We start from the raw sequence: 54,730 nt of genomic DNA on the forward strand, positions 1-54,730 counted from the left end.
CGATGCCGCGGTAGAAGTCGAGCCGCGGATCGCGGACACGCGGCTGAGCCGCTTGCGGCGGCGGAGCTGCGCGGTTGGCGGCACTGGGGTCTTTCTGGGGCCCGGGGAAGGGCGCAACACTGGACATGGGTCGTTAGGGTCCTTGGAAGGTCTTATTCGGCGGGAACGCTTTTGGGGTCGGGTGAGTTCCGGCCTTGGGCGATCAAGGCGCGGCGGGCCAGGGCGTAATTGTCCTCGGTGCCGCCGCGTTTGACGCGGCGGTCATCTAGGATTGCTTCGGCTTCGTCAAGCCGTCCTGCGCGCAGGCCGGCGTCGATGGTTATCCGTTCGAAAACATCGCGTTGCGCGTGGCTGCCGCCGGCCAGCTGAAGCGTGGTGCGGGCTGTGGATAAATTCTCGAATGCGGCCTTGTAATTACCGTCCCCGAAGGCCTCCAGCCCGTCGGCGGCAGCGCATCCGGGCGCTGCCATCCGCTCTTTCGCCTCGCTGCCGCCGGTGCTGGCATCGGCGTGAATCCGCTGAACCAGCCTATGCGCGTCCTCCTTGCGGTGGCCGGTCAGAGCCAGGAGGTAGTGCAAATCGGCGAAAATCAGGCTTCCATCCTCGGTCCGGCTGGCACAGAGATTCGCCAGTTCCTCCCAGCGGGAGCCCACATTGACACCTTCCAGCTCCAGCCGCATCAAGAGCGAGGTGGCATTGGAGATGTCGCGGTAGTCGTCGGTCTTGTCCTTGCGGACCTCGGTGTCATAGAGCGCGATGGCCTCGTCCATCTGGCCGAGGTCCAGATGCATCAGCGCTTTGTGCCACCAGACGTGGTAGCGGAAATTGTTGCAATGCGCCCAGGCCTCCTCGCGGCCATGCAGCCATTCCAGCCCGGCAGAGGCGTTGCCGGTCATGTCGTGGACATGGGCAACGGCGTGCAGGCCCCAGGCATCGTCCGGCGCCATCCAAAGCGCCTGGCGGCCGGCGTTGGCCGCGCGCTCGAATTCGCCGGTTTCCTCCAGCGCAAAGGAGTGGCAGCCCAAGAGGTAGCCGCGGCCGGCGTGATCCGGGTCATAGCTTGGCAGCACACGTTCGATCGAGGCGCGCATGCCTGCGGGGTCGCCCATGATGAAACGAATGCCGTGGCTGAGTTTCATCGCCAGCGTGTCCTGCGGGAAGACGTCCAGCACTTTCTCCATCCGCTGGATGGCCAGGCTGGGATGGCCGGCAAGCCAGTTTTCCAGCGCGTCGACATATTTCCGTTCGCGGGGCAGGGTGGCCTCATAGACCGCCTTGGCGTCCTGCAGCGCCTCGCGCGCAGTCGGCAGCAGTTCGCTGCGCCCCAGCATCAGCAGCGACAATCCCTTGATGGCATGTGCCAAGGCGAATTCGGGCGACGCCTTGAGCACTGCGCCCAGATGATCTGCGGTGGAAGCGGCATGGGCCAGGACCCCCAGTTGCACGGCGTTCCAATCCTGCAGTGCGTTGGTGTCAGTCAGGCTGCTCTCCTGGCCGAAAATATCAAGCATCATGGGGGTCCAATCTTTGTCAAATGAAGCGCGGGTTCCTGTCCCGATGGAGAGTAGATCATCGCAACGGTCCGGGCGAACCCCGCTCGCGGTTTGGTGATGGGCTGTGTGCACTCAGCTTTGAAATTCGCCGGATGTGTAGGATTTTCCGGGAAAATTCTGCAAGAGACCGGGGCCGAAGACAGCAAAAACACCGCCGGTTTGGCGGTGTTTTGCCGGAATCTGTAACACTTGGCGGAATGCTGCCGCGGGTTTGGGCGGTCAGGCTGCCCCGAAGGGGGCATCTGAGCTCAGAATCTCCTCTGTGCCCTCGCCGCATTGGGGGGGCGCGTGGCGGTAAGTGACCGGTGTTCGCGAGAAGTTCAGGGGGTTGCCCAGCAGTTTTACCGGTCCTGCCGCAGTGTCCATACCGATAGCCATGTCCCGTGCTGCAACCTGATCCGTGGCAAACAGGGTGTCCAGTGTCTGCACCGGGCCGGCGGGGACCTTGCGGGCCTCCATGGCGTCCAGAACCTCATGCGTGGTAAACCGCTGCACCGAAGGGATCAGCACGCTGTTGAGCGCATCGCGGTTCTGCAGACGGGCCGGGTTGGAGGCAAAGCGGGGGTCTTCTGCCAGGCCCTCAAGCTTCAGGAATTCCATGAACCGGCGGAACTGGCTGTCGTTGCCCACCGCCAAAATCACGTGGCCGTCCGCGGTTTCATAGACACCATAGGGCATAATGCTGGGGTGCTCATTGCCGCGGCGCTTGGGGTTCTGGCCTGTATTCAGATAGGCGACGCCTTCGTTGATCAGCCAGGCGATCTGGGCGTCGACCAGTGCCAGGTCGATTTGCTGGCCTTCGCCGGTTTTCTGGCGGTGGTGCAGGGCCGAGAGGATGCCGATGCAGGCATACATGCCGCACATCACATCGGCGATGCCGACACCGGCCTTCATCGGCTGGCCTTCGGGCTCTCCGGTCAGAGACATGATGCCGCCGAAGCCCTGGGCCATGATGTCATAGCCGGGCTTATGGCTGTTGGGGCCGGTCTGGCCGTAGCCGGAGATCGAACAGTAGACCAGGCCGGGCAGGTCGTTCTTGAGGCTGGCAAAATCCAGCCCGTATTTCGCCAGCCCGCCGGGTTTGAAGTTCTCGATCAGGATGTCGGCCTCTGCCGCAAGACGGCGGATGGCCTGCTGGCCGTCTTCCGTTGCAATATCAATGGCAACCGAGCGCTTGTTGCGGTTGGCGGCCATGAAATAGGCGGAGAGGTCGGATTGCTGCCCGTCCGCATCCACAACATAGGGCGGTCCCCACTGGCGGGTGTCGTCACCGCCGGTCTTGGGGTTTTCCACCTTGATCACCGTGGCGCCGAGGTCGCCCAGAAGCTGGGTGCAGGTCGGGCCTGCCAGAATGCGGGAGAGGTCGAGGACCTTGACGCCATTGAGGGCGCCGTGGGGGAGCAGGTCAGATGCGGCCATCGTAGCCTCCGCGCTCAATCACGGCCGAGATGACGGTGAACTTGTCTGATTTCATTGCGTCCTTCAGGGCGGTGCGCAACTCGCTGCGGCCGGTGACGGTGACACCGTTGCCACCGAACGCGCGGCCAATCGCGGCAAAATCGTGCTCGGCGAAATCGACACCGCCGTTGGCAAGCTGCCGCTGGCGCTGTTTCAGCTCAATCAGGGCAAGGCTGGCGTCAGCGAAGACCACGAAGATCGGCGCCACTCGCAGTTCCGCGGCAGTGGCGAGCTCGCCTGCCACCATCAGGAAGCCGGCATCACCCGAGAAGCTGACCACGGGCCGCTCCGGCTGCGCCAGCTTGCGGCCGATAGCCATCGGCACGGCGCAACCCATGGTGCAAAGGCCGGAAGACTGGATAAGACCGCGTGGCTCGGAACACTCCCACATCTGGCTGAGCAATATCCGGTGGGCGCCGCTGTCGGCGGTGGCAAGGGTTTCCGGGGGCAGCATGGCGCGGCATTCGGCGATGACGCCGGCGGGTCCCCAGTCCTCATCCCTCGGGAAAGCCTCTGCCAGTGCGGACTTGACCGCTGCCGGGCGGCAATTGGCCCAGGTTTCCCGCGGGGCGGTAGCTTCGGAGAGGGCTTCCAGCGTCGGTGTGATGGCGGTCAGGAAGTTCAGCCCGGCCTGATGCATGTAATGGGTGTTGGCCTCCGGTGCGATGTCGATGACGTTCTGGGTCTCAACGTCCCAGACATTGCGCCAGCCGGGGCGCATTTCGATCGGGTCATAGCCGATGGAGAGCACCAGATCGGCCTCGCGCACCAGTGGCAGAATGTGCTTGTCCGCCAAAGGCGACAGGCCAGCACCACCCAGGCATAGCGGGTGGTCTTCGGGCAGGATGCCCTTTGCCTTGTAGCTGGTGACAAAGGGGATCTGGTGTTTCTCAAGAAAACTGCGAAGGGCGGGGCCGGCATTCTCTTGCAACGCGTCGAGGCCGATCACCGCAGCCGGGCGTTCAGCGGCTGCAAGCCAGGAGCGTGCCTGCGCCAGTGCCTCGCCGCTTGGCGCGCAAGCACAGGCAGGTGCTCGGCGGATGCCGCTGTCTTTTGCTGGCGCATCTGCAACCGAGATCGGCACGTCGATATGCACCGGCCCGTTACGGGGTTCTGTCGCGATGGCAACCGCCTTATCTGCGATCAGGTCCGCGGCTTCGGCATCCAGCCGGAAGGTGGCTTTGGTGATCGGGGTGAAAACCGCGCGGTGGTCGAGCACCTGGTGGGTGTAGCTCTGCTCCTCTGCCGCATCGACGCAGCCGGTGAGCACCAGCATCGGCACCCGGTCCTGATGGGCGTTGGCGACCACGTTGATGCCGTTCAGCGCACCAGGGCCGAGGGTGGCGACCAGGATGACCGGCGCGCCGTCCGCATGATGCACGCCTTCACCCATGAAACCGGCGCAGTTTTCATGCTTGGCCAGGTGAAAAGTGATGCCTGCCTTGGTCAGTGCATCCACCAGTGTCAGCACCTCGCCGCCGGGCATCCCGAAGGCATGGCGGCAGCCTGCCTCAAATAGCCGCCGGGCCAGAACATCGGCTGCGCGTGAGGGTTCTGTCATCTTGTCCGTCCAATCCGTTGATTTGCCGCCAGAATGCCGAGCCTGTGCCCGCGCGCAAGCCCTCTCACGCCAGTGTGAGAAATGCTGCGGCGGTTTTTGGCGCAAACGGGGGATTGGGGGCCGCGGTTACTTTTGGGCCTGTTCAGCGATCAGCGCGAAGCGGCGGTCGAGTTGGCCGGCCAGAGCTGCCAGGCCTGCGCCGCCCTCATCCGAGTAAGGGGCAAAGACATGCGTGGGCAGCTTGTAAGACAGCGTGGCGGTGCCGTCAGCTTCCTCTGTCACATACATCCGCACCGGAGCCTCGATCATCGCGGCGGTGGAGAGCGCCAGGATCTTCACTGCGAAGTCGTTGTTGAAGAGGCCGATCACCCGGTTGCCGGGAATGGTGATGCCGCGGGCGGCAGCGGCCTGGGTCGGGCCTGCCTGGGTGACGACACCCAGACCCTCAGCCTTGGCGGCGGCTTTGACGTCTGCAACCAGCTGTTCGAAGGGTTTGGAGGTTTCATGCACGGCCCAGCCGTCGCGCGGGGCAATGCTGCCTGCCGAGACTGTTGCGGCAGAAAGGGCAAAGGCGGCGGTCAGGCGTCTGAAATACATGGGGCTCTCCCGGATGTCAGTGCCAACCCTAAAAGAGTTGCTGCAGTTGCGGGGCTCACATTTGCGTGCGCCGCGCCGCTGCGGGTCAGCCCGCGATCTTGCCGCCGCCTTGTTTGGTGACCACAACCACCGAGGGGCGGGGCGGCATCGCCGGGTCGAAGTCTGGCCAGCGGGTGGCCGGGTCCTCGAAGGTGGATTCTCGCTCAAACCCTTTCAGGCTGGTGGTGCCGTCGGTGCCGGGGTGCTGCACTGCCAGGAACAGGGTTTCATTGTCGGGGGTGAAGTAGGGGCCGCAAAGCTCTGCCCCTACGGGACATCGGAAGAACAGCTTGGAATGGCCGCGCAAATCTCCTTCGGTCTCCACGCCGTAGAGCCCGTCGGATTTGCCTGTCTTGTCCCACTTGCGGCCCTGATCGGTCGCGACCCAGAGGCGGCCCTCCGCGTCCATGGCGCAATTGTCCGGGGAGCCGAACCAGCCGTTTTCTGTGGTTTCCGGGTTCCATTGCGCTCCGACGGCAGCGATTGCGGGATTGCCGCATTGCACCAGGATCGACCAGCTGCCGCGGGTGGCGGCGTGGTCGCCGCCGTTTTCCTTGAGTTCGATGATATGGCCGAAGTCCGAGTCCGGCCGCGGGTTTGCGGCGTCCGTTTGGCCCGGCTTGCGCTTGGAGTTGTTGGTGAGCATCACATAAGCGGTGCCGTCGCCGCGGGGGGAGACGTCTTCGGGGCGGTCCATCGGGGTTGCGCCCAGGGCATCCCCGGCCAGGCGGGCGTCAATCAGGACATCTGCATGGCTGGCAAAGCCGTTTTCATCCGTCAGCGGGCCTTGGCCATGGACCAGCGGCAGCCAATGCAAGGTGCCGTCCGGGTCAAACCGGGCAGCATAGAGCGTGCCGTCGCTAAGCAGTCTGGAGTTGGCGGCCCGGTCCTGCGAAACCGATCCGCGGGAGATGTATTTGTAAAGATACTCGAACCGGGCATCGTCGCCCATGTAGATCACCAGGCGGCCATCTGCAGAAAGGGTGGTTTCCGCGCCCTCATGAGCAAAGCGGCCAAGTGCGGTGTGCTTCATCGGTGTCGATTGCGGGTCCAACGGATCAACCTCAACAACCCATCCGAAGCGGTTCACTTCATTAGGTTCTTTACCGATGTCGAAACGGTCGTAGAACTTGCCCCAGGCGTACCAGTTGCCAGGAGCGCCATAGCGCTCAAGTTTTTCAGCCTCTGGATGCCCGGAGGCGTCGGGCTCGCCATCAAAGCCGGTTTCATCGGTCCAGAAGTAGCCGTGAAAATTCTCCTCTGCCATCAGCCAGGTGCCCCAGGGAGTCATGCCGCCGGCGCAATTGTTCAGGGTGCCGATGACTTCGCGGCCGGATGGATCGGCGCTGGTCTGCATACGCGGATGGCCCGCAGCGGGGCCGTCAACGCCCATTACCGTGTTCAGAGGCGAGATCCGGCGGTTCATCCCGCCGTCGCGCACAAATGTCCATTTGCCGCCGGATCCGCGGGTGATTTCCACCACTGAGCCGCCGTGGGCAGCCATTTCTATTTCCACCAGTTCTTGGGTCATGCCGGCGAAATCAGCTTTGTCCTGCCGGCCGAGGTGCGGGAACATCACCTCCTCGTTGGTGTATTCGTGATTGACGCAAAGGAGGCCGCGGGTGCCTTCTGCATTCAGCGGCAGGAAGCCGATGTAGTCGTTGTTGTAGCCGAATTGCTGTAACTGGGCTTCGGCGCTTTGGTTCATCACGTCGAACTCAGGTGCGTCCGCAGTGATGGGATCGCCCCAGCGCAGCAAGATATCGGCGTCATAGCCCTCAGCGATATGGTGAGTGTGGTCATTTCCCCATGCCAGCTCATCAAAGGCGTAACGGCTTTTGGAGCTTGTGGCCGCCGAGGCAGCTTGAAGCGTTCCGGAGAGAGCGGAAGCGCAGTACAAGGCTGCGGTGGCGGAGATGCTAAGCATCCCATTCAGCACTGTGCGGCGGCCATGGCGCGCAGCGGCCACATCGCCAAAGGTGCGGCGGAGGTTCGGATTGGCCGGACAGTCGTCCGCGGCTTCAAAGGCTTCCGCCTTGTTGCCGGTCTGGGGGTCATTGATGATCTGCCTGCGGTTCACTGCTGAGCTCCGGTTGGCGTGCCGCATGCGGCGGCTAGCACTGTTTCGCCGGTATGCAGAGTATTGCGCAGCCCGGCGGCGTCAATCGCCGTCGTTGCAGAAAATATCGTAAACCACTTCCAGTACGCGGCGGGCTTTGTCATCTGCCAGGCGATAGTAGATCGCCTTGCCGTCGCGGCGCGGAATAACCAGCCCTTCCAGGCGCAAACGGGAGAGCTGCTGCGAGACGGCGGCCTGGCGGGCAGACAGAAGTTGCTCCAGCTCTGTTACGGACTTTTCGCCTGAGACCAGATGGCACAGGATCATCAGCCGCCCCTGATGGCTGATCGCTTTAAGGAAACTGGAAGCCTTGGTCGCATTTGCGAGCATTTGCTCCTTTTGGTCCGGGTCCATGTCAGCTGAAAACTCGGGTAGTGGCATCTTGCGTCTCCAGGCGGCACCGGGGCCCCTTTTCCCTTTTTTGAAATACGCGCAGACCACGAATTAATGCGGCCCGTGCGTATTCTCAACAGAATATCTAAGTTCGCTTAGCAGACCTTACCGGTACGGCCAAAAGAAAAGTTGCCAATTTGGTATCTGTGAAGAGAGTGCCCCTCCGCCCGGCGGGAGCTCCGTCAGCTCCAGCCCTTGCGGAAGAAGTGCGGCGAGGCGCCGAACTTTCGCTTGAACTGGCGCGAGAAATGCGTTGCCGAGTTGAAACCGGAGGCCAGGGCGATTTCGGTGACGCTCATCGAGGTTTCGTTCATCAGCGCAAAAGCATGGCTGAGGCGCATGTCGAAGTAGACGTGCATCGGGCTCTGGTTCAGGTAGCGCGAAAACAGCCGTTCCAGCTGGCGGCGGGAGATGTCGAGCCGATCGCAGAGGTCGCCGATCGACAGCGGCTCCTCAATCGATTCCTGCATCAGCTGCAGTGCATTCAGCAGGCGCTGGTTGCGGCTGCCGATTGCCACCGCGTAGTTAGATTTCTGCGGTGCTGCCTGGCCGCCGGAGCGCACGTGCAGGCACATGTCGGCGACGATGATCGCCAGTTGCTTGCCGTGGCGTTCCTCAATCAGGTGCAGCATCATGTCGGTCGCGGCATTGCCGCCGCCGCAGGTCATCAGCGGCCCGGAGATCTCGAAGATGTTGGGCGATGGTTCCAGGCTTGGATAGCTTTCCAGGAATCCCGGCTGGTTTTCCCAATGCAGGGTGAACTTGTGGTTCTTGATAAGACCGGCCTGGGCCAGCGCAAAGGCGCCGGTGCAGATGCCGCCGATGGAACGGCCAAAGCGGCTTTCGCGGCGCAGCCAGTTCAGGGTGACCTCGCTGGCGGCCGCATGCGGTTCAACCCCGGCGCAGACAAACCCCATCGAATCTGAGGGCAGCGGCTGCAGCTGGGTGTCCGGCGTCACCACCATGCCGTTGGAGCAGCGCACCGGCTGGCCGTCCTCTGTCATGATGTACCAGCGGTACAGCCGGGTGCCGGTCACCTGGTTGGCAATGCGCAAGGGTTCGATGGCGGCGGCCACCGGCAGCATCGTCGCCTTCGGCAGCAGCAGGAAATAGAAATCCAGCGGCTCGCCCTCGAACGGAATGGCGAGATTGGCAGCGGCGCCTTTCTGAACGAAGCTGTCATCGGACATGGCGGGACCCCAGCGCAGCACCCGGTGAAAACGCCGGGCGGAATTCGGACTTGATTTTGCTTCCTAAGGTGCTGGTGCCGCCGGCAGCCGGAGAATAGCGACAGCGCTCCAGCGGATTGCGACACTACATGCAGGTTTGCGTCACCGGGAAAATGCCTGCCGCCTCTTGCAGGTCAAAAGGGGCGATACTAAGACTCGGGTAACACACTGTCGGGTATGGTGCCGGACATAAACAACGCAGGCAGGTTGCAATGATTGATCCCAGAGAAACATACATGAACACCCTGGTCCCGATGGTGGTTGAGCAGACCAGCCGGGGCGAACGGGCCTATGACATCTTTTCCCGCCTTCTGAAGGAGCGGATCATCTTCCTGAACGGTCCGGTTCATGACGGGATGAGCTCGCTGATCGTGGCGCAACTCTTGCACCTTGAGGCGGAAAACCCGTCCAAGGAAATCTCCATGTACATCAACAGCCCCGGCGGCGTGGTGACCTCCGGCCTGTCGATCTATGACACCATGCAGTACATCAAGCCCAAGGTCTCGACCCTGGTGATCGGCCAGGCGGCCTCGATGGGCTCGCTGCTGCTGACCGCTGGTGAGCCGGGCATGCGCTTCAGCCTGCCGAATTCCCGCGTGATGGTGCACCAGCCCTCTGGCGGCTTCCAGGGCCAGGCGACCGACATCATGATCCACGCCGAGGAAACCCTGAAGCTGAAGAAGCGCCTGAACGAGATCTACGTCAAGCACACCGGCCAGGATTACGACACCATTGTCGAAGCGCTGGAGCGCGACAACTTCATGTCGCCGGAAGAGGCCAAGGAATTCGGCCTGATCGACGAGATCGTCGAGAACCGCGCCAAGGGCGATGACGAGCAGGCCTGACGCCTGAGCTTGTGAACAGCCGTGTGCCCCGGCGGTTAAGATGGGGCGCACTTTCACATTGTGGCGGCCTAAGCACTGGCTTAAGCTGGCCAAAAGAGGAAATGCCCCGCAGTGCGGGAGCAGCGGACCGGGCGGACTGAAAGGTAGACCATGGCGACGAATTCAGGCGGCGACAGCAAGAACACCCTCTACTGCAGCTTCTGCGGCAAGAGCCAGCACGAAGTGCGTAAGCTGATCGCAGGCCCCACCGTGTTCATTTGCGATGAATGCGTTGAACTGTGCATGGATATCATCCGTGAAGAGACCAAGGCTTCCGGCCTGAAGGCGACCGACGGCGTGCCGACGCCCAAGGACATCTGCCAGGTGCTTGATGATTACGTGATCGGCCAGGCCACCGCCAAGCGGGTGCTGTCGGTTGCGGTGCATAACCATTACAAGCGTCTGAACCATGCTCAGAAGGCGGGCTCGGACATCGAACTGGCAAAATCCAACATCCTGCTGATCGGCCCCACCGGCTGCGGCAAGACATTGCTGGCGCAGACGCTGGCACGGATTCTGGATGTGCCCTTCACCATGGCGGATGCAACCACGCTGACCGAAGCCGGTTACGTGGGCGAGGATGTCGAGAACATCATCCTGAAGCTCTTGCAGGCGTCTGAGTACAACGTCGAGCGCGCGCAGCGCGGCATCGTCTATATCGACGAGGTCGACAAGATCACCCGCAAGTCGGAAAACCCCTCGATCACCCGCGACGTGTCGGGTGAGGGCGTGCAGCAGGCACTGCTGAAGCTGATGGAGGGCACCGTGGCCTCTGTGCCGCCGCAGGGCGGGCGCAAACATCCGCAGCAGGAATTCCTGCAGGTGGACACCACCAACATCCTGTTCATCTGCGGCGGCGCCTTTGCCGGTCTCGACAAGATCATCGCACAGCGCGGCAAGGGCTCGGCCATGGGCTTTGGCGCCGATGTGCGTGACAATGACGAGCGCGGCGTTGGCGAGATCTTCAAGGATCTGGAGCCGGAAGATCTGCTGAAATTCGGCCTGATCCCGGAATTTGTCGGCCGTCTGCCGGTTCTGGCGACGCTCGAGGATCTGGACGAGGACGCGCTGGTCACCATTCTGACCCTGCCGAAGAACGCCCTGGTCAAACAGTACCAGCGCCTGTTCGAGCTGGAAGACACCGAGCTGGACTTCACCGACGAAGCGCTGAGCGCGATTGCCAAGAAAGCAATCGAGCGCAAGACCGGCGCCCGCGGCTTGCGCTCGATCATGGAAGATATCCTGCTGGATACGATGTTCGACCTGCCGGGAATGGACAGCGTGACCAAAGTGGTTGTGAACGAGGAGGCGGTGACCTCTGATGCGCAGCCGCTGATGATCCACGCGGATGCCGAGAAAGAGCCGGCTTCGGCGGGCTGACAGGCGAAAGTTTCTGATAGAGCGGCGCGGTGATTTCCGCGCCGCTTTCATGTTGAGGAGAAAAACATGATCAAGCGGATTTCTTCGGGCGGCGAGTTCGAGGCCAAGATCGGCTATTGCCGCGCCGTGGTTGCAGGCGGTTTCGTGCATGTGGCGGGAACCGTTGGGCAGGGCGACGATGTGGTGGCGCAGTGCCGCTCGGCGCTGGACACCATCGGCAGTGCCTTGGAGAAGGCAGGCGCCAGCTTTGCCGATGTAGTGCGGGTGAACTACTACCTGCCGGATGCGGCGGAGTTTGAGCCTTGCTGGCCCATTCTGTCGGAAACTTTCGGCGCCAACCCGCCCGCGGCCACCATGATCGAGTGCAATCTGATTGATCCCAAGTTTCGGATTGAGATCGAAGTAACCGCACTGGCGCCCGCGGAGGGCTGACCGGTCCGGCGGCGCAGCGCCGCGGAAGCAAATCTGCCAAATCCCGCCAAGTCACAGGCAGCGCAGGGCGCAAGCCACTGGACCTTGGCGGGAAATTGGGCCATATCGAAGTCGGAAAAATCCGGAGGCACCCATGGGAATCCTGAACACTCTTCTGCGCGCTGTGACCTGGTGGAACGGCTCCACCCTGAACACCCGGATCTTCACCGCCCGTAAGGGGCTTAAAGTAGGTGAGGATGATCAGGGCAACGTGTTCTACCGCAATGCGGACGACAGCAAGCGCTGGGTGATGTTCAACGGCGAAGTGGAAGCCTCCCGCATCAGCCCCGACTGGCACGGCTGGCTGCACCGCACCTTTGACGAGGTGCCGAGCGAGAAGCCGCTGAAGCACAAGGCCTGGGAAAAGCCGCATCAGGAAAACCTGACCGGCACCATGATGGCCTATGCCCCGGCCGGGTCGATCCGCGCGGGCGGCGAGCCGAAAGAGCGCCGCGATTACGAGGCCTGGGTGCCCGAGTAAACACATCTGCCAAAAGGCTGATTTCATGTCCCATAATCCTACTGAAGTTTTTGCCGGCGGCATCGTGCTGGCGGCGGCCATCGGTTTTGCCGTTTATGCGGGTCAGGCGGCGGGCCTGTCGCGTGGCGGCTCCACCTATGATCTGACAGCTTCTTTCCGTTCGCTGGAAGGCGTCAGCGTTGGTACCGATGTGCGGCTGGCCGGTGTCAAGATCGGCACCGTGACCGGTGTTGACCTCAATCCGGAGACCTACCGCGCCGATACCGTGTTCTCGGTCAGGGAGGGCATTGAAGTTCCGGACGATAGCGCAGTGGTAATTTCCTCCGAAGGCCTGCTTGGCGGCAACTTTGTTGAGATCATGCCCGGCGGCTCTCCTTTTGCCTTTGAGCCGGGCGATGAGATCGAGGACACCCAGGGTGCGGTCAGCCTGATTTCGCTCCTGGTGAAATTCGTGGCGGGCGGCGGGGAAGAGTCTTGAGACGCTTTACGGCAGTATTGACGGCTGCCCTGCTGGCGCTCCCCGCCTTGGCGCAGGAGCAGGCCACCCAAGGGACGGCGGCAGTGCTGCGGGCGCTGGACAAGGTCAACGGGCATTCCCTGGATGCGGAGGTCGCCATTGGCGCCAGCGCCGAGATGTTCGGCCTGCTGGTGACCGTCCGGGACTGCCGCTATCCGGCGGACAACCCGACAGGGGACGCTTTTGCCTATTTGTCGGTGCAGGACCCCAAGAATGGATCCGAGCATTTCCAGGGCTGGATGATCGCTTCTAGCCCGGCGCTGAATGCGCTGGATCACAACCGTTATGACGTCTGGGTCATCCGCTGCAAAAGCAGCTGAGGCCCGGGTACCGGCGGCAGTAAAAAATCAGCATCCTTGTCCAAGGCCTCGTGCAGCAGCGCGCGGTATCGTGCGCGTGTGACCTCGACCCCGCCAAGCGACGCCAGATGCGGGGTCAGGAACTGGGTATCGCATAGGGTGAAACCAGCCTTCACCAGCCGGTCTGTCAGATAGGCCAGTGCTACCTTTGAGGCATCGCGGCGGCGGGAGAACATGCTCTCGCCGAAGAACGCACCGCCTAGTGAAACGCCATAGGTTCCGCCCGCCAGCATCCCCTGATGCCAGACCTCGAGCGAATGGGCGTTGCCCATCAGGTGCAGTTCCTGGTAGCGGTCGCGAATTTCGCTGTTGATCCAGGTTTCAGCCCGGTCGGCACAGCCGTCCACCACACCGGCAAAATCCCGGTTCACGGTAATCTCAAACCCGCCGTTGCGGATGCGCTTGGCCAAAGAGCGGGAGATACGGAACCCGTCCAGCGGCAGGATCCCGCGCCGCTTGGGATCGACCCAGAACACTTCGGGGTCGTCGCGGTGTTCGGCCATCGGGAAAACACCGGCGGAATAGGCGTGCAGCAAAAGATCGGCAGTCAGGCTCATGATGCCGCCAGTATAAAGGGGAAAGGCAGGGAAAAGTAAAACGGGGCGCAACCCGATGGTGCGCCCCGCAAGGGTTTAACCCGGTGTGTTTTCTTCCAGCCAGCGCTCCAGCCAGTGAATGCCGTAGTCGCCGGAGTGGATGTCCTGCTCCTGCAGCAGAGCATGGAACAGCGGCACGGTGGTGTCGATGCCGTCAATGATCAGCTCGCCCAGGGCGCGGTTCAGGCGCGCCAGCGCCTCGGTCCGGTCGCGGCCGTGCACGATCAGCTTGCCGATCAACGAGTCGTAGTAGGGCGGGATTGAGTAGCCGTCATAAAGCGCCGAATCCATCCGCACGCCCAGTCCGCCGGGGGCGTGGTACTGGGTGATCTTGCCCGGGCAGGGCGAGAAGTTCGGCAGTTTCTCGGCGTTGATCCGCACCTCGATGGCGTGGCCGTTGATCTCCAGATCGTCCTGGGTGAACGACATCGGCAGGCCTTCGGCCACCCGGATCTGTTCACGCACCAGGTCGACGCCGAAGATGGCCTCGGTCACCGGATGCTCCACCTGCAGGCGGGTGTTCATCTCGATGAAGTAGAACTCGCCGTCCTCATAGAGGAACTCGACGGTGCCCGCGCCGGAATAGCCCATTTTACCCACGGCGTCGGCGCAGATTTTGCCGATGCGGGCGCGCTCTTCCGGGGTGATGCAGGGGCCGGGGGCTTCCTCGAACACCTTCTGGTGGCGCCGCTGCAGGGAGCAGTCGCGTTCGGCTAGATGGATGCCGGTGCCCTTGCCGTCGCCAAAGACCTGAACCTCGATATGACGCGGCTTCTGGAGGTATTTCTCCATGTAGACTTCGTCATTGCCAAAAGCGGCCTTGGCCTCGGAGCGGGCGGTTGAGAAGGCCGAGACCAGTTCTTTCTCGTCCTTGGCCACCTTCATGCCGCGGCCGCCGCCGCCGGCGGTGGCCTTGATGATCACCGGGTAGCCCATGTCCTTGGCGGCCTTCTTGGCCGCAGCAATGTCGGGAACGCCGCCGTCGGAGCCGGGCACCACCGGAATGCCGAGGTTCTTGGCTGTTTCCTTGGCGGTGATCTTGTCGCCCATGATGCGGATGTGTGCAGCCGACGGGCCGATGAAGGTCAGGCCGTGGTCTTCGATGATCTGCACAAAATTGGCGTTTTCCGACAGGAAACCGTAGCCCGGGTGGATCGCCTGGGCGCCGGTGATCTCGCAAGCGGAGATGATGGCTGGAATCGACAGGTAGCTTTGGGTGCCGGACGGCGGCCCGATGCAGACCGATTCATCGGCCATGCGGACGTGCATCGCGTCGGCATCTGCGGTGGAGTGCACCGCGACGGACTTGATGCCCATCTCGCGGCAGGCACGGATCACGCGCAGGGCGATCTCGCCGCGGTTGGCAATCAGGATCTTGTCAAACATGGCAGATCCTTACTCGATGATGGCCAGGGGGGTTCCGAATTCAACGGCGGCACCGTCTTCGACCAGGATGCGCTTCACGGTGCCGGATTTGGGCGCCGGGATGTGGTTCATGGTCTTCATCGCCTCAACGATCAGCAGGGTGTCGCCTTCGCTGACCTGCGCGCCAACCGAGATGAACGACGGCGCGCCGGGTTCCGGCTGCAGGTAGACGGTGCCAACCATCGGCGAGGTCACGGCGCCGGGGTGGCTGGCCGGATCGTCGCTTGCGGCTGCCGGGGCAGCGGCGGCAGGAGCGGCAGCAACCGGAGCGGGGGCGGCAGCGGCAGGCACTTGAACCTGTACCGGCGCAGCAGCCATAGCGGTCTGGCGCGAAACGCGCACGTTCAGGCTGTCGTCGTCGCCATAGTCGCGTTTAACCTGCAGCTCGGTCAGGTCGTTTTCGCGCAGCAGCTCCGCCAGCGCCTTGATGAATGCCACGTCAGCTTCGTGAGATTTGTTTGTCATTTTGTCCTCAGCCAATTCCGACAGGCCCGCCGGATGGGCGGGCAGGAAATTAGGGCGCTTATAGGGCAAGGATTACCGCAAGGAAAGCACTCCTGAACTGCGGTGTAACATGAGGTCTATGGCGCGGATTCGCAATTGCCTGCGGGAATTTCCTGGTCAGAGGGGCATCCCGGTCAGTTTGGCCACCAGCTCCGGCAGTTTGCGGGCGCCGAATTTTTGCAAGAGATGCGCGCGGTGGCTCTCCACAGTCCGGTAGGACAGATCCAGCTGCTTGCCGATTTCCTTGGCTGACAGCCCCTTGCAGGTGAGGATCGCAACCTCGCGCTCGCGCGGAGTAAGGGAGACCACGGGGCGGTCGTCGGAAATGTCGGCAAAGGACCAGATGCCGGTCTGAAACGGAGCCTCAGGCGTCACGGAGCGGCCGCGCACCCGGCACCAGAACAATCCGCCCGTCCGGCGGCGCATGATACGCTCGTCGCTGTAGCTGCCGCTTTGCGCTTCGGGCTGCTGCAGAAGGGCACCGATGCGGTTGAAGTCTTCCTGGCTGGGATAAAGCTCAGCAACCAGCATGCCGGTATAATCGCCGGGCGCGCCGCCAAAGGTCGCGGCGAATTGCAGGTTGCACCGGGTGATGACGCGGCGTTCCAGAACCGCAAGGCCCACAGGGGCATGGTCAAAGGCAAGATCGCTCATATGGTATTCTTACGCAGGTATTTTTGCGGAATTGAAGGGTTTTGCCCTTGCGTGCCAGTTTCCGGCCGCAACGGCAAGCCGGGGAGGCGATTGGGATGAACATAGCGGTGTGGCTGGCGAGGATGGCCGCGGCAGAAGGGGCGCGGCCGGCGCTGTATCTGGGGAAGGAGCTGGTGGCGGATTATGCCGGGTTCGATGCGCGCGCTGCTTCGGTTGCGGGCTGGCTGCGGGCGCAGGGCGTCGTGCCAGGCGACCGGGTCGGCATCTTTATGAAGAACTGCCCGGACTACCTGATCGCGCTTTACGGCATCTGGTATGCAGGCGCGGCCGCGGTGCCGATCAATGCCAAGCTGCATGGCAAGGAAGCAGAGTTCATTTTGCAGAATTCCGGTGCAGGGCTGGTGTTTACCTCACCGGGACTGACTGAGGCGGTCGAAGGGACCGAGGCTGCGGTGCGCTGCGTGGATATTACCGGCGCGGAGTATGCCGATGCCTTGCAGGCGGAACCGGTCGCGGAGCCTGCCGCGCGCCTGCCGGAAGATCTTGCCTGGCTGTTTTATACCTCCGGGACTACCGGGCGGCCCAAGGGGGTGATGATTACCCATCGGATGCTGATGAACATGGCCGTAACCTACTTCGCGGATGTCGATCAGGTAAGCGCGGAGGATCACGCACTATACGCAGCGCCGATGAGCCATGGCGCGGGGATCTATGCCATCCAGCATGTGCTGGCGGGTGCGCGGCATGTCTGCCCGGTGTCCGGCGGCTTCGACGAGGCGGAGATTTTCGATCTTGCCGCGCATTTCGGGCGGGTTCACATGTTTGCCGCACCAACGATGGTCACGCGCATGACCTCCGAAGCCAAGCGGCTGGGCCGCAAGGGCGAGGGTTTGCGCACGGTCGTCTATGCCGGCGGGCCGATGTATGTTGCCGACATCGTTGAGGCGGTCTCGCATTTCGGCCCGGTCTTTGTGCAGGTCTACGGTCAGGGCGAATGCCCGATGGCAATCACCGCGCTGAAGCGTCACGACGTGCAGGACCGCGCGCATCCCCGCTGGAAGGAGCGGCTGGCCAGCGTCGGCAAGGCGCAGAGTGTGGTGGACGTGCGGATCGGCACACCAGAGGGGGAATTCCTGCCAGCCGGTAGCCACGGCGAGATCATGGTGCGCGGCGACGCGGTGATGCCCGGATACTGGCGGAACCCGGAGGCGACAGAGAAGACCCTGATCAATGGCTGGCTGATGACCGGCGACATGGGGGTGCTGGACGACGATGGCTACCTGACCCTGCAGGACCGTTCCAAGGACATGATCATCACCGGCGGCTCCAACGTTTACCCGCGCGAGGTGGAGGAGGTTCTGCTGATGCACCCGCAGGTGCGTGAGGTCTCTGTGGTGGGCCGGCCGCACACGGACTGGGGTGAGGAAGTGGTGGCCTTTGTCGTGGGTGATGCGCCGGATGACGAGCTGGACGAACTGTGCAACAGCCGTATCGCGCGATTCAAACGCCCCAAGGCGTATTTGCATATCGAGGCGCTGCCCAAGAACAACTACGGCAAAGTTCTGAAAACCGAACTTCGCCAGATGCTGTGACAGGCGTTCAGGCGGATCGGGCGGAGCCTTCTTCAACTTCGGTCTGACGCCGGCCCATCAGGGTGTCTATCAGCAGGCTCATCAGTTCGGCCCGGTTGCCGGTGCCGGACTTGCGGTAGATCGCATTGAGCTGTGCCTTGACGGTGCCCTCGGCGCTGCCGCGCATGGCGGCGATTTCGGAGGTGCTGAGACCCTTGACCAGGAAGGTCGCGACGTCCAGTTCGGCGGGCGTCAGGCTCCAATTGGCAAACTCGGCGTCGATCACCTCCTGCACGGCGGCCTGAGCCGAATTCAGGCTTTCCTCCAGATGCGCTTTGCGCCGCATCAGCCACATCAGGATACGGGTCTCGATCACGATTGCAGCAAGCAGGGCCACCGCGGCCAGGCCTTCGACATAGGCGTGCGGGCCTTCGCCTTGTTCGGTTTCCGCGGCTTCCATGCCGGAGAGATCTGCAATCATGTCGCCTAGAAACACCGCCGCGCAGAGGGCCTGCACGGCGATGACGGCAATCAGGATCCAGGGTTGGGCCGGGTCTTGCCGGTTTTGGCTCATGGCGAAGGCTCCGCGTCGGTCTCAGGCAGTTCCTTGTAGCCAGTGACCATCGCGCGCGCCAGATTGACTTTGGTCCGGCGGCTTTCGAACAACACCGCAGCCACATGCAGGACAACCGAGAATTCTGCCCAGGAGACAAGCGCCTCATGCAGGTCTTCCGGCCAGCCTATGTCCTGGAAACCTGGTGAAGCCGCCATCCAGCCGGTGAGCGCCACCGCCAGCAGCGTCAACAGAAGGTTGTAGATCATCAAAGCCCCCAGCGGGGTGTGGCCCTTGTGGTGGCGCACCCGCCCTGTTGCAATATCGGTCAATTGACCGGCGGCGGCGCCCGGATGAGGCGGGAAGCTGGAGAACCGGGCGTAACGGCTGCCGGTCAGCCCCCAGATCACCCGCAATCCCACCAGTGCCGCGATGAAGTAGCCAATGTAATGATGAAGGGTTCCGTCCGGATCGGTCAGCAGCGTGTTGGCAAAAAAACTGCAAGCCAGCAGCCAGTGAAACGTTCGCACCAGAGGGTCCCAGACATATGCTTTTTGCATGTCAGCCTCCTGTTGGTCCCGGATGCGGAGGCTGCTGCATCCGGGAAACATGTCTGTGCGGGCGCTCAGTCGTCCTCGCTGTCTTCCTCGGTCTTCACGACTTCGAACTGGTCATTCAGAAGGAACTCGTATTCCTTGCCATCTTTGGTGGCTTCGGCTTCGAACATGCCGTCTTCGGCTTCAATTTCGGTGACCTCAAAGCCTTGGCCGGCCAGCAGCTCGCGGATCTTTGTTTCAGTTTCACTGCTGATGGGGCCTTCAGAGGCAAAAGCCGTCGCCGCAGGAAGGCTGAGAGCGAGGGCGAGGAGTTTCAGGGAGTTGCGCATGACGTGGTCCTTTCCGTGTCGTGTCAAAGACCGCACCGGACTGGTGCAGGCTGTGGCATCGACTTCGGGGGCAGGGCGGACATTCTGAATAGGCGCAAGGTTGCAACAGGGCTGAAAACAGCTCCGTATAACTGAGGTTTACGGCCCGGAGTTTGTGTTTTCCATTGGCGGTTGTCAAAAAAATGGCCAGCCCTGAACAGAGCTGGCCTCAGTCACACAGTTCCGGCACGCGGGTGGCCGGCACGGCGGAGATGAAGTTCGGGATGCGGTTCAGATCGCCAGGTATTCGGCGCGCAGTTCCTCGTTCTCCAGAACCTCGGCGGCGGTGCCGTCAAAGACGATGCCGCCGGTATCGAGGATCACTGCACGGTCCGCCAATTCCAGGGCGCGGACCGCGTTCTGCTCGACAATGATGGTTGTCATGCCCTGTTCCTTGATGTGGATAAGGGTCTTTTCAATCTCGTCCACGATCACCGGGGCGAGGCCTTCGTAGGGTTCATCCAGCAACAGCACCTTGATGTCACGGGCCAGCGCCCGGGCAATTGCCAGCATCTGCTGCTCACCGCCCGAAAGCGTTACGCCTTCTTGCTTGCGGCGTTCGCCGAGGCGCGGGAACAGATCATAGAGACGCTCCAGCGACCAGCCGATGGGCGGGGCGATCTGGGCGAGCTGCAGGTTTTCTTCAACCGTTAGTCCGGGGATGATGCGGCGGTCCTCGGGCACCAGGCCAAGCCCGGCGGCGGCGGCCTCATGCGAGGCCATGTTGTGCAGCGGCTTGTGGTCAAGCCAGATTTCGCCGCGGGTCACCATGGGGGAGCCAGTGCGGGCAATTGACCGCAGGGTCGACGTCTTGCCGGCGCCGTTGCGGCCCAGGAGGGCCAGGATCTCGCCCTCGTGGACGTTGAAGCTGATGCCTTGCACGATGTAGCTCTCGCCATAATAGGCGTGCACATCCCAAACTGACAGGAAGGCCGGGGCGGTGGTGGCGGCGTTGGCGTTTTTGGAGAAATCGGGTTTGACGTTCATCTTGGTTCCTCCTTACGCCGACTCGCCAAGGTACGCTTCGCGCACCTTCGGGTTGCCGCGGATGTTTTGCGGATCGTCCTCCACCAGCGGGGTGCCCTGGGCCAGCACGGTGATCCGGTTGGCGAGGCTGAACACAACATGCATGTCGTGCTCGATGATGGCGATGGTAATGTCGCGCTCGTCACTGATCTGCTTCAGAAGATCGATAGTGTTGTTGGTGTCGGCCCGCGCCATGCCGGCGGTGGGCTCGTCCAGCAGCAGCAGGCGCGGTTCCTGGCTCAGGCACATGCCGATCTCCAGACGCCGCTTGTCGCCGCGGGACATGGCGGCAGCGTTCATGTGCCGCTTGTCTGCCATGTTCATCTCTTCCAGCATGTGCTCGGCCTTTTGCAGAATGTCCTTCTGCTTCAGCACTGCGGACAGGGCGTTCAGCTCAAACGCGCCGTCGCGCTTGGCAAAGCAGGGGATCATCATGTTCTCCAGCACCGTCAGGTCGCCGAAGATTTCCGGCGTCTGGAACACGCGGGAGATGCCCATCTGATTGATCTCGTAAGGCGCGCGGCCCAGCACCGACTGGCCGTCGAACATGACCGATCCGGTGTCGGGGATCAGTTTGCCCACCAGGCAATTGAGCAGGGTGGACTTGCCAGCGCCGTTCGGCCCGATGATTGCGTGGACCGAGTTTTCCTGAACGCTGAGGTTCACGTCGGACAGCGCCTGCAGGCCGCCGAACCGTTTCCCCACGTCTTTGACTTCAAGGATACCCATTGTTCTGTCTCCTTATTCTGCGGGGTTGGTTTCGCCGGCAGCCTTGCCGCCGTCTTTGGCCTTGCGGCGGCTGAGCCAGCCCTTGATCCGCTGGCCGCCTTCAACCAGGCCGCCGGGCAGGAAGATCACCACCAGCATGAACAGGATGCCCAGGGTCAGGTGCCAGCCCTTGCCGATGAAGGGGTGGATGATGAACACTACCGCGTCCTCCATCCCGTCGGGCAGGAAGCTGAACCAGGTGTGCAGCACGTTGTCGTTGATCTTGGAGAAGATGTTCTCGAAGTATTTAATGAAGCCTGCACCCAGGACCGGGCCGATCAGCGTGCCGGCACCGCCGAGAATGGTCATCAGCACCACCTCGCCAGAGGCGGTCCACTGCATCCGCTCGGCACCCGCCAGGGGGTCCATCGAAGCCATCAGCCCGCCTGCCAGTCCTGCATACATGCCGGAAATCACGAAGGCCGCGAGTGTGTAGGGACGGGTGTTCAGGCCGGTGTAGTTCATCCGCTGCTGGTTCGACTTCACCGCCCGCAGCATCATGCCGAAAGGCGAGCGGAAGATGCGGATCGCCAGATAGAAGGCGGCCAGCATGATCAGCGCGCAGAGGTAATAGCCGGCGTTGAACTGGAAGGCCCAGGGGCCGAGCGCCAGCTCGAAGGTGGAGCGCATTTCAAGCCCGAACAGGTTGGTGACCGGGATCGAGCCGTCGGCGGTGGCCGAGACACCCAGTATGCGGGGGTCTTCCAGCGTCAGCTGCAGGCCGGTCTCGCCGTTGGTGATCGGTGTCAGAACCGAATAGGCTAGGTTGAAGGACATCTGCGCAAAGGCCAGCGTCAGGATCGAGAAGTAGATGCCCGAGCGTCGCAAGCTGACAAAGCCGATCAGCAGCGCAAACAGGCCCGCGACGATCACCGACAGCACGATCGCCGGGATCACGTTCATGCCGATCAGCTTGAACATCCAGACGGCGGAGTAGGAGCCGACACCCAGAAAGGCCGCGTGGCCGAAGGACAGGTAGCCGGTGAGGCCAAAGAGGATGTTGAAGCCGATGGCAAAGATCCCGAAGATCACGAAACGCTGCATCAGGTCCGGATAGCCCGCGTTGAACTGCGCCAGGGCGCTGTCCGTCGGGAAGGGGTTCAGGATAAAGGGCGCAAGCAGTGCGAGGCAGGCGACGATGATCAGCTTTGATGTATCTTTTTTGTCGAGTCCGAACATGTCTTATTCCTCCATCACGCCTTTGCGGCCCATCAGGCCCCGAGGCCGGGTCAGCAGAATGATGATTGCGACCACGTAGATGATGATCTGGTCGATGCCGGGCAGCAGCGATTTGACCTCGTTCATCGAGGCAAAGCTTTCGAGCACACCCAGCAGGAAGCCTGCCAGTACCGCGCCGGGCAGGGAGCCCATGCCGCCGACAACCACCACCACAAAACTGAGAACCAGGAAGTCCATGCCCATATGGTAATTGGGGGAGTTGATCGGGGTGTACATGACGCCGGCCAGGCCCGCGACAGCGGCCGCAATGCCGAACATGATGGTAAAGCGGCGGTCGATGTTGATGCCCAGCAGGCCTACGGTTTCGCGGTCCGCCATGCCGGCCCGAACCACCATGCCGAAGGTGGTGAACTGCAGGAAGCAGAAGATGCCCCCAATAATCAGCACCGCAAAGAAAAAGTAGACCACGCGCCAGACCGGATAGACGATGTCCATGCCGATGGCTGCGCCCAGGTTCACAACGCCGTTCAAAGTATCCGGAGCCGGGGTCTGGATCGGGTTGGCGCCATAGAAGTATTTCACCACTTCCTGCAGCACGATGGCGAGGCCGAAAGTTACCAGGATCTGGTCGGCGTGGGGGCGCTTGTAGAAGTGCTTGATCAGCCCGCGCTCCATCACATAGCCGACACCGATCATGATCGGGATCGCAAACAGGATCGCCAACGGCACCGCCCAGTCGATGATGCTGCCGCCGATGTCGGGGCCGAACCAGGCCTCCACATAGGGGGTTTTGACCTTGAGCGGGTTACCCAGAAAGTCGGTCTGGGTCTCGTCCACGAATTCAAAGCTGAGGTTCAGGATACGCTGCAGGGTGACGGCGCAGAAGGCGCCGATCATGAACAGCGCCCCGTGGGCGAAGTTCACCACGCCCAGCGTGCCGAAGATGAGTGTCAAACCCAGCGCGATCAGCGCATAGGCCGAGCCTTTGTCGAGCCCGTTCAGGATTTGCAGGAGAATGGCGTCCATGGGTCCCACCGTTAGTCAGGTTGGGGAAGGCCCGCCCGGCGGGGGAGCGGACGGGCCGGTTGGGGCAGCCGGAGCCCGGTGCGGACTCCGGCCCGGAATTCTAAAACTTCCGGTGCCCTGCGGCTGGCTTATGCGCCCGGGTTGCAGGAGCCCAGATTGCCGCCTGCGAACATCGGGTGGTCCGGTGCGTATTCCACCTGCGCCCGCGGGGTGACCTCGACCACTTCCAGAAGGTCGAATTCCGAGGTCGGGTTTTCCTTGCCGCGCACCACCAGAACGTCCTTGAAGCATTGGTGATCTTCGGCGCGGTAGAGGGTCGGGCCGTTGCCCATGCCGTCGAACTCAAACCCTTCAAGCGCCTCGGCGACGGCACAGGGATTGAAGCTTCCGGCGCGCTCGACCGCATCTGCATAGAGCAGTGTCTGCACGTAGCAGGTGTGCGCGGCCTGGCTCGGCGGGAAGCCGTATTTGGTGCCGAAGGATTTCACAAAGGCCTTGGAGCCTTCATCCTGCAGCGTCCAGTGCCAGTTGGTGGAGCCATGGATGCCTTTCACGTTTTCGCCGGCGCCCTTGGCCATCAGGCGGGAGTAGAGCGGCACGACGATCTCGAAGTTCTTGCCGTTCACCACTTTCTCGCGCAGGCCGAACTGCACCGCGTTGGTCAGCGAGTTCACCATGTTGCCGCCATAGTGGTTCAGCACCAGCACGTCAGCGCCCGAGTTCAGCACCGGCGCGATGTAGGAGGAGAAATCGGTGGCCGCGAGCGGGGTGCGGACCTTGTTCACGGTCTGCCAGCCCAGCGCCTCGGTGGCGGCGGCGATCGACTCTTCCTGGGTCCAGCCCCAAGTGTAGTCGGCAGTCAGGTGATAGGCGACACGGTCGGTGCCATAGAGGTTCTTAAGCACCGGTGCCAGCGCGGCGCCCGACATGTAGCCGTTGAAGAAATGGCGGAAGCCGTTGGCCTTCTTGTCCTTGCCGGTGGTGTCGTTGGAATGGGTCAGGCCGGCCATGAAGATAACGCCTGCCTCCTGGCAGAGGCCTTGAACGGCAATCGCAACACCGGAAGAGGAACCGCCGGTGATCATCACCGCGCCGTCCTTCTCGATCATCGACTTGGCGGAGGCACGGGCAGCATCCGATTTGGTTTGGGTGTCGCCGGTCACGTACTCGACTTTCTTGCCCAGAATGCCGTTCCCTTGCAGCGCCTTGGAGCTGAAAGTGTTCATCATGCCGCCGTCGCCGCCGCCATTCAGGTGCTCGACCGCCAGTTCATAGGCGCGCAGTTCGTCGGCACCTTCGTCCGCATAGGGGCCGGTCTGGGGCACGTTGAAGCCCAGAGTAACGCTGCCGCCGGTCGGCTCATTGGTGAAGGCCGCGGCGGAAGAGGCGGTAAAGATGGTCGGCAGCGCCACACCGGCGCCTGCAATTGCGCCGGTCTTAAGGACTCTGCGGCGCGAAGCATCAAAATTAGACATGTATTCCTCCCTATATGATTGGTGCCTTGCAGCTCCTCACTTCTGCGCGGTACCAGCACTTTGCGTGCAAAATCAGTATGAGAGGCACATGTAAACTCAGGCAATAAAACCTTTTTATTGCTTGAAAATTCTGTAAATAACTGAACAATAATCGTGAGCCTTCTGTAAATAACCTTATTTTGCATTGCAGAAAGCTGTTGAAATGGAAGTGTTTTGGGAGGCCCGCCCGCATGGCACGCGACACCCTGACCGGAAGCCGGATCCGCGAACGCAGACTGATCCTTGGCATGCGCCAGGCCGAACTGGCGCGGGAGGCAGGGATTTCCGCCTCTTACCTCAACCTGATTGAGCACAACCGGCGCAGAATCGGCGGCAAGCTGCTGGTAGGCATAGCCGGGGTGCTCGGGGTCGAGCCGTCGATGCTCAGCGAAGGGGCAGAAGCGGCGCTGATCTCAACCCTGCGGGAGGCGGCGGCGGACAGTGGTGTGCCGGTGGCAGAACTGGACCGGGTCGATGAATTTGCGGGCCGCTTTCCGGGCTGGGCAGAGGTTCTGGCAGCAGGGCACCGCCGCATCGCCACGCTGGAGCGCACGGTGGAAACTCTGTCTGACCGGCTGACCCATGACCCCAACCTTGCAGCCTCGGTGCATGAGGTGCTGTCGACCGCGGCCGCGATCCGCTCCACCGCTTCAATCCTCGCGGAAACCGGAGAGCTGGAGCCGGAATGGCGGGACCGGTTCCATAAGAACCTCAACCAGGATTCGCTGCGCTTGTCCGAAAGCAGCCGGGCGCTGGTCAGTTTTCTGGATGAGGACGGCAGCGGCGCGGACCGGCGCGGTATGCCGCAGGAGGAATCTGAGGCGTTTTTTCAGGGCAACGGTTTTCATTTCCCCGCCCTTGAAGACGGCTCCGCCACGCCTGAGGATTTGGTGCGGGATGAGCCGGACCTGACCGGCGAGGCTGCCCGCAGCCTCGCCCAGGCAGCGCTAGCGCAATACCAGTCCGACGCGCGTGCGATGCCCCTGCAAGCTCTGGAACAAGAGATTTCCGCAAACGGGATAAACCCGGTTGCTTTGGCGGGCCGGTTCAATTGCGGGCTGCCTGCCGTGTTGCGCCGCTTGGCGGCGCTGCCGGAGGAGGTGCTGGGCCAGGAGGCCGGGCTGGTGATTTGCGATGCCTCGGGCACGCTGTTGTTCCGCAAGCCGGTGACTGGCTTTGCGATGCCGCGCTTCGGCGCTTCATGCCCGCTCTGGCCGCTTTTTACTGCTTTGGTGAGCCCTAATGTGCCGGTCCGGCGCAATGTGGTGCAGCACGGGCGCAATGCTGCGGCGTTTGATTGCATGGCCACGGCCTGGATGCTGAAACAGCCGGACTTTGGTGAGGACCCCCTGTACCGAGCGGTAATGCTGATCCTGCCCGGGGCCAAGGATGCACAGGATCCGCAGCCGGTGGGAGCCAGCTGCCGGATCTGCCCGCGCCAGGCCTGTCTGGCACGGCGCGAACCGTCGATCCTGAAGGAAGAGTTTTGACACTCATGCGGGCAGGGGGCTAACCTGCGGAAAAATAACCGCGTGTCCGGGCCGAGCAGGCCGCAGGACCGCGCCGGGAGGAAATTCTGCTGATGGGCAGGCATGTTGTTCTGATTGAAGACGAACCGAACATCACCGAGGCTATCCGGTTTCTGCTGATGCGCGACGGCTGGAGCGTTGACGCGCACACCGATGGCGCCACTGCTGTGGAAGTGATCCGCGATGCGGGGCCAGACCTGGTGATTCTGGATCTGATGCTGCCGGGCAAGAGCGGGCTGGAAATCGTGCGCGAACTGCGTGCGGAGGACGGTTTGCAGGCGCTGCCGGTACTGATGCTGACAGCACGCGGCCAGATGCGTGACCGCGAGATGGCAGAGAAGGCGGGTGTCACGCGCTTCATGACCAAACCCTTCTCCAACGCCGAGGTTCTGACGGCAGTGCGCGACCTGCACGCACAGGCCGGGCAGGGATAAGGGCGCGATGGCGCTGGGGAGCGGTGAAGAGCAGGCGGGTACCCGCACGGAGCGCCAGACCTACCGCCGCCGCCGTCTGATGGACATTTCCCGGCTGCTGCCGATTCTGGGCGCGCTGCTGCTGGCGCTGCCTCTGCTATGGCCTGAGGCCTCCGCCCATCCGGCGGCACGCGGCGGCGTCAGCATGTCAACGGCCATCATCTATGTCTTTGCCGTCTGGGTTGCCATGATCGCTGCCTGTTTCGTGTTCAGCCTGGCAGTTCAGCGGTGGGCTGACCACTGGACCGGTGGCGCCCCGGACGGCGGCAGCGCCCCGGCAAGCCAGCCTCCCGGCAGGGCGGAGGACAGCTGATGGCCTCCCTCAACGTCCTTGCCTTCGTCTGTCTGGCCTATGTGGCCTTTCTGTTCTTCATCGCGTTCTGGGCCGACCGCATGGCAACGCGGGGCAAAAGCGCTGCCTGGATGCGCTCGCCGCTGATCTACACGCTTTCGCTGTCGATCTACTGCACCGCCTGGACATTTTACGGTGCGGTAGGATACGCGGCGCGTTCGGGACTGGAATTCGTGACCATCTACTTGGGTCCGTCCCTGGTGATGATCTGCTGGTGGTGGGGCTTGCGGAAGCTGGTGCGGATCGGGCGCAGCCAGCGGATCACCTCGATCGCTGATCTGTTGTCCTCGCGCTATGGCAAGTCGAACCTGCTGGCGGCTGGTGTGACCATTCTGGCAGTTATCGGCGTGACGCCGTATATTTCCTTGCAATTGCAGTCTGTTACGCTGTCTTTTGCAATCTTTGCCGAGGCCGATCCGCTGCGCGGTTACAATGAAACTTCGATCGTGTTCTGGGTTGCTGCGGGGCTGGCAGTCTTTGCGATCCTGTTCGGCACCCGCAACCTTAACGCCAATGAGCGCCACCACGGCGTGGTGACCGCCGTCGCACTGGAGGCGATTGTCAAACTGGCGGCCTTGCTGGCGGTCGGAATATTCGTGGTTTGGGGAATCGCTGGCGGCGTTGGCGAAACGCTGGCCCGCATCGATGCGTCGCGGATCGGGCAGTGGAATGTCGACGGCAGCCGCTGGGCCACGATCACCTTCCTGGCTGCTGCGGCTTTCATCTGCCTGCCGCGGATGTTCCAGGTGATGGTGGTTGAGAACGAGGACGAGCGCCATCTTCGGATCGCCTCCTGGGCGTTTCCGCTGTACCTGCTGCTGATCTCGATGTTCGTGGTCCCAATTGCCGTGGTCGGGCTGGATCTGCTGCCGGCCGGCTCTAACCCCGACATGTTCGTCTTGACGGTTCCGCTGCAGCAAGGTCAGCAGGGGCTGGCGATGCTGTCTTTCCTAGGCGGGTTTTCTTCGGCCACCTCAATGGTGATTGTGGCGGCGATGGCGCTGTCGACGATGGTGTCGAACCACATCGTGATGCCGGTCTGGCTGCGGCTGCAAAACCGGCAGGCGTCTGTCTCTGGGGACGTGCGCGACGTGGTGCTGCTGTCGCGGCGGGTGTCGATCGCAGTGATCATGGCCCTGGGATATTTCTATTACCACCTCTCCGGCGGGGCCGCTGCGCTGGCGGCCATCGGCCTGATCTCCTTTGCAGGGGTGGCGCAGCTGCTGCCCGCGCTGGTTGGCGGGCTGTTCTGGCGCGGAGCCACCCGCAGCGGTGCGCTGGCGGGGCTGACGGTGGGGTTTGCAATCTGGCTGTATACCATGATGCTTCCGGCCTTGGGCGGCGGGCTGCTGCCGGAACACATCCTGCGCCATGGGCTGTTCGGTCTCAGCTGGCTGCGGCCCGAGGCGTTGTTCGGGATCGAAGGCCTCGATCCGACGGTGCACGCAGTGATGTGGTCGATGAGCCTGAATGCGCTGGTGTTCTGCCTGGTTTCTCTGATGAGCTTTCCCAGCCCGCTGGAACGTCTGCAGGGGGCGCAGTTTGTCAATGTGTTCGACCATTCCGCGGGTCCCCGCGGCTGGACCGGATCGGTGGCGCAATGCGAGGATCTGATGATCATGTCGCAACGGATTCTGGGGGCGACGGAAGCGCAGGCATTCTTCCAGCGCGAGCGGATGCGGCAAGGCGGCCGAGGCCCGCTGCCCGAGCCGACACCAGCATTTCTTGAGCGGCTTGAGCGGGAACTCAGCGCCTCCATCGGGGCGGCGGCGGCTCATGCGATGATCGGGCAGATTGCTGGCGGCTCGTCGGTTTCGGTTGCCGATCTGCTGGCGGTGGCGGACGAAACCGCGCAGATGCTGGAATACTCCAGCCGCCTTGAGACGCAATCGGCGGAGTTGTCTGCAACGGCGCGCAAGTTGCGGGAAACAAACGAGAAGCTCACTCAGATCTCGGAGCAGAAAGACGCGTTCCTGAGTCAGGTCAGCCACGAGCTTCGGACCCCGATGACGTCAATCCGGGCGTTTTCCGAAATTCTGCGCGATGCCGGGCAGCTCAGCCCGCAGGAGCAGCGCCGCTACGCAGGAATTATCCACGACGAAACACTGCGGCTGACCCGGCTGCTGAACGATCTGCTGGACCTCAGCGTGCTTGAAAGCGGTCAGGTCAGCCTGAACATCACTGCGGGCACACTGACCGAGGTACTGGACCACGCCGTCGCAACCGCGCTCGCCGGCTCAGAGATGCCGCTAACGGTCCGGCGCAGCCCGGAGGCGGAAGGGTTCCGTCTGTCGTCTGATCTGGACCGGCTGGCGCAGGTGTTCATCAACCTGATCGCCAACGCCCAGAAATATTGCGATGCGGAGCAGCCAGAACTGACGGTCTCCGCCTCGGTCTCCGGCGGGCGGCTTCATATTGTTTTTACGGACAACGGCAGCGGTGTGCCAGCGGACGCCCAGCAGATGATTTTTGAGAAATTTGCGCGGGTCAGCCCGGAACGGGCCGGCGGCGCCGGCCTGGGGCTGGCAATCTGCCGCGAGGTCATGCAGCGGCTGGGCGGCGATGTTTCCTATTTGCCGGGACATGGCGGCGGAGCCTTCCGGGTTTCCTTACCTGCTGCAGGTGAAAAGGCTGCATAAGACGTGCCGGAATACAGAAGTTGTTAACCCCCTTTCGGTTAAAACCGGGGAAACGGGACGCGCAAGGGGCAGGTTAAACAGCCTATGTCTGAAACAGAAGCAGCAGAGGCAGGCAGCGGCAGGCAAAGTGTGCTTGCACGCAAGCTGGCAGCGACGAAGGAAGGGGCCGGGGGGCTGACCAGTTCCCTGACGCTGAAAGCGTTGCGCCGTTCAGTCGCGCGCGCAGCTGCGGACCTGTGCAATCTGCCGATGGCGGTTTTGGCGGCACGCCAGTCCAACCGGGCCTCCGAAGACCTGGCTGACCAGCTGTCGGATAAGGATCTTCTGGTGGTGCTTGATTGCCCGCAGGGGCGGCTTGGGGCTGCCAGCATGGATGCAGCCACTGTCACGGCGCTGATTCAACAGCAGACCATCGGGGCGGTCATTGGCAATGCGCCGTCTGAGCGCCACTATACCCCAACAGATGCCGCTATGACCGCGGACTTCCTGGAACGCAGCTTCGCCAAGGTCGTGGCCATGCTGGACGGCCAGGCGGACCAATCCTTGTTCTCCGGCTACAGGTTCGGCGCTCAGGTTGAAAACGTGCGCAGCCTTGTGCTGGGCATGGAGGCCGACGACTACCGGGTGATTGAACTGAATTTGGATCTATCCTGCGGCGCCATGCAGGGGGTGATGAAGCTGATCCTGCCTGAACCCACGGCAGAGGAATTGCATGACGGCCAGAACAGCGCCAATGGCCCGTCTCTTGGGGCCAGCCTTGATTCGATCCGGGCGGAGCTGACAGCGGTTCTGTGCAAGATGCGGGTGCCGGTGCAGAAATTCGCCAGCCTGCAGATCGGCGATACCATTCCGCTGGATTCGGCGTTCCTCTATGAAACCGACCTTCTGACGATTGGCGGCAAGCCGGTGGCGCAGGGGCGTCTTGGCCAGATGAACGGATCGCGTGCGGTGCGCCTGAACCCGCCCAGGAACAGCCGACCCGCAGAAAGCGGCGCGGATGCCGCCGCGTTCTCCGAAGGCGGCGGAATGCAGGCGTTGCCGGACGCGCCGCCTGCGCTGGATCTGGATATGGGAATCGCTGCGCAAGGGTTGCAGGATCCCATGGATGACATGGGTCTCCCGGCGCTGGATGCTGGGCCGGTCCTGGACGCCGGGGCGCTGGACGCAAGCGCCGGCGACGGCTTGCCCGCGCTTGGCGGCGAGGGAATGGATGACGCGCTTGGCGGCGGTCTCGGCGGGGAGATGGATCCAATGGGCCTGCCTGCGCTTGATGGAGACGCCGGGCTGAGCATGGATGGGCTGGAGGGCGGCTTGCCGGATCTTCCTGATCTGTCTGACCTGCCGGACCTGCCTGCGGGTGATCTGGGTGACTTCACGGCTGGCGGTGCTGACGAAATATCCCAGCTTGCCGGCCTGGAAAGCGCGCTGCCGGAAGGCTGAGGCCAGCCTCCAGAGACGCAGCCGCCGCTGAACGGCGCATTCCAGTTTCGTGCAGGGCCTGTCAGTTCGGCTTAATTGCGAAAACGCCCCGGAGGTTGCGGTGCCAGCAGAGATGGTTGTGCCCGGATGCTGTAAGCGTCAGCCTGGCCTGCAGCGGCATAAGGCGCGGCCGGGTATGGCCGCGAAGAATTGGCCGGCAAGCGGCCAATATCAGATGTTTCTCAGGCGAAGCTGAACCGCAGCGCGGTCCACCCTTCTGCTCCAGGACTTCCTCAGTTAGCTGCCCGCCAAAGAAATCAGGGCCGGGCGCAGGCCGTCCAGCTGATACCCCGCGGCCTGTGTTTTCTGCAGGATCTCGTCGGGTGCCATGTCGCAAGCCTGACCCAGCGCCCAGACCACAGAACAGCGCGTGCCTGAGGCGCAGTAGGCCAGTACGGGGCCTTCGCAGCCCTCATACAGTTCACGCTGCAGGGCAACATTATCCGGGGTCATGGTCTGGTGGGTCAGCGGCAGCACCTCGAACCGAAGCCCTGCGGCCTCGGCGGCGGCGCGGATGGCTTCTGCCTGATGGCTGGGCGGGACTTCCTCATCCGGACGGTTGCAGATCACCGTCTTGTAACCGGCATCAGCAATGGCGGGCAGGTCCTCGGCAGAGATCTGCGGCGAGACCGAATAGCGGGGGGTGATTACGCGTGCATCCATGGCCCGAGTCTTTACGCGTTTGCAGCCGCACGGTCCAGATGCCGGCTGAACCAGGGCGCGGCCATCATGCCGCAGGCCATTGCGGCAAAGAACAGAAAACCCTGCCAGCCGTTGTAGCTGAGCGAAGCCATGGCGGGGCCAGGGCACAGTCCGGCGAGGCCCCAGCCGGCGCCGAACAGCACAGACCCCAGGATCAGCCGCCGGTCCAATTCCTTGTGCGGCGGGGCAGGGAAACTGCCGCCAGCTGCAGGCCTTCGCCCTGCTGTCAGCCGCCAGGCCACGGCCATTGGAATAAGCGCGCCGCCCATCACGAAGGCCAGCGTGGGGTCCCAGTTACCAAAGATGTCCAGCCACCCCTGCACTTTGGCAGTGTCGGTCATCCCTGACAGCATCAGGCCGGTGCCGAACAGCCCGCCAGCGGAAAGGGCCAAAAGAATACGCAGCATCAGATTACTCCCAGCAACTGGCGCAGAACCGCTACAGTCAGAATGCCGGCCAGCATGAAAACGGCAGTTGCCGCGATGCCGCGCAGGGACAAGCGGGAGATTCCGCAGACCCCGTGGCCGGAGGTGCAGCCGTTGGCAATGCGGGTGCCGATGCCCACCAGCAGCCCCGCGCCAATCAGCACCGCAGCATTGCTGGTGACGTGGGTAACTGGCGCATGTCCCGTGACGAGAGCGATCAGAAGCGGCACCAGAACAACGCCGCCAATGAAGGCGATGCGCTCAGCTGCATTGGACCGGCCGCTGCCATCCAGCAGCCCGCCCAGAATGCCGCTGGCGCCCATGATGCGTCCGTTGCCCAGCAGGAACACTGCGCCGCCGAGGCCAATCAGCAGCCCGCCGCCAAGTCCCCAGATCCAATCCGCTTCCATCACGCTGCTCCGTCTTGCCTGTCTAAATTTTGTTAACCGGGATCTTGAGGAACACGTCGCCCTGTTCGTCCGGTTCGGGCATTTGACCAGCGCGCATGTTGACCTGAAGCGACGGCAGGATCAGGCGCGGCATGCCCAGCGTCGCGTCCCGGGCATCGCGCATCTCGACAAATTCCTCGATGCTGCGGCCTGCGCCCACATGCACGTTCAGTGCTTTCTGTTCGCCAACAGTGGTCTCCCAGGCGAAATCGTCACGCCCCGGGGCCTTGTAGTCGTGGCCGACAAAGACCCGGGTGTCATCGGGCAGCGTCAGGATCTTCTGGATCGAGTTGTAAAGATCCGAAGAGGAACCGCCGGGGAAATCACAGCGGGCAGTGCCAAAGTCCGGCATGAACAGTGTATCACCGACAAAGGCCGCATCACCGATCACATAGGTGAGGCAGGCCGGCGTATGGCCGGGCGTGTGCAGCACCTCTCCGCGCATCTGCCCGATCATGAAACTGTCGCCTTCGCGGAACAACTGGTCGAACTGGCTGCCGTCCCGCTGGAACTCGGTGCCTTCGTTGAACACTTTACCAAAGGTGTCCTGAACCACTGTAATCTGGTCGCCGATACCGATCTTGCCGCCAACCTGCTCTTGCATATAAGGCGCTGCGGAGAGGTGGTCGGCGTGGACATGGCTTTCCAGAATCCACTCGACACGCAGGTTTTCGGATTTGATCCAGGCGATGATGGCATCTGCTGAAGCGGTGCAGGTGCGGCCCGCGGCCTGATCAAAATCCAGCACCGAATCGATGATGGCGCAGGCGGAACCTTCCGGTTCGCGCACCACATATGAAACGGTGTTGGTGGCTTCGTCGAAAAACGCTTTGACGGCGGGGGTCATCAGTTGCTCTCCCTTGGGTTTGCAATTCATATAACGATTTGAGAATGTGTTTCAAGCCTGCCGGCGGGCGCTGTTGAAAGGCTGCTGAATCATTACTTCCAGCTGATTTAAGTCAAGGCGCCGGGATGCTGCGCTGCGGTAGGCTGGCTGCGCTGCCGGGAGGCCGCAAAAACCACCAGAGGACCGGTAAATCTGCGTAAATAAGCGGCAGCACGCTCAAATGGCTTGGGTATTCATATGCCTGTTGTGAAATACCGGGATAACCTCATCATGACACAGGGAGGACTGCTATGACACGTGAAGATCTGCTCAGCACCGTCGAGAGCCTGGAAACCCGGATCCGCAAGGAAAGCGGCGCTGCTAGGCTGGCCATGCGGCCGGAATTCATCCGTCTGCTGGACTACATGCGCAAGACCGGTGCAGAGGTTCCGGGCCGCTTGCGCCGTCTGGAGGCAACCCTGTGCGAGGAGGCGGTCGAGGACATGTTTGATAACGTGCCGGTCTAACCGGAGAAGGGGCAGGGGCGTTCCGGGCGTCAGCCCAGGAAGATGCCCACCATCACCAGCATCAGGCCAAGTACTGACAGAAGCAGGGCACCCAGATTGTAGGGCAGCACTGCTTGCACCACGGCGCGCAGCGCTTCGTCGTCCAGTTTCTGGCGCCGGGCGCGTGCGACCTTGATGATGCACCAAACCAGACCCAGCAGGCCGGCAACGGATACGGCGGCTCCGGTCCAAACGATCAGATCGAACATAGGTGTGCTCCTGAGGGGTTTTGTGCAGGGATGCGCCTAGCCGATGCGTTGTGCGCGTGCAAGCGTTTCGGCCCCGTTTGACGGGTTCTGTTGCCGGTTTTCGCCGCTCTGTGCGCCTCTGCCGCTTTCCCGGCTTGCAGCGCGCCGGGCGGGGCGCTATCCCCTTGCTCCGACAGCAACTGACAGCCTTTGCCGACGGAGCCGCAGATGGACATCACAGAAGACGAAAAGAGCGAAAACTACCGCGTGACCGCTGGCGAGCTGCGCCAGTTCATCGAGCGGTTCGAGCGGCTCGATGAAGAAAAGAAAACCATTGCCGAGCAGCAGAAAGAGGTGATGGCCGAGGCCAAGGGGCGCGGCTATGACACCAAGGTGATGCGCAAGATCATCGCCCTGCGCAAGCGCGACGAGAACGACATCGCTGAGGAAGAAGCGGTGCTGGAAATGTACAAGGAAGCGCTTGGCATGTAAGCTACGCTGCCGTTCCGAAATGCAAAGCCGCGCAGGTCCTGGGCCTGCGCGGCTTTTGTTTTTCAGGGTTCGCCATGAGAAATTTTAAGCTTGAAATAAATGCCGCGGCAGCGCTATGGTCAGCCCAGGCAGTGATCAGCAAAGGAGTCCCGCCATGCCGGCCATCAGCGTGCATCCCGAAGGGTGGAAGCCCGCAAAAGGCTATGCCAATGGCATGGCGGCAGAAGGCCGGCAGTTGTTTGTCGGCGGCCAGATCGGCTGGACCGCGGAGCAGGTGTTTGAAGCTCGGGACTTCATCGGGCAAATGAGCCAGGCGCTGCGCAACATTCTGGAAGTCGTCCAAACGGCAGGCGGCAAAGCTGAAGATATCACCAGGCTCACCTGGTATGTGACGGACAAGGAAGAGTACCTGGCCCACCAGGCGGAGGTCGGGAAAGCCTACCGTGCGGTGATGGGCTATCACTTCCCGGCCATGACCATGGTGGTGGTTTCAGCCTTGGTTGAGGATGAGGCCAAGGTTGAAATCGAGGCCACTGCAGTGCTGCCATCCTAAGACTTTGCAGGGAGCCGGGACAGTGCTTTCAAGGTGCTGAATTGCTGCCATAGGGCCAGACCAAAGATGCCATTTTGGGGTGAAAGCCGAAGTTTCGGCGCGTCTTGAATGGGGCGCAGGCGCAATCCAGCCGAAAACAGTTCCGGCATAATCTCGCTTTTTCAATCTGTTGCGTGCCGTTCCTCCGGGAGCGGCATTTTTTTTGCCCGCGGCAAAATTTTACCAGTTGATAAAAAATCAGACTGTGGCACTCTGATATCAAGAACAACAGAAAATCAGGGAGACACCCAATGGCGACCAGCCATCAGGCATCCGGTATTCAGGCAGCGCGGCTTGACGCTGCCGGCATTGCCGAGAATTTCTCGGACCTGCATCCAGCCTATGACGCGCATGAAGCAGCCGTGGCGGCGGACCGCTGCTATTTCTGCTATGATGCGCCCTGCATGACAGCCTGTCCGACCAGCATCGACATTCCCCAGTTCATCCGGGAGATCCAGGCAGGCCACCCCGAAAGCGCGGCCAGGACCATTCTGGAGCAGAACATTCTCGGCGGCATGTGCGCCCGGGTCTGTCCGACAGAAACGCTCTGCGAAGAGGCTTGCGTGCGCGAAACCGCCGAGGGCAAGCCGGTCGAGATCGGCCGCCTGCAGCGTTATGCCACCGACACGCTGATGGAAAAGGGGGCGCATCCCTTCACCCGTGCGGCCTCCACCGGCAAAAAAGTTGCCGTGGTTGGCGCCGGTCCCGCGGGCCTGGCCGCCGCGCACCGTCTGGCGATGCTGGGCCACGATGTGGTGGTCTACGATGCCAAGTCCAAGGCGGGCGGCCTCAATGAATTCGGTATCGCCGCCTATAAATCGACCAATGATTTTGCCGCGCGCGAGGTTGACTGGCTGCTGCAAATCGGCGGCATCACAATGGATTATGGCAAGAAGCTGGGCGCGGAACTGTCGCTGGACGGGCTGACTTCCGGCTATGACGCGGTGTTCCTGTCCATCGGCCTGGCCGGCGTCAACGCCTTGCGTGCGCCGGGCGAGGACAAGGACGGCGTGCGCGACGCGGTGGAGTTCATCGCCGAATTGCGCCAGGCCGAAGATCTGACGGCGCTGCCGGTGGGCCGCAATGTGGTGGTGATCGGCGGTGGCATGACGGCAGTGGACGCCGCGGTGCAGTCCAAGCTGCTGGGTGCCGAAAACGTGACCATCGCCTACCGCCGCAGCCGTGAGGAAATGGGCGCGAGCCGCTTTGAGCAGGATCTGGCAGCCTCCAAAGGCGTCAAGCTGATGTTCAACGTCATGCCCAAAGCGGTGCTTGGCAACGGGTCGGCGGCAGAGATCGAACTGGAGTATACTCAGGTCGCAGACGGCAAGGTGTCTGGCACCGGCGAGACCGTGCGTTTGGCCGCGGACCAGGTGTTCAAGGCGATCGGGCAGACGCTGGCAGGCCAGCCCGATGCGCTGGAGCTAGAGGGCCGCAAAATCAAGGTCAGTGACACGGGCCGCACCTCGATGGCCGGTGTCTGGGCCGGAGGCGACTGCGCCTCTGGCGGCGAGGACCTCACCGTGACCGCCGTGGCCGAGGGCCGCGATGCTGCAATGGACATTCACTCCAGCCTGATGGGCTGAGCCAGTTCGGGTGCAGTTCTTCTGCATCCAAGCTAGCCTTAAGAGGAGAGATCAAATGGCTGATCTGACAACAGAATTTCTGGGGATTAAATCCCCCAACCCGTTCTGGCTGGCTTCCGCGCCGCCGACCGACAAGGAATACAACGTCCGCCGCGCCTTTGAGGCCGGATGGGGCGGCGTGGTCTGGAAGACCCTTGGTTCCGAAGGCCCGCCGGTGGTCAATGTGAACGGCCCGCGATACGGCGCAATCTGGGGCGCCGACCGCCGCCTTCTGGGTCTTAACAACATCGAGTTGATCACCGACCGGCCGCTGCAGACCAACTTGGAGGAAATCACCCGCGTCAAGAAGGACTACCCGGACCGCGCCGTGATCGTGTCGATCATGGTGCCCTGCGAGGAGCAGGCCTGGAAAGACATCCTGCCGCAGGTTGAGGCAACCGGCGCCGACGGGATCGAGCTGAACTTCGGCTGCCCGCATGGCATGGCCGAGCGCGGCATGGGCTCCGCCGTGGGGCAGGTGCCGGAATACATCCAGATGGTCACCGAGTGGTGCAAGAAATACTACTCCAAGCCGGTGATCGTGAAGCTGACGCCGAATATCACAGACATCCGCAACCCGGCCCGCGCGGCCAATGCGGGCAATGCAGATGCGGTCAGCCTGATCAACACCATCAACTCGATCACCTCGGTGGATCTCGACAGCATGGCGCCGGAGCCGACCATCGGCGGCAAGGGCACCCATGGCGGCTATTGCGGCCCGGCGGTGAAGCCGATTGCGCTGAACATGGTGGCGGAAATTGCCCGCGACCCGCAGACCCGCGGCCTGCCGATATCGGCCATCGGCGGCGTCACCACTTGGCGCGACGCGGCGGAATTCATGGCAATGGGGGCCGGCAACGTGCAGGTCTGCACTGCGGCGATGACCTATGGCTTCAACGTGGTGAAGGAAATGATCTCGGGCCTGTCCACTTGGATGGACGAGAAGGGCTACACCTCCACCCAGGACTTCATCGGCATGGCGGTTCCGAATGTGACCGACTGGCAGTATCTGGACCTGAACTATGTGACCAAGGCCAAGATCAGCCAGGACGATTGCATCAAATGCGGCCGCTGCTATGCGGCGTGCGAGGACACTTCGCACCAGGCGATTGCGATGAGCGAGGACCGGGTGTTCACGGTGAAGGACGACGAATGCGTCGCCTGCAACCTCTGTGTGAACGTCTGCCCGGTCGAAAATTGCATCACAATGGTCGAGGTTCCCGCTGGCCAGATCGACGAGCGCACTGGTGAGGTGGTTTCAGGCGACTATGCGAACTGGACCACGCATCCGAACAATCCGTCGGCAACAGCTGCGGAATAACTGAAACGCGCCCAAGCGGGCGCGCTGTCTCCCCGTTGACTTTGCGCCCCGGCTTTTTGGCCGGGGTTTTTTGTTGGAATTGGTTCCGGCGCAGGCAGGTAGGCTGTCCAGCGGAATTGCTGCGGTCGGTTGCTTCAGCTTTTCGGCGTAAGCATGCGACGGTACAGGGTTTCCAGGTACTGCGGCGCGGCGTCAAAAGGGTCTTCGTCCCCCATCAAGGTCCGGACCTGGGCGTCAAAATCCGCATAATGCTGGGTAAGCGACCAGATCGAAAACAAGAGATGCTTAGGGTGCGCGCGGTTGATCCGGCCTGCATCCATCCACCCCTGCAGCAGTTGCGCCTTTTCCTCGACTAGGACATTCAAATCCGCCGCGATCACGTCATGCAGCCTAGGCGCGCCCTGAACGATTTCATTGGCATACAGCCGGCTTTCCCGCGGGAAATCGCGGCTCATCTGCAGCTTTCGCTGCACATAGGCGAGGATTTCTTCGAGAGGTTCCCCCTCCGGGTCCAGCGCACGCAGCGGGTCCAGCCAGGTGTCCAGCAGCCCTGCCATCAGCTCGTTGAAAATAGCTTCCTTGGAGGGGAAGTAATAGAGCAGGTTCGGCTTACTGAGCCCAGCTGCCTTGGCGATCTGGTCCACGGTGGAGCCGCGGAAGCCGTGGCTGGAGAAAACATCCAGCGCGGCCTCCAGAATGGCGGCGCGATTCTTTCTCTGAATGCGGGTGGGCGCGCGGTCTGCGGGCATGTCCGTCCTTGTCTGTTTTTGCCGCAGCCGCCAGGGGACGCGCGGAATTTCACCTATTTCCGGCAAAAGCACCGATTTTTTCAAGTGCCACGCGGCAATTTCTTGACTGGTGGTGAACCCGTGATAGCGTGAGTTTGACCAGTTGGTCAAATCAAGGCTCGGCACGCAACAGACTGAGCGTTGATGAGACCAGCACGCATAAGCCACCTAACACGGCGCCAAGCCGGAAAGCCTGCAAAGACGGGCGCACAGGGAAGGAAGCTCTTGATGACGTCGCTTGGACAGAATCTGAAAATTGATGGTGACAGGCTGTGGGACAGCCTGATGGAGATGGCCAAGATTGGGCCTGGCGTGGCGGGCGGCAACAACCGTCAGACGCTGACCGATGAAGACGGCGAAGGCCGTGCGCTGTTTCAGAAATGGTTCGAAGACGCCGGCTGCACCATGGGGCTGGACCAGATGGGCAACATGTTTGCGGTGCGCGCGGGCACCGACCCCGACGCGCTGCCGGTTTATGTTGGTTCGCATCTGGATACCCAGCCGACCGGCGGTAAGTACGATGGCGTGCTGGGGGTGTTGGCGGGGCTGGAATTGATCCGCTCGCTCAACGATATGAACATCAAAACTAAGCATCCGATTGTAGCCACCAACTTCACCAATGAGGAAGGCACACGCTACGCGCCTGCGATGCTGTCTTCGGGTGTTTTTGCAGGCATTCACACCCAGGACTGGGCATATGAGCGTGAAGACGCGGAGGGGAAGAAGTTCGGCGATGAGCTGAAGCGTATCGGCTGGCGCGGCGAGGAGGAGACCGGCGCCCGCAAGATGCATGCCTTCTTTGAACTGCACATCGAGCAGGGTCCGATCCTGGAGGCCGAGGGCAAGGACATTGGCGTGGTGACCCACGGCCAGGGCCTCAGCTGGACGCAGGTGACGATCACCGGCAAGGATGCCCATACCGGCTCCACCCCGATGCCGATGCGCCGCAATGCGGGCCTTGCGATGGCGCGTATCCTGGAGCAGGTGGACGAGATCGCCTGGAGCCACGCGCCCCATGCGGTTGGTGCCGCGGGCCATATCGACGTCTACCCTAACTCACGCAACGTGATTCCGGGCAAGGTGGTCTTTACCGTCGACTTCCGCAGCCCGGAGCTGGATGTGATCACCGACATGGAAAACCGCCTGCGCGAGCAGGGTTCCAAGATCGCTGAGAAGATGGGGGTGGAGATCGCATTCGAGAAGGTCGGCGGCTTCGACCCTGTGGCCTTTGACGAGGGCTGTGTCAGCGCAGTGCGCAGCGCGGCAGACCGGCTGGGCTATTCGCATCTCGATATCATCTCCGGCGCCGGTCACGACGCCTGCTGGATCAATAGGGTGGCGCCCACCGCGATGGTGATGTGCCCTTGCGTTGACGGGCTCAGCCACAACGAGGCCGAGGAAATCAGCAAGGAATGGGCCGAGGCGGGCGCCAATGTTCTGTTCCATGCGGTGGTCGAGACAGCGGAGATCGTTGAATAGGGGCGCTGCCCCCGCGGCCCCTAGGGCCGCTCCACCGGAGTATTTCCGGCAAGATGAATGAGAAGCTGCGCCAGACAGCGGAAGAGACAAGTGGAGGCGTTAAAATACGCCCCGATTCAGGGAGTTGTAACCATGAGTAAAGTCATCCGGAACGGCACCATCGTGACCGCCGATCTGACCTACAAGTCCGATGTGCTGATCGAAAACGGGGTGATTACCCAGATCGGCCCGAACCTGAAAGGCGATGAAGAACTGGACGCCACCGGCTGTTATGTGATGCCGGGCGGGATTGATCCGCACACCCACTTGGAGATGCCCTTCATGGGCACCTACAGCTCGGACGATTTCGAGAGCGGCACCCGCGCCGGGCTGGCGGGCGGCACCACCATGGTAGTGGATTTTGCACTGCCCAATCCGGGTGAGAGCCTGCTGGACGCGCTGAAGCGCTGGGACAACAAATCGACCCGCGCCAACTGCGATTACTCTTTCCACATGGCAGTCACCTGGTGGGGCGAGCAGGTCTTTGACGACATCAAGACCGTGATCCAGGAGCGCGGCATTAACACCTTCAAGCACTTCATGGCCTACAAGGGGGCGCTGATGGTGAATGATGATGAGCTCTACGCCTCTTTCCAGCGGCTGGCGGAGCTGGGCGGCATCGCTATGGTGCATGCTGAAAACGGCGACGTGGTGGCAGAACTGTCCGCTAAGCTCTTGGCACAAGGTAATAATGGCCCTGAAGCACACGCCTATTCCCGCCCGCCGCAGGTGGAGGGTGAGGCGACCAATCGCGCCATCATGATCGCCGATATGGCAGGCGTGCCGCTCTATGTGGTACATACCTCCTGCGAGGACAGCCACGAGGCCATCCGCCGCGCCCGGATGCAGGGCAAGCGGGTCTGGGGGGAGCCGCTGATCCAGCATCTGACACTGGATGAGAGCGAATACTTCAACAAGGACTGGGACCACGCCGCCCGCCGGGTGATGTCGCCGCCGTTCCGCAACAAGCAACATCAGGACAGCCTTTGGGCCGGTTTGCAGTCGGGCTCGCTGTCTGTGGTGGCAACGGACCACTGCGCCTTTACCACCGAGCAAAAGCGTTATGGGGTTGGCGATTTCACCAAGATTCCGAACGGCACCGGCGGCCTGGAGGACCGGATGCCGATGCTGTGGACCCACGGTGTGGAAACAGGCCGGATCACGCCGAATGAATTTGTGGCGGTCACTTCGACAAATATCGCCAAGATATTGAATTGTTACCCGAAAAAGGGTGCGGTTCTGGTTGGCGCGGATGCCGATCTGGTGGTCTGGGATCCGGAAAAACGCAAGACGATTTCGGCCGGAACTCAGCAATCCTCGATCGACTACAATGTGTTCGAGGGCCATGAGGTGAAAGGCCTGCCGCGCTTTACCCTGACCCGCGGCCATGTGGCGGTGCATGACGGTGAGATCCGCTGCCAGGAGGGCCACGGCAAGTTCGTCTCGCGGGAGGCCAACACCACGGTGAACAAGGCGCTGTCGACCTGGAAAGAGCTGACCGCGCCGCGTCCGGTGGAGCGCACCGGCATCCCGGCGACAGGCGTGTAAATCAGGAACGGGCTGCCAGTAGTGGCGGCCCGTTTTCCTGTGTGAAATCAAGGCGAAGATATGAATATGGAAACGACCACCCAGGCTATCCATCCCGAGGCCGCCGCTTCCGCTACAGTTCCTGCGAATTGCGTGATCGAGGCCCGGAACCTGGACCTGACATTCCAGACCAACGACGGACCGGTGCACGCGCTGAAGGATGTGAGCCTGGAGATCAAGAAGGGCGACTTTGTCTCCTTCATCGGCCCCTCCGGCTGCGGCAAGACCACCTTCCTGCGCTGTATCGCGGCGCTGGAAACACCCACCGGAGGCAGCCTGTCCGTGAATGGCATGACGCCGGATGAGGCACGGCGTAACCGGGCCTATGGCTATGTGTTCCAAGCCGCGGGTCTGTACCCCTGGCGCACCATTGCCAAGAACATCAAACTGCCGCTGGAGATCATGGGATATTCCAAGGCCGAGCAGGAGAAGCGCGTCAACCAGGTCCTGGAACTTGTTGAATTATCAGGATTTGGCGGCAAGTTCCCCTGGCAGCTGTCCGGCGGGATGCAGCAGCGCGCCTCCATCGCGCGGGCGTTGGCGTTTGATGCCGACATCCTGCTGATGGACGAGCCCTTCGGGGCGCTGGATGAGATCGTGCGCGACCATCTGAACGAGCAGCTGCTGAAGCTGTGGGCACGGACCAACAAGACCATCGGCTTTGTCACCCACTCGATCCCTGAGGCGGTGTATCTGTCCACCAAGATCGTGGTGATGTCGCCGCGGCCGGGACGGATTCATGACGTGATTGACAGCACGCTGCCCAAGGAGCGGCCGCTGGATATCCGCGACAGCCCGGAGTTCATCGAGATCGCCCACCGGGTGCGCGAGGGCCTGCGGGCGGGGCATGGCGATGACTGAGTTGGCCAGCCGGACCCGCCGGAATTGGGGGGTGACACGCGTGCACCCCCTGTGCACCCCCTGTGCACCGGACGGCAGACAAACGGGGAGGGCGGAGTCATGAAAAGCCTTGTTGCCGTCCTCACCGTGCTAGCCGCAATCATCGCCTTCTGGTACGCGGCCTGCGTGCCGATGAACATCAAGGGCGTGCTGGATGCTGCCGAACGGGCAGGGGTTGAAGTCACCCCGGCAACCGCCAAGGAACGCCGGGACAGGGGTGAGATCGGGCTGGTGGTGAACAACACATTTGCCATCGCCGACACCTGGGTGCAGGAGCGCCCGCGGCTGCCCGCGCCGCATCAGGTCGCGGTGGAGCTGTGGGAGACCACGGTGGAGAAGAAAATCACCTCCAAACGCAGCCTGATCTATCACGGGCAGGTGACTCTGTCGGCAACGCTCCTGGGCTTTGCCATCGGCACCGGGCTTGGCATTCTGCTGGCGGTTGGGATTGTGCATTCCCGCGTCATGGATATGTCGGTGATGCCCTGGGCGATTGTCAGTCAGACCATCCCGATCATCGCACTGGCGCCGATGATCATCGTGGTGCTTTACTCCATCGGGGTGCAGGGGATCATCCCCAAGGCAGTGATCTCAGCCTACCTCAGCTTCTTCCCGGTTGTTGTCGGCATGGTGAAGGGCCTTCGGGCACCGGATGCGATGCAGTTGGATCTGCTGAAAACCTACAACGCCAACACGAACCAGGGGTTCTGGAAGCTGCGGCTGCCGTCCTCGATGCCTTATCTGTTTGCGTCGCTGAAGATCGGCATTGCCGCCTCGCTGGTGGGGGCCATCGTGGGTGAGCTGCCGACCGGTGCGGTTGCGGGCCTTGGCGCAAGGCTCTTGGCGGGCAGCTATTACGGGCAGACCGTGCAGATCTGGTCGGCGCTGTTTGCCGCGGCGATCCTGGCGGCGGCGCTGGTGGCGCTGCTGGGCCTGATCGAGAAGGTTGTCTTGAACCGGATGGGGGTACGGGCATGATACTGGTGATCCTTGCAATCCTTGTCTGGTGTTCGGGCTGGTGGCTGAACAGCCGGCTGGCAAACAGCCCGGCATCGAAAACCCGCGCGGTGCAGCTGCTGGTGCCGGCCATCTTCGGCATCACCGTTCTGGTGGTCTGGGAACTGCTGGTCAGGGGGCTGGCGGTGTCGCTGGTGATCCTGCCGGCGCCGACGGTCATTGCGGCGCGCTTTGCCTCCAGTCTGCCGATCCTGTGGGAGGATTTTGCCCAGACGATCCTGAAGGGCGCGCTTGGCGGTTACCTGATCGGTTGCGGCGCGGCTTTCCTGACTGCGATCCTGGTGGACCGCAGCGATTTCCTGCGCCGGGGCCTCTTGCCGGTCGGGAATTTCGTTGCTGCGCTGCCGATTGTCGGCACCGCGCCGATCCTAGTGATGTGGTTCGGGTTTGACTGGCATTCAAAGGCTGCGGTGGTTGTGGTCATGGTGTTCTTTCCTATGCTGGTGAACACCGTGGCGGGGTTGCGTGAAACCGACCAGATGCAGCGCGACCTGATGCAGACCTATGCGGCTGGATACTGGCAGAGCTTCTTCAAGCTGCGGCTGCCGGCGGCGCTGCCGTTTGTGTTTAACGGGCTCAAGATCTCAACCACGCTGGCGCTTATTGGCGCGATTGTGGCGGAGTTCTTTGGCTCGCCCACCGTCGGCATGGGCTTCCGCATTTCCACCAGCGTCGGACAGCTGGCGCTGGACATGGTCTGGGCGGAAATCGTGGTGGCGGCGCTGGCCGGGTCGGCCTTCTACGGGCTGGTTGCGCTGATCGAGAAGAGTTTTACCTTCTGGCACCCTTCACAGCGGGGCTGAAAGTTGAACCGTCCCGCTGATTGCGGGGCGGTTTTTTGCGGAAATCTTGCGCGGGGTGCCGTCAAAGGCTGGCCTCATAAAGAAAAAACTTTGAACGAATGGTCAAACCCGGGCAAGCTTCACATCATAATCAACAGGGAGAACGAGACATGAAACATCTGATGACAGCGGCAGCGCTGATGATGGGCGCCGCAGGGGCGGCGCAGGCGGCGGATGACGTCACGCTGCAGCTGAAGTGGGTGACCCAGGCGCAGTTCGCGGGCTATTACGTGGCGCTGGACAAGGGGTTCTATGAAGAAGAGGACCTGAATGTCACCATCCTTCCGGGCGGCCCCGATATTGCGCCGACCCAGGTGATTGCCGGCGGCGGTGCTGATGTGACGGTGGAATGGATGCCTGCGGCGCTGGCCGCACGTGAAAAGGGCCTGCCGCTGGTCAATATCGCGCAGCCGTTCAAATCCTCCGGCATGATGCTGACCTGCTGGAAGGACACCGGCATTGCCGAACCAGCCGATCTGGCGAACCGCACCCTGGGGGTCTGGTTCTTCGGTAATGAGTTCCCGTTCATGAGCTGGATGAGCCAGCTGGGCATCTCCACCGAGGGTAAGAGCGAGAACGGTGTGGAAGTTCTGAAGCAGGGTTTCAACGTCGATCCGCTGCTGCAGCGCCAGGCGGACTGCATCTCGACCATGACCTATAATGAATACTGGCAGGTCATTGACGCGGGTGTGTCGCCGGATGAGCTGATCACCTTCAAGTACGAGGATCAGGGCGTGGCGACGCTGGAAGACGGTTTGTACGTGCTGGAGGAGAACCTGAACGACGAGGCCTTTGCCGGCAAGATGGAGCGTTTTGTCCGGGCGTCGATGAAGGGCTGGAAATACGCCGAGGAGAACCCGGACGAGGCGGCAGAGATCGTGCTGGACAATGACGCCTCCGGTGCCCAGACCGAAACCCACCAGAAGCGGATGATGGGCGAGATTGCCAAGCTGACCGCGGGCAGCAACGGCGCGCTGGACGAAGCGGACTACCAGCGCACCGTGTCGACCCTGATGGGCGGCGGCTCTGATCCGGTGATCACCAAGGAGCCGGAGGGCGCCTGGACCCATGCCATTACCGATGCGGCTCTGAAGTAAACCGCAGCAGCAGACAGATACTGCCAGCCCCGCCGGACCTGTTCCGGCGGGGTTTTCCATTCATTGCTTCTGGATTGGTTAAATTTGCAACAAAATTGCAGCTCGATGGAAAAACATCCTGAGGTTGTTTTTGTTTGTGTTATCCTAATCTCATGGGAGAGATGTGCGGACGTATCTCTGAACGGGTGAGGCCTGCTGGCAAAGCGCCGCAGCATTTGTGTCTTTGTTCCCGGTCTGAAGCCGCCGAGTGCCGGTCCAAGTACGCGGTCAAAGGGCGGTTCGCCCTGCGTGATGTGGCCTGCCGGAGCAGCGCCTTGCCTCTGATGGCATTGTGCCAGAAGGCGCATGGGCGAAAACTGGCAACAGGCCGGGCGCAGGTCCTGGTGCTGTATGAGCTTGAGCCGCCTGGACTGGAAGAGGCCGGTGCAGGGCACAGCGATATCGCGTCGGTTTCGGTTTGCAAACTGGAAAAGATCACCCATGCCGATCTGCTGCATGCGCTGGCTTCTGGCTTTGATGTGATCTGCCTGCAGGCCAGTTCGGCGCCGCAGGGGCAGGATTTGCAGCGGCTGGAGGTGGAACTGGTGCGTGCCCTCGGCGGTTTGGGCCGGATCCTTCTGTTCAACGGTGGGGCCGGACTGGACCGGCAGCTGTCGGCGCGGCTGCTGCCGTTTCCGTCAGTTGCGCCTGAGGTGCTGGCGGTAGGCAGCCGCCGGGATACGGCGCGGGCCAGTGCCGCCGCGCTGCTGCCTGCCAGCACCGGCCACGCAGATCTGCCGGATCAGGCGCCTTACGGCTCTGTCAGCCTGAATGAAGACCTTTGCAACAATTGCAACAGCTGCGTCTGGGTCTGCCCGTCAGAGGCACTGAGCCTGACGGAAAACGGCGGCGCGCTGAGTTTTGTGGAATCGCTGTGCACGCAATGCGGATTGTGCGTCTCGATCTGCCCGCAACGGGCGCTGAGCATGGCGCCGGGCATGGACCTGACAGCCTATGCCGTACTGCCGCATCTGCTGGCGGGAAGCGGTGGGAAGATGGACGCCGCTGACACGGGCGAGGGGGCGGCTGAGGACCCCGCGGCCGCGTGGCATCAGCCTGCGGAGACAGGTTTGCCAATTGCCGAGGTGTCAATCACCCCTGTTCCAGAAACCCGCCATACTGGCCGCGTTTAAAGATCAGCCCCTTGCCGGGACGTGTGGTCACGCGGGCCACTTCACCGATGACAATGGTGTGGTCGCCTGCCGGGTGGGCGGCATAGTGGCGGCAATCGAAACGGGCGATCACCCCGTCCAGTGCCGGTGCGCCCAGCGCGTTGGGCTGCCAGTCCGCCGCGGAGAAATCCTCGCCGAAGGCGGCAAAGTGCTTGGCCAGCGGCAGCTGGTCCTCTGCCATCACATGAATCGCAAAGTTCTCAGCCGCAACAAAGGTATCGTGGCGCAGCGAGGCCTTGGCCGGGCACCACAGCATCAGCGGCGGGTCAAGAGAGACTGAGGTGAAGCTGTTGACGGTAATGGCCAGCGGGCCGCGCGGTGTCCGGGTGGTGACAACCGTCACCCCGGTGCCAAAGCAGCCGAGCGCATCGCGGTAGGCCCGGGCGGTGTCCGGCCCGGGAATAAAGCTGGTGTCGGCCATCTCGCGCGCCTTTTGTTCGTTCCGGGCAGTGACCTGCCATGCATGGCCGCGATTGTCTACCTAGTTCATGTCCTCAATGAGCCGGCCGTGCCGGCGGGTTTCCTCGAGCACCGCGCCAAAGGTATTGAGCCCGCGGGCCTCCAGCATCGGCAGCATCTTGCAGAACACTTCGGCAGTGGCGCGGGCATCGCCCATGGCGGTGTGGCGCAGGGCAGATGGAATGGTGACATCCAGGCGGTCGCACAAGGCATCCAGCGTGTGTTCCTGCGACGCGCCGAACAGCACCGCGCTCAGCAGCACCGTGTCCAGCACAGGCTGGTCCCAGGTGACGCCGGTGCGTTTGGCATGGCGGTGCAGGAAGGCCATGTCGAAGGGCGCATTATGGGCCACGATCACCGCGTCGGAGGCAAAACGGTGGAAATGGCGGGCAGCGCTGGCTATTCCGGGCCGACCGCGCACCATGGTATCGGTGATGCCATGCACCTTGGTCGAGGCTGCCGGGATGGGCCGGCCCGGGTTCACCAGGGTCTCGAAGGTTTCGCCTTCGATGATCCGGCTGCGCACCACCCGCAGGGCGCCGATCTGAACGATCTCGTCCTTGTGTGGCAGGAGGCCGGTAGTTTCGGTATCGAACACCACATAGCTGAGGGAGCTGAGCTTGCGGCCGTCCAGCTCTGCGTGCTCCGTCTCGAGCAGCGCAAAGTCATAGGTCAGCGGGCGCGAGTCCTCAGGTGCGAGGCCCGCATGGGCGCCTTCGAACAGGATGATATAACCCGGGGCACCGCCCAGCGGTTTCAGGCGCAGGTCGAACACCTGGCTTCCGCTGGCGCTTTTCACCTCGGCCTGAACCTCCATGCCGCTGCGCACCAGACGGCCGTAAGCGGCCTCCAGCCCGGTCGGGTCCAGGTAGTCAGACAGCGGGGCGTTCAGGCGCGGCGGTGCTTCTTGTGCCAGCACCGCGGCGGCCTGGCCGTCATAGAGCACGATCTGATGCGCCGGGCTGGCCATCACAGTGGCGATGGGGATGTCGGTCAGCAATGCGGCCAGCCGGGTTTTCTCGGCTTCCAGATGCTCCGTTTCGCGGGCGATAGCCTCTGCGGCGTTCAGGGCAGAGGCGCCGAGCTGGCCTGCCAGTCCCTGGGCCGCTGCGGCAAGATCGCCCAGGTAGCGGGCGCCGTGGGTATCCAGCTCCTTGCTCACGCCCGCGTGGGCGCGGGCGCGCATGCCTGCTGCCAGCCGTTCGATCGGTTTAGCGACGTTTTCGTCGAACAGCAGCCAGATACCGGCGCAGAGGCCGAGGATGGCAAAGGCGCTGAGCAGGCCGGAGAAAATGAAGGCATCCGACAATGCAGGCTGGCCAGCGCGGCTGTAACCGGCCCAGAGCGCGCCTGTGGTGACGGCGATGCCGCCAAATGCCAGCAGGCAGAAGAACAGGAAGATCCGCAGCCGCAGTGACAGGCGTGTGTGCATGGCTATCCTCCGCAGGCGGTGGTCAGGATGGCATCATCGGCCTCGGCTGCGATCCAGTCCAGCCCCTTGGGCAGCCCGTCTCCGGAAAAGGCGGCTGTGCCCGCCGCCAGCGCGCGCCGCCACTTGCCGCAGTCCAGCACCGCCGCCTTTTTGCTGACAGGGGCCCAGCGGCCGAAGAAGTAGAGATCCGCCAGAAACACCTGGGGGTGCGCGGCGTGGCTTTTCATCGTGGCTTTATCCACAGCAGCGAAGCGGTCCACGTAAGGCACCACTTGCGTCCAGGGGCGGTAGAGGCTGCGGTTCTCAACGGTTTCCGCCACCGCCAGCCCTTCGGGCAAGGCGGCCTTGGTGCGGCTGTACCAGCCGTATTCGGACGCGATGGTCACGCCAATCATCGCCAGCCCTGCTGCCACCGGCGCCATCCAGCGCGGCAGGCGGCCCTTCAGCGTCCGGTTCAAGAGCATCACCACGCCGGCCGCGGCAATGCCCGCAAAGATCACCGCAATCAATTCCAGAAACATCCGATCTCCCCGAAGGCCCCAGGCCTTTTCATCTTTCTCAAAATACTCCCGCCGGAGGCTCCGGCGCCAGCGGCAAAAGCAGGTGTCAGCTTAACATGCCTTTGCCGTGCCCCGCTGCCGATTGCATCGTCTTTACAACAACAAACGCGTCGCGCAGATGACTTCGCTCAAAATCCGACAGGTCAGAGGGCCCCAGGTAGTTGTCTGGCGTCTGGCCGCTGCGGATCTGTGCTGCCTGATGCTCCAGCCGGGTCTGGGCAATCAGGTCGTAGGCGTCCAGCAGGTCGCGGGCGCCGCTGTGGCTGAGCACGCCCGCTGCCTCTGCCGCTTCCAGCCGGGCGCGGGTGTTCACCTCCGCCAGCTGCCCCTGCAGCGCGTAGATGCGGCCCAGGTCCGCCACCGGCACCACGCCGTTGTGTTTCATGTCCAGCGTGTTGCGGTGCTCGCCCGAACGGATGGTGGCCAGCCCGCGTAACAGGCCCAAGGGCGGCGTGTGCTTCAGCGAATTGGCGGTCATATGCGCGGTGAAGATCGAATTGGCGCTGGCGGCCTTCAGGGTTTTCTGATGCAGGTCCGCAAACAGTGCCGTCTCGCCGCCGATGGGGCGCAGGTCGAACATCACCGAGGCCAGCATCTGCGCTTCGGGGCTGGGCTTGGCAATCCAGTCGCGGAAATAGTCGCGCCAGACGCTCAACGGCTGCCGCCAGCGCGGGTTGGAGGCCATCATGTCTCCGGGGCAATAGACGTAACCGCAGGTGTTGAGCCCATCGCAGACAAAGGCTGCGAGCTGTTCGAAGTAGGCGTTGTCTTCCGGCTTCAGGTCACCGGACAGGATCAGGCAGTTGTCCTGATCGGAGACGCCGGTCTGTTCGCGCCGCCCTTGCGAGCCGCAGGCCAGCCACAGGTAAGGGACGGGCGGCGCGCCCAGCTGCTCCTCGGCCAGCGCCAGCAGGCGGCGGGTCGCGGTGTCGGCGATGTCGGTGATCAGCCGCGTCACCACCTCATGCCGGTTGCCGCCTGCCACCAGCTGCACCAGCAGGCGGGGTATTTCGGCGGTGACCTTGGCCATCTCTTCAGCGGAGCCCGCACGGGCGATGCTGGAGACCATCTCGCCGGAGCTGACGGCCTGGAACCGGGTGAGATCGGTTTGGGTCACGATGCCTGCGAGCCTGCCTGCCTCCACCACCGGGATGTGGCCGATGCCGTGCTCCATCATCATATGCAGCACGTCGGAGCCGATGGCGGAGGGCGCCAGGGTCAGCGGGTCCGGGGTCATCACTGTGCTGACCGGGGTCGAGATCGGTTTGCCGGCGGCGAGGATTTTCGCGGTCAGGTCACGGGTGGTGAGGATTCCTTGCAAGCGGTCCCCGTCGGTCACGCAGATCGAAGAGATGCGGCGGTCGCGCATCAGCTGTGCCGCGCCCTGGCAGGTGAGGCCGCTGGAGCAGGTGATGGGATCGCGCGCCATGATGGTCTCTACCCGCGTGGTGGCAAGGCTGGTGGTGTCCCGGCTGCCGGGGCGGCGGCGGTCGAAGAATTTCGCCACTTTCGGCTGGCTTGCCATCAGGGTGTGAAAGTCTGCCTTGGGCAGCAGCAGCAGGATGGTTTCCGTTGTGGTTCGGGCAGATGTCACCGCCCGGCCGCCGCGGGTCAGGCCGCGCTCTCCGAAGGAGTTGCGGGGGCCGAGGATGGAGACGGGGATGCCGTTTTCATCCGTGACTTCCACCTCGCCGGTATGGACCAGGTAAAGGCCGTCAAGCTCCTGATTGAGCGCATAGACGGGATTGCCGGCAGTGGCGTCGATCTGGCGGAACTTAGGAGCCAATTCCTTCAGCAACGCGGGTTCCAGGCTGTCGTAGGGGTGCACCGAGGACAGGAAGCGGAGAAGCGCAGTTTCGGAAATGGGCATTTGCTTGTGTCCTCTTGAACTGTCTTTCCCGGGCCGCAGGCCCGGATCGCCCCCGAGCGGCCCCCCAGGGCGGGGGCAATCCTTAGTGTTTTTAAATGACTGCTGTTCCGGGCGTCTTCGGGAAAAAATGGTCCCGCCAGTGAAACACCGGACGGGACCATGAGGGAAGAGGCGGGCCGCCGGGAGGGCAGCCCGCCCAGGGGAGGTCAGTGGTCCTGTGCGGCCCCGGCGCCGCGCGGGATGCGGACGCTTTCCACCAGCTCTTCGATCTCGGCCGGGATGGCTTCGGTCGATTTGGAGACGATGAAGGCCACCGCGAAGTTCACCATTGCGCCAACCGCACCGAAGGAGGTGGATTTGATAGTGCCCAGCAGCGGGTCTGCATCGGTGAAGGAGTTGGTGTCCGGGATGAACAGCCAGCCCTTGTGCAGGAAGATGTAGACCAGGGTCACGATCAGGCCTGCCAGCATGCCGGCCACGGCGCCCTTGTTGTTCACCTTGGTGAAGATGCCCATCATCAGCGCAGGGAAGATCGAGGCAGCGGCCAGGCCGAATGCCAGCGCCACGGTCTGTGCCGCAAAGCCCGGCGGGTTAAGGCCCAGGTAGGTTGCCACCGCGATGGCTACGGCCATTGCGATACGGGCCGACAGCAGCTCGCCTTTCTCCGAGATGTTCGGATTGATCGAGCCCTTGATCAGGTCGTGCGACACAGCCGAGGAGATCGCCAGCAAGAGGCCCGCAGCGGTGGACAGAGCAGCCGCCAGGCCGCCTGCGGCCACCAGGCCGATCACCCAGCCCGGCAGGTTGGCAATCTCAGGATTGGCCAGAACCAGGATGTCGCGGTTGAAGTTGGTCAGCTCATTGCCGGCCCAGCCGTTGGCTTCGGCGGTGGCCTGCAGATCGGCGTTCTGGTCGTTGTAGTACTGGATCGCACCGTCGCCGTTCTTGTCTTCCCAGCCCAGGAGGCCGGTCTGCTGCCAGGTCGCCATCCAGTCGTACTTGGGATCTTCTTCGATCTGCTGCACGGTCACGGCGCCGCCTTCGATGCCGCCATTCGGCCACATCATTTCGGTGATGTTCAGGCGGGCCATGGCGCCGACTGCCGGTGCGGTCAGGTACAGGAGCGCGATGAACACCAGCGCCCAGCCAGCCGACCAGCGGGCATCTGCCACGCGCGGCACGGTGAAGAAGCGCATGATCACGTGGGGCAGGCCCGCGGTGCCGATCATCAGAGACAGGGTGAACAGCACCATGTTGAAGGTGTCGGCGTGATGCGCGGTGTACTCGTTGAAGCCGAGCTCGGTCACGATGGCGTCCAGCTTGGCCAGCAACGGCTCACCCGAAGCGGCGTGATCGCCGAACAGGCCGAGCGCCGGGATCGGGTTGCCGGTCAGCTGCAGCGAGATGAAGATGGCCGGGATGGTGTAGGCCATGATCAAGACGCAGTACTGGGCCACCTGGGTGTAGGTCACGCCCTTCATGCCGCCGAACACGGCGTAGGCGAAGACCACACAGGCGCCGATCAGCAAGCCGGCAGTATTGGAGACCTCGAGGAAGCGGCCGAAGGCCACGCCGACGCCGGTCATCTGGCCGATCACGTAGGTGGTCGAGGCCACGATCAGGCAGATCACCGCCACCACGCGCGCGGTCGGGGAGTAGAACCGGTCGCCGATGAACTCGGACACGGTGAACTTGCCGAACTTGCGCAGATAGGGCGCCAGCAGCAGTGCCAGCAGCACGTAGCCGCCGGTCCAGCCCATCAGGAAGGTGGAGTTGTCATAGCCGGTGAAGGCAATGAGGCCCGCCATCGAGATGAAGGAGGCCGCCGACATCCAGTCGGCTGCGGTGGCCATGCCGTTGGTGACGGGGTGAACACCCCGGCCGGCGGCATAGAATTCAGATGTGGAACCCGCGCGGGCCCAGATCGCAATGCCGATGTAGAGCGCGAAAGACGCGCCCACAAACAGCAGGTTAATGGTGAACTGGTCCATCTTATTCTTCCTCCACGCCGTATTCGCGGTCCAGCTTGTTCATCCGGAACGCGTAGAAAAAGATCAGCCCCAGGAACACCAGGATCGAGCCTTGCTGGGCGAACCAGAAGCCCAGATCGCTGCCGCCGACCTTGATGCCCGCAAGCATCGGGCGCAGCAGAATGCCGAAGCCGAATGAAACAACAGCCCAGATTATCAGGCTGACGATGATGATGCGCACATTGGCCGCCCAATAGCCCTTGTCGGCTTCGGCGGCCTTTGCGGCGTTTGTGGTTTGATCCGCCATGGCGGCTCCTCCTTCTTCCTCCATGCCTGCCGTGCGGGAGCGCAGGGCAGACCTCCTCTGTTTGCCTGCCGCCGGGTTCACGGGCGCGCAGGCATGACTCCTCCGGTCCGCCAAGGCGGGGCCGATGGGTATTCCGATGTCAGGGGACGGGGTCCTGCGGGTCAGGCAGGCCCCGTTTCTTGGTTGTTAGCTGGTGGCCTCGGTCACGATGGCCGCCATGTCCCGGGCGATGTCGTCGATACCGCCCATGGCATCTGTGGTCTTCAGAACGTCCTTGCCGCCGTAGTAAGCAATCAGCGGCGCGGTCTGCGCGTGATAGGCCTCCAGCCGGCTGGCAACGGTTTCCGCGTTGTCATCAGCGCGGCGCTTCATTTCGGTGCCGCCGCATTTGTCGCATTTGCCCGCCTCGGCAGGCTGCTTGAAGCTGTCGTGATAGCCCTCGCCGCAGCCGCCGCAGGTGTAACGGCCGGAGATCCGGTCAACCATTGCGGCGTCGTCCACCTCCAGGCTGATCGCCGCGTTGATCTTCTGGTTCGTTTCCGCCAGCAGACCGTCCAGCGCCTCGGCCTGAACGGTGGTGCGGGGGAAGCCGTCGAGGATCACGCCCTTTGCGCAATCCGGCTTTGCCAGCCGGTCGCGCAGGATGTTGATCACGATCTCGTCGCTGACCAGCTGGCCAGCTTCCATCACCGCCTTGGCGGCAAGGCCCGCAGGCGTGCCGGCGGCAACCGC

General features: G+C 62.6%; 57 protein-coding genes (2 of these 57 running past the window's edge). 24 read left to right on the forward strand and 33 right to left on the reverse strand.

Annotated elements, in window-relative coordinates:
- The 8 genes from A9D60_RS03910 to A9D60_RS03945 all read right to left on the reverse strand — a co-directional run.
- On the reverse strand, window positions 1-127 hold the 5' portion of the coding sequence (locus A9D60_RS03910) for an OpgC family protein (protein WP_065266394.1). It extends 1,136 nt beyond the left edge of the window; 127 of the gene's 1,263 nt are visible here — the first part of the coding sequence; its start codon is at window positions 125-127; its stop codon lies beyond the left edge, outside the window.
- Between the two features lie 25 nt (window positions 128-152).
- Window positions 153-1,514 carry a tetratricopeptide repeat protein gene (locus tag A9D60_RS03915; RefSeq protein WP_065266395.1) on the reverse strand — a complete coding sequence of 454 codons (1,362 nt, stop codon included), beginning with the start codon at window positions 1,512-1,514 and terminating at the stop codon, window positions 153-155.
- Between the two features lie 258 nt (window positions 1,515-1,772).
- The gene (locus A9D60_RS03920; RefSeq protein WP_065266396.1) at window positions 1,773-2,972 is read right to left on the reverse strand and encodes a CaiB/BaiF CoA transferase family protein; all 1,200 of its coding nucleotides are present in this window, start codon (window positions 2,970-2,972) and stop codon (window positions 1,773-1,775) included.
- Window positions 2,959-4,572 carry a thiamine pyrophosphate-binding protein gene (locus A9D60_RS03925; RefSeq protein ID WP_065266397.1) on the reverse strand — a complete coding sequence of 538 codons (1,614 nt, stop codon included), beginning with the start codon at window positions 4,570-4,572 and terminating at the stop codon, window positions 2,959-2,961. The genes A9D60_RS03920 and A9D60_RS03925 overlap by 14 nt, the downstream gene beginning before the upstream one ends.
- A 126-nt stretch (window positions 4,573-4,698) precedes the next feature.
- A complete protein-coding gene (locus A9D60_RS03930) occupies window positions 4,699-5,169 on the reverse strand; it encodes a DUF302 domain-containing protein (protein ID WP_065266398.1) in 471 nt (156 codons plus the stop codon).
- A gap of 85 nt (window positions 5,170-5,254) precedes the next feature.
- The gene (locus A9D60_RS03935; RefSeq protein WP_065266458.1) at window positions 5,255-7,288 is read right to left on the reverse strand and encodes a PhoX family protein; all 2,034 of its coding nucleotides are present in this window, start codon (window positions 7,286-7,288) and stop codon (window positions 5,255-5,257) included.
- Window positions 7,289-7,369: 81 nt separating this feature from the next.
- Entirely contained in the window at window positions 7,370-7,708 is a 339-nt protein-coding gene (locus A9D60_RS03940; protein WP_065266399.1) for an ArsR/SmtB family transcription factor, read from the reverse strand.
- A 194-nt stretch (window positions 7,709-7,902) separates the two neighbouring features.
- Window positions 7,903-8,910, reverse strand: a complete 1,008-nt coding sequence (locus tag A9D60_RS03945) for a GlxA family transcriptional regulator (protein WP_039182297.1) — start codon at window positions 8,908-8,910, stop codon at window positions 7,903-7,905.
- A 251-nt stretch (window positions 8,911-9,161) separates the two neighbouring features.
- Here A9D60_RS03945 and A9D60_RS03950 point away from each other — a divergent pair, with 251 nt between their 5' ends.
- The 6 genes from A9D60_RS03950 to A9D60_RS03975 all read left to right on the forward strand — a co-directional run bounded on the left by A9D60_RS03950 (window position 9,162) and on the right by A9D60_RS03975 (window position 13,002).
- Window positions 9,162-9,794 carry an ATP-dependent Clp protease proteolytic subunit gene (locus A9D60_RS03950; RefSeq protein WP_065266400.1) on the forward strand — a complete coding sequence of 211 codons (633 nt, stop codon included), beginning with the start codon at window positions 9,162-9,164 and terminating at the stop codon, window positions 9,792-9,794.
- A gap of 150 nt (window positions 9,795-9,944) precedes the next feature.
- Window positions 9,945-11,213, forward strand: coding sequence for an ATP-dependent Clp protease ATP-binding subunit ClpX (gene clpX / locus A9D60_RS03955; RefSeq protein ID WP_019295832.1), 1,269 nt, complete (start codon window positions 9,945-9,947; stop codon window positions 11,211-11,213).
- 66 nt (window positions 11,214-11,279) lie between these two features.
- The gene (locus A9D60_RS03960) at window positions 11,280-11,645 is read left to right on the forward strand and encodes a RidA family protein (RefSeq protein ID WP_065266401.1); all 366 of its coding nucleotides are present in this window, start codon (window positions 11,280-11,282) and stop codon (window positions 11,643-11,645) included.
- A 133-nt stretch (window positions 11,646-11,778) separates the two neighbouring features.
- Window positions 11,779-12,165: an NADH:ubiquinone oxidoreductase subunit NDUFA12 gene (locus tag A9D60_RS03965; RefSeq protein ID WP_065266402.1), complete on the forward strand. Its 387-nt coding sequence runs from the start codon at window positions 11,779-11,781 to the stop codon at window positions 12,163-12,165.
- A 25-nt stretch (window positions 12,166-12,190) separates the two neighbouring features.
- Entirely contained in the window at window positions 12,191-12,643 is a 453-nt protein-coding gene (gene mlaD / locus A9D60_RS03970; protein WP_065266403.1) for an outer membrane lipid asymmetry maintenance protein MlaD, read from the forward strand.
- Window positions 12,640-13,002 (forward strand): DUF2155 domain-containing protein, encoded by a 363-nt coding sequence (locus tag A9D60_RS03975; RefSeq protein WP_065266404.1) that lies wholly within the window; start codon window positions 12,640-12,642, stop codon window positions 13,000-13,002. Before mlaD ends, A9D60_RS03975 begins: the two co-directional genes overlap by 4 nt.
- On the opposite strand, the gene aat is transcribed toward A9D60_RS03975, so the two are convergent.
- From aat to A9D60_RS03995, 4 genes are all read right to left on the reverse strand, one after another.
- Window positions 12,966-13,598 carry a leucyl/phenylalanyl-tRNA--protein transferase gene (gene aat / locus A9D60_RS03980; protein WP_065266405.1) on the reverse strand — a complete coding sequence of 211 codons (633 nt, stop codon included), beginning with the start codon at window positions 13,596-13,598 and terminating at the stop codon, window positions 12,966-12,968. The two genes, A9D60_RS03975 and aat, sit on opposite strands and share 37 nt — an antisense overlap.
- 75 nt (window positions 13,599-13,673) lie before the next feature.
- On the reverse strand, window positions 13,674-15,023 hold the full coding sequence (accC, locus tag A9D60_RS03985; RefSeq protein WP_065266406.1) for an acetyl-CoA carboxylase biotin carboxylase subunit: 1,350 nt from the start codon (window positions 15,021-15,023) through the stop codon (window positions 13,674-13,676).
- 9 nt (window positions 15,024-15,032) lie between these two features.
- The gene (gene accB / locus A9D60_RS03990) at window positions 15,033-15,527 is read right to left on the reverse strand and encodes an acetyl-CoA carboxylase biotin carboxyl carrier protein (protein ID WP_065266459.1); all 495 of its coding nucleotides are present in this window, start codon (window positions 15,525-15,527) and stop codon (window positions 15,033-15,035) included.
- Between the two features lie 156 nt (window positions 15,528-15,683).
- Complete coding sequence (locus A9D60_RS03995; RefSeq protein ID WP_065266407.1) at window positions 15,684-16,220, reverse strand: PAS and helix-turn-helix domain-containing protein; 537 nt, start codon at window positions 16,218-16,220, stop codon at window positions 15,684-15,686.
- A 95-nt stretch (window positions 16,221-16,315) separates the two neighbouring features.
- Here A9D60_RS03995 and A9D60_RS04000 point away from each other — a divergent pair, with 95 nt between their 5' ends.
- Window positions 16,316-17,812, forward strand: coding sequence for a class I adenylate-forming enzyme family protein (locus A9D60_RS04000; RefSeq protein WP_065266408.1), 1,497 nt, complete (start codon window positions 16,316-16,318; stop codon window positions 17,810-17,812).
- Between the two features lie 7 nt (window positions 17,813-17,819).
- On the opposite strand, the gene A9D60_RS04005 is transcribed toward A9D60_RS04000, so the two are convergent.
- The 8 genes from A9D60_RS04005 to A9D60_RS04040 form a co-directional block, all read right to left on the reverse strand.
- Window positions 17,820-18,365 carry a helix-turn-helix transcriptional regulator gene (locus A9D60_RS04005; protein WP_065266409.1) on the reverse strand — a complete coding sequence of 182 codons (546 nt, stop codon included), beginning with the start codon at window positions 18,363-18,365 and terminating at the stop codon, window positions 17,820-17,822.
- Complete coding sequence (locus tag A9D60_RS04010) at window positions 18,362-18,904, reverse strand: cytochrome b/b6 domain-containing protein (protein WP_065266460.1); 543 nt, start codon at window positions 18,902-18,904, stop codon at window positions 18,362-18,364. The genes A9D60_RS04005 and A9D60_RS04010 overlap by 4 nt, the downstream gene beginning before the upstream one ends.
- Before the next feature lie 65 nt (window positions 18,905-18,969).
- Window positions 18,970-19,230, reverse strand: a complete 261-nt coding sequence (locus A9D60_RS04015; RefSeq protein ID WP_065266410.1) for a PepSY domain-containing protein — start codon at window positions 19,228-19,230, stop codon at window positions 18,970-18,972.
- Window positions 19,231-19,500: 270 nt separating this feature from the next.
- A complete protein-coding gene (locus A9D60_RS04020) occupies window positions 19,501-20,256 on the reverse strand; it encodes an ABC transporter ATP-binding protein (protein WP_065266411.1) in 756 nt (251 codons plus the stop codon).
- Between the two features lie 12 nt (window positions 20,257-20,268).
- Complete coding sequence (locus A9D60_RS04025) at window positions 20,269-21,024, reverse strand: ABC transporter ATP-binding protein (RefSeq protein WP_065266412.1); 756 nt, start codon at window positions 21,022-21,024, stop codon at window positions 20,269-20,271.
- Between the two features lie 12 nt (window positions 21,025-21,036).
- A complete protein-coding gene (locus A9D60_RS04030; protein ID WP_065266413.1) occupies window positions 21,037-22,242 on the reverse strand; it encodes a branched-chain amino acid ABC transporter permease in 1,206 nt (401 codons plus the stop codon).
- A gap of 3 nt (window positions 22,243-22,245) precedes the next feature.
- Window positions 22,246-23,268 (reverse strand): branched-chain amino acid ABC transporter permease, encoded by a 1,023-nt coding sequence (locus A9D60_RS04035; RefSeq protein ID WP_065266414.1) that lies wholly within the window; start codon window positions 23,266-23,268, stop codon window positions 22,246-22,248.
- A 128-nt stretch (window positions 23,269-23,396) separates the two neighbouring features.
- Complete coding sequence (locus A9D60_RS04040) at window positions 23,397-24,743, reverse strand: substrate-binding protein (RefSeq protein ID WP_065266415.1); 1,347 nt, start codon at window positions 24,741-24,743, stop codon at window positions 23,397-23,399.
- Window positions 24,744-24,973: 230 nt separating this feature from the next.
- On the opposite strand from A9D60_RS04040, the gene A9D60_RS04045 reads away from it, so the two are divergent.
- The 5 genes from A9D60_RS04045 (at window position 24,974) to A9D60_RS04065 (ending at window position 31,215) form a co-directional block, all read left to right on the forward strand.
- A complete protein-coding gene (locus tag A9D60_RS04045; RefSeq protein WP_065266416.1) occupies window positions 24,974-26,272 on the forward strand; it encodes a helix-turn-helix domain-containing protein in 1,299 nt (432 codons plus the stop codon).
- Window positions 26,273-26,364: 92 nt separating this feature from the next.
- Complete coding sequence (locus tag A9D60_RS04050) at window positions 26,365-26,745, forward strand: response regulator transcription factor (RefSeq protein WP_065266417.1); 381 nt, start codon at window positions 26,365-26,367, stop codon at window positions 26,743-26,745.
- A gap of 7 nt (window positions 26,746-26,752) precedes the next feature.
- On the forward strand, window positions 26,753-27,097 hold the full coding sequence (locus tag A9D60_RS04055; RefSeq protein ID WP_065266418.1) for a hypothetical protein: 345 nt from the start codon (window positions 26,753-26,755) through the stop codon (window positions 27,095-27,097).
- Entirely contained in the window at window positions 27,097-29,775 is a 2,679-nt protein-coding gene (locus tag A9D60_RS04060; RefSeq protein WP_065266419.1) for an ATP-binding protein, read from the forward strand. Before A9D60_RS04055 ends, A9D60_RS04060 begins: the two co-directional genes overlap by 1 nt.
- 84 nt (window positions 29,776-29,859) lie before the next feature.
- Window positions 29,860-31,215, forward strand: coding sequence for a FliM/FliN family flagellar motor C-terminal domain-containing protein (locus tag A9D60_RS04065; RefSeq protein WP_065266420.1), 1,356 nt, complete (start codon window positions 29,860-29,862; stop codon window positions 31,213-31,215).
- A 276-nt stretch (window positions 31,216-31,491) separates the two neighbouring features.
- Here A9D60_RS04065 and A9D60_RS04070 read toward each other — a convergent pair whose 3' ends face one another.
- Genes A9D60_RS04070 through A9D60_RS04085 form a run of 4 tightly spaced genes read right to left on the reverse strand, consistent with a single transcriptional unit; the run spans window position 31,492 to window position 33,677 of the window.
- Entirely contained in the window at window positions 31,492-31,917 is a 426-nt protein-coding gene (locus A9D60_RS04070) for a TIGR01244 family sulfur transferase (protein WP_065266421.1), read from the reverse strand.
- 11 nt (window positions 31,918-31,928) lie between these two features.
- Window positions 31,929-32,363: a DUF6691 family protein gene (locus A9D60_RS04075; protein ID WP_175392886.1), complete on the reverse strand. Its 435-nt coding sequence runs from the start codon at window positions 32,361-32,363 to the stop codon at window positions 31,929-31,931.
- Window positions 32,363-32,791, reverse strand: coding sequence for a YeeE/YedE family protein (locus A9D60_RS04080; RefSeq protein ID WP_065266422.1), 429 nt, complete (start codon window positions 32,789-32,791; stop codon window positions 32,363-32,365). Before A9D60_RS04080 ends, A9D60_RS04075 begins: the two co-directional genes overlap by 1 nt.
- 22 nt (window positions 32,792-32,813) lie before the next feature.
- Window positions 32,814-33,677: an MBL fold metallo-hydrolase gene (locus tag A9D60_RS04085; protein WP_065266462.1), complete on the reverse strand. Its 864-nt coding sequence runs from the start codon at window positions 33,675-33,677 to the stop codon at window positions 32,814-32,816.
- 290 nt (window positions 33,678-33,967) lie between these two features.
- On the opposite strand from A9D60_RS04085, the gene A9D60_RS04090 reads away from it, so the two are divergent.
- The gene (locus tag A9D60_RS04090; RefSeq protein WP_065266423.1) at window positions 33,968-34,183 is read left to right on the forward strand and encodes a hypothetical protein; all 216 of its coding nucleotides are present in this window, start codon (window positions 33,968-33,970) and stop codon (window positions 34,181-34,183) included.
- Window positions 34,184-34,212: 29 nt separating this feature from the next.
- Here A9D60_RS04090 and A9D60_RS04095 read toward each other — a convergent pair whose 3' ends face one another.
- Window positions 34,213-34,431 (reverse strand): hypothetical protein, encoded by a 219-nt coding sequence (locus tag A9D60_RS04095; RefSeq protein ID WP_065266424.1) that lies wholly within the window; start codon window positions 34,429-34,431, stop codon window positions 34,213-34,215.
- A 207-nt stretch (window positions 34,432-34,638) separates the two neighbouring features.
- On the opposite strand from A9D60_RS04095, the gene A9D60_RS04100 reads away from it, so the two are divergent.
- From A9D60_RS04100 to preA, 4 genes are all read left to right on the forward strand, one after another.
- Window positions 34,639-34,902 (forward strand): DUF2312 domain-containing protein, encoded by a 264-nt coding sequence (locus tag A9D60_RS04100; protein WP_008553759.1) that lies wholly within the window; start codon window positions 34,639-34,641, stop codon window positions 34,900-34,902.
- A gap of 154 nt (window positions 34,903-35,056) precedes the next feature.
- A complete protein-coding gene (locus A9D60_RS04105) occupies window positions 35,057-35,455 on the forward strand; it encodes a RidA family protein (protein ID WP_065266425.1) in 399 nt (132 codons plus the stop codon).
- A gap of 290 nt (window positions 35,456-35,745) precedes the next feature.
- Window positions 35,746-37,080, forward strand: coding sequence for an NAD(P)-dependent oxidoreductase (locus A9D60_RS04110; RefSeq protein ID WP_065266426.1), 1,335 nt, complete (start codon window positions 35,746-35,748; stop codon window positions 37,078-37,080).
- A 55-nt stretch (window positions 37,081-37,135) separates the two neighbouring features.
- On the forward strand, window positions 37,136-38,440 hold the full coding sequence (gene preA / locus A9D60_RS04115; RefSeq protein ID WP_065266427.1) for an NAD-dependent dihydropyrimidine dehydrogenase subunit PreA: 1,305 nt from the start codon (window positions 37,136-37,138) through the stop codon (window positions 38,438-38,440).
- Between the two features lie 134 nt (window positions 38,441-38,574).
- On the opposite strand, the gene A9D60_RS04120 is transcribed toward preA, so the two are convergent.
- Window positions 38,575-39,189 carry a TetR family transcriptional regulator C-terminal domain-containing protein gene (locus tag A9D60_RS04120; RefSeq protein ID WP_065266428.1) on the reverse strand — a complete coding sequence of 205 codons (615 nt, stop codon included), beginning with the start codon at window positions 39,187-39,189 and terminating at the stop codon, window positions 38,575-38,577.
- Between the two features lie 267 nt (window positions 39,190-39,456).
- On the opposite strand from A9D60_RS04120, the gene A9D60_RS04125 reads away from it, so the two are divergent.
- The 7 genes from A9D60_RS04125 to A9D60_RS04155 all read left to right on the forward strand — a co-directional run bounded on the left by A9D60_RS04125 (window position 39,457) and on the right by A9D60_RS04155 (window position 47,361).
- Window positions 39,457-40,707, forward strand: a complete 1,251-nt coding sequence (locus A9D60_RS04125) for a Zn-dependent hydrolase (RefSeq protein WP_065266429.1) — start codon at window positions 39,457-39,459, stop codon at window positions 40,705-40,707.
- A 132-nt stretch (window positions 40,708-40,839) separates the two neighbouring features.
- Complete coding sequence (gene hydA, locus A9D60_RS04130; protein WP_065266430.1) at window positions 40,840-42,294, forward strand: dihydropyrimidinase; 1,455 nt, start codon at window positions 40,840-40,842, stop codon at window positions 42,292-42,294.
- A gap of 60 nt (window positions 42,295-42,354) precedes the next feature.
- A complete protein-coding gene (locus tag A9D60_RS04135) occupies window positions 42,355-43,194 on the forward strand; it encodes an ABC transporter ATP-binding protein (RefSeq protein ID WP_065266431.1) in 840 nt (279 codons plus the stop codon).
- A gap of 99 nt (window positions 43,195-43,293) precedes the next feature.
- Window positions 43,294-44,211 (forward strand): ABC transporter permease, encoded by a 918-nt coding sequence (locus tag A9D60_RS04140; protein WP_065266432.1) that lies wholly within the window; start codon window positions 43,294-43,296, stop codon window positions 44,209-44,211.
- Entirely contained in the window at window positions 44,208-45,053 is an 846-nt protein-coding gene (locus A9D60_RS04145) for an ABC transporter permease (protein ID WP_065266433.1), read from the forward strand. Before A9D60_RS04140 ends, A9D60_RS04145 begins: the two co-directional genes overlap by 4 nt.
- A 149-nt stretch (window positions 45,054-45,202) precedes the next feature.
- Complete coding sequence (locus A9D60_RS04150; RefSeq protein ID WP_065266434.1) at window positions 45,203-46,189, forward strand: ABC transporter substrate-binding protein; 987 nt, start codon at window positions 45,203-45,205, stop codon at window positions 46,187-46,189.
- Between the two features lie 323 nt (window positions 46,190-46,512).
- Window positions 46,513-47,361 carry an ATP-binding protein gene (locus tag A9D60_RS04155; protein WP_254656624.1) on the forward strand — a complete coding sequence of 283 codons (849 nt, stop codon included), beginning with the start codon at window positions 46,513-46,515 and terminating at the stop codon, window positions 47,359-47,361.
- On the opposite strand, the gene A9D60_RS04160 is transcribed toward A9D60_RS04155, so the two are convergent.
- The 7 genes from A9D60_RS04160 to A9D60_RS04190 form a co-directional block, all read right to left on the reverse strand.
- Entirely contained in the window at window positions 47,321-47,821 is a 501-nt protein-coding gene (locus A9D60_RS04160) for a flavin reductase family protein (RefSeq protein WP_065266436.1), read from the reverse strand. The genes A9D60_RS04155 and A9D60_RS04160 overlap by 41 nt on opposite strands.
- Before the next feature lie 60 nt (window positions 47,822-47,881).
- Entirely contained in the window at window positions 47,882-49,291 is a 1,410-nt protein-coding gene (locus A9D60_RS04165) for a 3'-5' exonuclease (protein WP_065266437.1), read from the reverse strand.
- A 2-nt stretch (window positions 49,292-49,293) separates the two neighbouring features.
- Entirely contained in the window at window positions 49,294-49,812 is a 519-nt protein-coding gene (locus A9D60_RS04170) for a hypothetical protein (protein WP_065266438.1), read from the reverse strand.
- A gap of 85 nt (window positions 49,813-49,897) precedes the next feature.
- Entirely contained in the window at window positions 49,898-51,721 is a 1,824-nt protein-coding gene (locus A9D60_RS04175; RefSeq protein ID WP_065266439.1) for a DUF294 nucleotidyltransferase-like domain-containing protein, read from the reverse strand.
- A gap of 206 nt (window positions 51,722-51,927) precedes the next feature.
- The gene (locus A9D60_RS04180; RefSeq protein WP_065266440.1) at window positions 51,928-53,712 is read right to left on the reverse strand and encodes a sodium:solute symporter family protein; all 1,785 of its coding nucleotides are present in this window, start codon (window positions 53,710-53,712) and stop codon (window positions 51,928-51,930) included.
- Window position 53,713: 1 nt separating this feature from the next.
- Entirely contained in the window at window positions 53,714-53,998 is a 285-nt protein-coding gene (locus tag A9D60_RS04185) for a DUF4212 domain-containing protein (protein ID WP_065266441.1), read from the reverse strand.
- 186 nt (window positions 53,999-54,184) lie between these two features.
- Window positions 54,185-54,730: the 3' portion of an adenylate kinase gene (locus tag A9D60_RS04190; RefSeq protein WP_065266442.1), read on the reverse strand. 138 nt of this gene lie beyond the right edge of the window; only the last 546 of its 684 coding nucleotides appear in the window; its start codon lies beyond the right edge, outside the window; its stop codon occupies window positions 54,185-54,187.

The organism is Leisingera sp. JC1 (assembly GCF_001679925.1).
Lineage (GTDB): Bacteria > Pseudomonadota > Alphaproteobacteria > Rhodobacterales > Rhodobacteraceae > Leisingera.

Excerpts from the sequence above, each read along its gene's own strand:
- A9D60_RS04035 (WP_065266414.1), bottom strand. The coding sequence starts at position 23,268 with ATGGACGCCATTCTCCTGCAAATCCTGAACGGGCTCGACAAAGGCTCG.
- A9D60_RS04060 (WP_065266419.1), top strand. The coding sequence starts at position 27,097 with ATGGCCTCCCTCAACGTCCTTGCCTTCGTCTGTCTGGCCTATGTGGCC.
- A9D60_RS03960 (WP_065266401.1), top strand. The coding sequence starts at position 11,280 with ATGATCAAGCGGATTTCTTCGGGCGGCGAGTTCGAGGCCAAGATCGGC.
- A9D60_RS04160 (WP_065266436.1), bottom strand. The coding sequence starts at position 47,821 with ATGGCCGACACCAGCTTTATTCCCGGGCCGGACACCGCCCGGGCCTAC.
- A9D60_RS04185 (WP_065266441.1), bottom strand. The coding sequence starts at position 53,998 with ATGGCGGATCAAACCACAAACGCCGCAAAGGCCGCCGAAGCCGACAAG.
- preA (WP_065266427.1), top strand. The coding sequence starts at position 37,136 with ATGGCTGATCTGACAACAGAATTTCTGGGGATTAAATCCCCCAACCCG.
- A9D60_RS03965 (WP_065266402.1), top strand. The coding sequence starts at position 11,779 with ATGGGAATCCTGAACACTCTTCTGCGCGCTGTGACCTGGTGGAACGGC.
- A9D60_RS04140 (WP_065266432.1), top strand. The coding sequence starts at position 43,294 with ATGAAAAGCCTTGTTGCCGTCCTCACCGTGCTAGCCGCAATCATCGCC.
- accB (WP_065266459.1), bottom strand. The coding sequence starts at position 15,527 with ATGACAAACAAATCTCACGAAGCTGACGTGGCATTCATCAAGGCGCTG.
- A9D60_RS03925 (WP_065266397.1), bottom strand. The coding sequence starts at position 4,572 with ATGACAGAACCCTCACGCGCAGCCGATGTTCTGGCCCGGCGGCTATTT.
- A9D60_RS04180 (WP_065266440.1), bottom strand. The coding sequence starts at position 53,712 with ATGGACCAGTTCACCATTAACCTGCTGTTTGTGGGCGCGTCTTTCGCG.
- A9D60_RS04080 (WP_065266422.1), bottom strand. The coding sequence starts at position 32,791 with ATGGAAGCGGATTGGATCTGGGGACTTGGCGGCGGGCTGCTGATTGGC.
- mlaD (WP_065266403.1), top strand. The coding sequence starts at position 12,191 with ATGTCCCATAATCCTACTGAAGTTTTTGCCGGCGGCATCGTGCTGGCG.
- aat (WP_065266405.1), bottom strand. The coding sequence starts at position 13,598 with ATGAGCCTGACTGCCGATCTTTTGCTGCACGCCTATTCCGCCGGTGTT.
- A9D60_RS04015 (WP_065266410.1), bottom strand. The coding sequence starts at position 19,230 with ATGCGCAACTCCCTGAAACTCCTCGCCCTCGCTCTCAGCCTTCCTGCG.
- A9D60_RS04005 (WP_065266409.1), bottom strand. The coding sequence starts at position 18,365 with ATGAGCCAAAACCGGCAAGACCCGGCCCAACCCTGGATCCTGATTGCC.
- A9D60_RS04170 (WP_065266438.1), bottom strand. The coding sequence starts at position 49,812 with ATGTTTCTGGAATTGATTGCGGTGATCTTTGCGGGCATTGCCGCGGCC.
- accC (WP_065266406.1), bottom strand. The coding sequence starts at position 15,023 with ATGTTTGACAAGATCCTGATTGCCAACCGCGGCGAGATCGCCCTGCGC.
- A9D60_RS04110 (WP_065266426.1), top strand. The coding sequence starts at position 35,746 with ATGGCGACCAGCCATCAGGCATCCGGTATTCAGGCAGCGCGGCTTGAC.
- A9D60_RS04120 (WP_065266428.1), bottom strand. The coding sequence starts at position 39,189 with ATGCCCGCAGACCGCGCGCCCACCCGCATTCAGAGAAAGAATCGCGCC.
- A9D60_RS04025 (WP_065266412.1), bottom strand. The coding sequence starts at position 21,024 with ATGGGTATCCTTGAAGTCAAAGACGTGGGGAAACGGTTCGGCGGCCTG.
- A9D60_RS04095 (WP_065266424.1), bottom strand. The coding sequence starts at position 34,431 with ATGTTCGATCTGATCGTTTGGACCGGAGCCGCCGTATCCGTTGCCGGC.
- A9D60_RS04040 (WP_065266415.1), bottom strand. The coding sequence starts at position 24,743 with ATGTCTAATTTTGATGCTTCGCGCCGCAGAGTCCTTAAGACCGGCGCA.
- A9D60_RS04100 (WP_008553759.1), top strand. The coding sequence starts at position 34,639 with ATGGACATCACAGAAGACGAAAAGAGCGAAAACTACCGCGTGACCGCT.
- A9D60_RS03930 (WP_065266398.1), bottom strand. The coding sequence starts at position 5,169 with ATGTATTTCAGACGCCTGACCGCCGCCTTTGCCCTTTCTGCCGCAACA.
- A9D60_RS03920 (WP_065266396.1), bottom strand. The coding sequence starts at position 2,972 with ATGGCCGCATCTGACCTGCTCCCCCACGGCGCCCTCAATGGCGTCAAG.
- A9D60_RS04165 (WP_065266437.1), bottom strand. The coding sequence starts at position 49,291 with ATGCACACACGCCTGTCACTGCGGCTGCGGATCTTCCTGTTCTTCTGC.
- A9D60_RS04010 (WP_065266460.1), bottom strand. The coding sequence starts at position 18,904 with ATGCAAAAAGCATATGTCTGGGACCCTCTGGTGCGAACGTTTCACTGG.
- A9D60_RS04000 (WP_065266408.1), top strand. The coding sequence starts at position 16,316 with ATGAACATAGCGGTGTGGCTGGCGAGGATGGCCGCGGCAGAAGGGGCG.
- A9D60_RS04050 (WP_065266417.1), top strand. The coding sequence starts at position 26,365 with ATGGGCAGGCATGTTGTTCTGATTGAAGACGAACCGAACATCACCGAG.
- A9D60_RS04085 (WP_065266462.1), bottom strand. The coding sequence starts at position 33,677 with ATGACCCCCGCCGTCAAAGCGTTTTTCGACGAAGCCACCAACACCGTT.
- A9D60_RS04075 (WP_175392886.1), bottom strand. The coding sequence starts at position 32,363 with ATGCTGCGTATTCTTTTGGCCCTTTCCGCTGGCGGGCTGTTCGGCACC.
- hydA (WP_065266430.1), top strand. The coding sequence starts at position 40,840 with ATGAGTAAAGTCATCCGGAACGGCACCATCGTGACCGCCGATCTGACC.
- A9D60_RS03995 (WP_065266407.1), bottom strand. The coding sequence starts at position 16,220 with ATGAGCGATCTTGCCTTTGACCATGCCCCTGTGGGCCTTGCGGTTCTG.
- A9D60_RS03915 (WP_065266395.1), bottom strand. The coding sequence starts at position 1,514 with ATGATGCTTGATATTTTCGGCCAGGAGAGCAGCCTGACTGACACCAAC.
- clpX (WP_019295832.1), top strand. The coding sequence starts at position 9,945 with ATGGCGACGAATTCAGGCGGCGACAGCAAGAACACCCTCTACTGCAGC.
- A9D60_RS04135 (WP_065266431.1), top strand. The coding sequence starts at position 42,355 with ATGAATATGGAAACGACCACCCAGGCTATCCATCCCGAGGCCGCCGCT.
- A9D60_RS04030 (WP_065266413.1), bottom strand. The coding sequence starts at position 22,242 with ATGTTCGGACTCGACAAAAAAGATACATCAAAGCTGATCATCGTCGCC.
- A9D60_RS04125 (WP_065266429.1), top strand. The coding sequence starts at position 39,457 with ATGACGTCGCTTGGACAGAATCTGAAAATTGATGGTGACAGGCTGTGG.
- A9D60_RS04020 (WP_065266411.1), bottom strand. The coding sequence starts at position 20,256 with ATGAACGTCAAACCCGATTTCTCCAAAAACGCCAACGCCGCCACCACC.
- A9D60_RS04045 (WP_065266416.1), top strand. The coding sequence starts at position 24,974 with ATGGCACGCGACACCCTGACCGGAAGCCGGATCCGCGAACGCAGACTG.
- A9D60_RS03940 (WP_065266399.1), bottom strand. The coding sequence starts at position 7,708 with ATGCCACTACCCGAGTTTTCAGCTGACATGGACCCGGACCAAAAGGAG.
- A9D60_RS04155 (WP_254656624.1), top strand. The coding sequence starts at position 46,513 with ATGGCATTGTGCCAGAAGGCGCATGGGCGAAAACTGGCAACAGGCCGG.
- A9D60_RS03945 (WP_039182297.1), bottom strand. The coding sequence starts at position 8,910 with ATGTCCGATGACAGCTTCGTTCAGAAAGGCGCCGCTGCCAATCTCGCC.
- A9D60_RS04105 (WP_065266425.1), top strand. The coding sequence starts at position 35,057 with ATGCCGGCCATCAGCGTGCATCCCGAAGGGTGGAAGCCCGCAAAAGGC.
- A9D60_RS04070 (WP_065266421.1), bottom strand. The coding sequence starts at position 31,917 with ATGGATGCACGCGTAATCACCCCCCGCTATTCGGTCTCGCCGCAGATC.
- A9D60_RS04175 (WP_065266439.1), bottom strand. The coding sequence starts at position 51,721 with ATGCCCATTTCCGAAACTGCGCTTCTCCGCTTCCTGTCCTCGGTGCAC.
- A9D60_RS04150 (WP_065266434.1), top strand. The coding sequence starts at position 45,203 with ATGAAACATCTGATGACAGCGGCAGCGCTGATGATGGGCGCCGCAGGG.
- A9D60_RS04065 (WP_065266420.1), top strand. The coding sequence starts at position 29,860 with ATGTCTGAAACAGAAGCAGCAGAGGCAGGCAGCGGCAGGCAAAGTGTG.
- A9D60_RS04090 (WP_065266423.1), top strand. The coding sequence starts at position 33,968 with ATGACACGTGAAGATCTGCTCAGCACCGTCGAGAGCCTGGAAACCCGG.
- A9D60_RS04145 (WP_065266433.1), top strand. The coding sequence starts at position 44,208 with ATGATACTGGTGATCCTTGCAATCCTTGTCTGGTGTTCGGGCTGGTGG.
- A9D60_RS04055 (WP_065266418.1), top strand. The coding sequence starts at position 26,753 with ATGGCGCTGGGGAGCGGTGAAGAGCAGGCGGGTACCCGCACGGAGCGC.
- A9D60_RS03950 (WP_065266400.1), top strand. The coding sequence starts at position 9,162 with ATGATTGATCCCAGAGAAACATACATGAACACCCTGGTCCCGATGGTG.